We start from the raw sequence: 56963 nt of genomic DNA, 5'->3' as shown, positions 1-56963 counted from the left end.
GCTGGCGACCAGCAGCCCCAGCAGCCCGAGCGCGGTGAGCGTGGTGCGGGGGATGGTCCGCCACGGCGGGCGGCGGTCGGCCACGCCGTGCATCGCGTGCAGCACCCGGCGGAAGATGCTGAGGTAGTTGTACGAGGCCAGCATGGAGCTGAGCACGCCGACCACGATCAACACCCAGGCGCCCGCGCGCTGTTCGGTGACGTCGGTGAGGGCGGTGTAGACGTCCTGCCGCGAGTTGGCCGGGACCAGCGCCGAGACGTGGCCGATCAGCTCGGGCCCGGCGGCCGGGTAGGCCATGCCGATCAGCGAGAGCGCGACGAAGAGGGTGGGGAAGACCGCCAGCACCGAGTAGTAGGTGAGGGCGGCGGCCCAGTGGTCGATGTCGTCCCGCCACAGCGAGACCGGGGTGCGCCGGAACGCCACCCACCAGCGGCGGCCACCGCCGTCGTTCGTCCGCCCGTCCTCGGCCCGACTCACCTGCTCGCCGCCTCCACCACCTGGGCCAGCCACACGGCCAGCCCGGCACAGACCGCGGTCAGCGCCGGCAGGCGCCGCTGGGACCAGTGTCCCTGAACAGGCCGCCCCCGCCGCGCACCGGCCCCCCGGCGCGCGGCACCGCCGTGCCCTTCCTCACCACGCATTCCGCCGCTCCCGTTCCGTTCCGTCCGTTTCCCCCAGCCGCCGGCGCGCCGTCACGGTGCGCGCCGTCACCGTACGCGACGCGTCACTGGACGCGCGGCTCGTCGTCCTCCAACTCCTCGTCGGGGAGGCGGACGTCGACGATCGAGACGTTGACCTCGATCACCTCAAGGCCGGTCATCCGCTCCACGGCGGAGATCACGTTCTCCCGCACCTCGCGCGCCAGGTCGCTGATCGGCACGCCGTACTCGACCATCACGTCCAGCTCGATGGCGGTCTGCCGCTGGCCGACCTCCACCTTGACGCCGCGGGAGACCTGGGCGCGGCCGCCGGGGACGCGGTCGCGGACGGCGCCCAGGGTGCGGGAGAGGGTGCCGCCGAGCGCGTGCACGCCGGGGACCTCGCGGGCCGCCATTCCGGCGATCTTCTCCACGACGCCGCCGGCGATCGAGGTGCGGCCGCGGGTCGCGGCCGGCTCCTGGGTGCCGGAGGTGCCCTCGCTCACCGTGGTGTTCGCGTCCCGGCCGGTGCCCGCCGTCTGGCGGGGCAGCCGCTCGTCCTCGGTGGCGCTCCGGTCCTGGGCGGTCTCCGCGGCGCTGTGCGAGGCTGTCTTGGTTGCCATGGCTGCCTGCCTTTCGTCGGTCGGGCCGCGACCGGGTGCTCGGTCGCGCTCACACCTGGTAGGACACGGGAGTCCGGGAAACGTCACGCACGTTTTTTGACACGGTCGTGTTTCGGCCATGGCGCGCGCCCGGCCGCCTCGGGTAGAGCAGGGGTGGAACGGTGGCGCGAGAGGTCCAGTGAGGAGCGAGGGGTGGCGATCGACGCCGACACCGGAGCGGAGACCGGCAACGACGGCGGGGCCGACGACGCCCTGCTGGCGGCCCGTGCCCGCGAGGGCGACGAGGCCGCCTTCGAGGCGCTGGTGCACCGGCACGGCCCGGTGCTGCTGCGGCTGGCCGGGCAGTTGCTCGGCGGGCGGGGCGGCGTCGGCGCCTCGGCGGACGCGGAGGACGCCGTGCAGGACGCGTTCGTCAGCGCGTGGCGGCGACTGCCGGAGTTCCGCGGGGACGCGGCGTTCCGCAGCTGGATGTACCGCATCGTGACCAACCGCTGTCTGAATCTGCTCCGTGCCGGTCGCCCGACCGACCCGTTGGAGGCGGTCGCCGAGCCGCAGGCGCCGGAGGCGCTGGCGTCCCCGGCGCGCGCGGTGGAGAACCGGGCGGCGGTCCGCGCGCTGCGCGACGCGCTGGGCGGGCTCTCGCCCGAGCAGCGGGCGTGCTGGGTGCTGCGGGAGTTCCACGGGCAGAGCTACGACGAGATCGCGCAGGCGGTCGGCATCACGCGACAGGCCGTCCGGGGTCGGCTCTTCCGAGCCAGGCGTTACCTGATGGAGGCGATGGAAGCATGGCGCTAGAGGGAGCGGGCGCCTCCGGAGGCGGCGAGGAGCCGCACGTGGAGCGGGCCCCGGACGAGGAGATCCTGGACTGCGGCCGGCCGCTCGCCGAGCTGTGGGAGGCGTGGGACGAGGGCAGGGCCGCCGCCGACCCGCACATGCGGGAGTGCGCGTCCTGTCGCGCGGCGCTCGCCGAGCTGCGCGCGCTGGGCGAGGTGGTGGCCGCCACCCGGGCCGCCGAGGAGCGCGCGCCCGCGCCCACGGGGCTCGCCTCGCGCGTGACCACCCGGGTGATGGAGATCGTCCGGCTCGAACTGCGCCCCGGCCGCACCCTGCCGCTGGGGGAGCCCAACGAGGACGCGTGGATCGTGGAGGCCGCCGTGGCCCGGGTCTTCCGGGAGGCGGTGGAGGAGCTGGGCGGGGTGCGCGTCGGCAGCTGCCGGATCGCACCGCTGGGCGCGCACACCTCCGGGCAGGGCCCGCCGCGCGGACCGGTGGCGGTGCGGATCGAGATGGTGGCGGGACTGCGGTGGACGGTGCCCGAGCTGGCCGAGGCGGTGCGGGCGCGGCTCGCGGTGGCCGCCGACGAGGAACTGGGCCTGGAGGTGCGGACGGTGGACGTGCATGTGCTGGATCTGACGGACACCCTTCCCGGCGGCGAGAGGCGGCCGCGGTGAGCGGGAGCGACGGCCGGGACCGGGTGCGGGAGGCGGTCGGGGTCGCCGTGCGCGGGGTGGAGGGCGTGGCGTTCCCCGCCTCGGGCATCGCCGGGCTGCTGCGCGGACGCGCGGGCGGGCGGGGCGCCGGCGGGGTGCGCGTCGATCCGCTGCCGGGCGGCGGGTGGCGGGTGGAGGTGTCGGTGGGCGTCGTGCGGGGCCACCGGGCGGTCGACGTGACCCGCGCGGTGCGGCGCGCGGTACGCGGCGCGGTGGCCGAGACGGCGCCGGGGACACCGGCAGGACCGCTGGGCGTCACCGTGACCGTCACGAGCATCACCTGAGCTTCGCCGGGCGGCGGGTTTGCCGACCGCTCCGGATCGTTCGCCGATCGAACGGTGCCGCTTCGCGCAGGGTGCCGACCGTTTCCTTTCGGCGGACGAAGGGCGCGGCAACCGCGGCTTAACGCGGCGCGATCCGCGCGTGGTCCGCGCTTCGCCCGCCCGCCCGGTCGCGGCCATCGGATCGCCAGCCGGGGGCCAGGACGGGGCCAGCCGCCCGTAGACCGCGCTGGCTGCACTCGTGGGCATGACGCAGATTCCGTCCCCCACCGACGAACTCCGAGTCGCCGCCCGCCGGATCGACCGCCGCCGCTTCCTCACCGTGACCGGCGCCGCCGCCGCGGTCGCGTTCGCCGCGAACCTGCCGAACACCGCCCACGCCGCGCCCGCCGCCGACGGATCGGCGCTGGAGAGCGACCCGTTCACCCTCGGCGTCGCCTCGGGCGACCCGCTGCCCGACTCCGTGGTGCTGTGGACCCGGCTGGCCCCGCTCCCGTTGGAGCCGGACGGCGGGCTGCCGGCCGAGCCCGTCGAAATCGCCTGGGAGGTCGCGCGGGACGCCGGCTTCACCCGGCCGGTCGCCTCCGGAACCGAGGTGGCGCACCCCGAGTTCGCGCACAGCGTGCACGTCGAGGTCGCCGGGCTGGCACCCGCCACCACCTACCACTACCGCTTTACCACCGGTCCCTGGTCATCCACCACCGGCCGGACCAGGACGGCGCCCGCGCCGGGCGCGCTCCCGGCCGCCGTGCGCTTCGGACTGGTCTCCTGCCAGCGTTACGACCAGGGCTTCTACACCGCCTACCGGCATCTGGCCGCCGAGCCGGAACTGGACGCGGTGCTGCACCTCGGCGACTACCTCTACGAGTACGCGGTCGACGCCACCGCCGGCGTGCGCGGCACCCCGGTGCCCGCCCACCTGAACCGCGAGACCCGCACGCTGGAGGACTACCGCACCCGTTACGCGCTCTACCACTCCGACCCCGACCTCCAGGCCGCGCACGCCGCGCACCCGTTCATCGTCACCTGGGACGACCACGAGGTGGACAACAACTACGCCGGCGCGGTCTCAGAACAGGGCGACCCCGTCGAGGAGTTCCTGGTCCGCAGGGCCGCCGCCTACCGCGCCTACTGGGAGAACATGCCGCTGCGCGCCCCCCAGCTCCCCGAGGGGCCCGACCTGCGGCTGCACCGCAGGCTGCACTACGGGCGCCTGGCCCAGCTCGACATCCTGGACACCCGCCAGTACCGCGACGACCAGGCGCACGGCGACGGCTGGCAGGTGCCGGGCGAGGAGGCGGCCGACCCGGCGCGCACGCTGCTCGGCGCGGAGCAGGAACGCTGGCTGGCCGACGGCTGGCGCGCGTCGGAGGCGGTGTGGAACGTCGTCCCGCAGCAGGTGACGGTGGCCCGCCGCCGCGACCGGCTGACCGGCCCCTGGCCGCTGTCCATGGACGCCTGGGACGGCTATCCGGCAGCCAGGGAACGGCTGTGGGCGGCGGCGGAGGAGGCCGGTGTCGAGAACCTGGTGGTGTGCACGGGCGACGTCCATGTGCACTACGCCTTCGACCTGAAGGCCGACTGGGACGACCCGGACTCCCGCACGGTCGGGGTCGAGCTGGTCACCAGCTCGATCACCAGCGGCGGGGACGGCGCGGAACGGCCGGCCAACTGGGAGGCGTTGACCGGGGCCAACCCGCATCTGCGCTTCTACGACGGGCGGCGCGGGTACGTGGTGGTGACCCTGGACGCGGACGAGGCCCGCGCGGAGTACCGCGTGGTCGACCGCGTCACCACCCCCGACGCGGACGTCGCGACGGCCGCCACGTTCACCACGACGGCGGGGGAGCCGGGCCTGCGGCCGGCCTGACCGCGGCCGAGGCGCCGACCCACGCGGGGGGCGGGCGGGGGCGCTCCGCCACAGATGAGACGCGTTTCACTTCGGCGTCGAGGGCCCCCGGGCGGCCCTCCCGGGGGCCCGCCGCCCGCCGGGCGGCGGCGGAGGCCGGTGCGTCAGGACCGCGCTGGCCAGCGGAAACGGGCGGGCGGCTGGCGCGGTTGCGGTGGTGTTCTTCCACCGGGAACGCGTCATTCGTCCGGCCGTTATGGGGAGGCGGCGACCCTCGAACATGGGATGATTGGATCGTCCTAACGATTCCCGGAGAGGTGCATGACTCAGCTCGGCCAGAGCCCAACGGCCGTACCAGGTTCCGACGTTCGTCCCCCCAACGCCACCGAGATATCCACCGGAGCCACCCCCGGGATATCCACGCCCTCCCTTCCTCCTCCGCTCCCCACCCCGCAGCTCAGCAAGCGCCGCAAGGCGGGGCTGCTAATCGTCCTGATCCTGGGCAGCCTCTCGGCCCTGCCGCCGCTCTCCATCGACATGTACCTGCCGGCGCTGCCGGAGGTCGCCGACTCGCTGGGCACCGGCGCCGCCACCATCCAGCTCACGCTCACCGCCTGCCTGTTGGGCCTCGGCCTCGGCCAGCTCATCGTGGGGCCGATGAGCGACCAGCTCGGCCGCCGTTGGCCGCTGATCGCCGGCATGGCCTGCTACGTGGTCGCCTCCGTCGCCTGCGCGTTCGCGCCGACCGTCGAGGTCCTGACGGCCTGCCGGTTCGTGCAGGGCCTGGCCGGCTCGGCCGGTGTCGTGATCGCGCGGGCCGTCGTCCGCGACCTGTACTCCGGGGTCGCGATGGCGCGGTTCTTCTCCACCCTGATGCTGGTCTCCGGCGTGGCGCCGATCCTCGCGCCCGTCTTCGGCGGCCAGTTGATGCGGGTGACGGACTGGCGCGGGATCTTCCTGGTGCTCGCCGGCACCGGCGTGGTGCTGATCTTCGTGGTCATCCGCTGGCTTCCCGAGACCCTGCCGCCCGAGCGTCGCCAGAGCGGCGGCGTGCCGGCCGCGCTGCGCGCCATGGGCGGGCTCTTCAAGGACCGCGTCTTCACCGGCCACCTGCTGGTCGGCAGCCTGGTCTTCGCCGCGCTCTTCGCCTACGTCGCGGCCTCGCCGTTCGTGGTGCAGGAGATCTACGGGGCCTCGCCGCAGACCTACAGCATGGTCTTCATGGCCAACTCCGTGGCCCTGGTGCTGATGAGCCAGGTCAACGGGAAGATCCTGGTCGGCCGCGTCCCGGTGCACCGCACCATGTCGATCGGGCTCGGCATGATCACCCTCTCCGCCGTCGCGCTGCTGGTGATGACGACCGGCGTCTTCGGCGAGGCGAACCTGCTGGCGATCTCCGTCGGCCTCTTCTTCCTGATGGGCTCCATGCCGCTGGTGCTGCCCAACGCCAACTCCGAGGGGCTGGACCGGGCGCCGCACGCGGCGGGCGCGGCCTCCGCGCTGCTGGGCGCGTTCCAGTTCTTCATCGGCGCGGTCGCCTCCCCGCTGGTGGGCGTCGCCGGGGAGCACACCGCCGTGCCGATGGCCGTGGTCCAGCTGGTCGCGGTGCTCGCCGGAGCCCTGTGCTACGTCACGATGTGCCGGCCGAAGCGGTCCGCCGCCCGGCCTACACTTCCCGGGTGACCAGCACCTCCGACCAACTGCGGGCCTCGCTCGAAGGGCTGCTCGCCGGGCTGCCGCCGCGCCGCGCGGCGGGCGCCGTCGAGCGGCTGATGGCCGGGTACCGGGGCGCCGCCCCGGGCCCGGCGCCGGAACTGCGCGACCGGGCCGACGCCGTCGCCTACGCCGCCTACCGGATGCCGGCCACCTTCGAGGCGGTCTCGGCCGCGCTGGCCGCCTTCGCGGCCAGGCTCCCGGACTGGACCCCGGACAGCCACCTCGACCTGGGCGGCGGGACCGGCGCCGCGACCTGGGCCGCCGCGGGGGCCTGGCCGGCCGCGCGCCCGACCCTGGTGCTCGACAGGGCGGGCCCCGCGCTCGACCTCGGCCGCGAGCTGGCCGGGGCGCCGGCCGCGCCGCCGGCCGTGCGCGCCGCGGAGTGGCGCCGGCACGCCATCGGCGCCGAGCTGCCCGCGGCCGAACTGGTCACCGTCTCCTATGTGCTGGGCGAGCTGCCCGAGGCCCAACGGGAGGCCGCGGTCGAGGCGGTGGCCGCCGCCGGGCGGGCCGTGGTGCTGGTGGAGCCTGGCACCCCGGACGGCTATCTGCGGGTGCGCGCCGCCAGAGACCAGCTGCTGGCCGCCGGCCTCACGGTGCTCGCGCCGTGCCCGCACGGCGCGAGCTGCCCGCTGACCGCCGGCGAGGACTGGTGCCACTTCGGCACCCGGGTCAACCGTTCCGCGCTGCACCGGCGGGTCAAGGGGGGCGAACTGCCCTACGAGGACGAGAAGTTCTCCTATGTCGCGGCCTTCCGCGACCCGGCGGACACCGGCGGGGGAGAGCCGCGGGTGATCCGTCGCCCCCGGCAGCGGAAGGGGCAGGTGCTGCTCGACCTGTGCCTCCCGGACGGCACGACCAAGGCCCGTACCGTCACCAAGCGGCACGGCACGGAGGCCTACCGGCTGGCTCGGGACACGGCGTGGGGCGACCCGTACGCCCTGCCGGGCGGCTGACCCGGCGACGGTGTCCTTGCCGGACGGGCGGCGGCGTCTGTAATCCGCGCCCCGGTGGGCGGTTTGGGGGCGCGGGGAACTGCGCGAATGCTGGGTGGCGGGGGTTGGTCGACTACGGAGCTTGGTGGTTGGGTGGGTTGTCGTCTGCGCCCCGGTGGTGGGTTGCTCGCGCCGTTCCCCGCGCCCCTGCTCTGCCGGTGGGCGGCTTGAGGGGCGCGGGGAACTGCGCGGTGCATCCGTGGCGGGGGGAAAGACGACCACGGTGCCGCGCCGGCCCGGATGGGTTGTCGGATGCGGGCCGGCGGTCAGCCGTAGCAGCGGAGTTCGTACAGGGCGGCCGACGGGTCGCCGTTCGTGGCCTGGACGACCACCCGCACCCGGCGCGCCCGCACCGGCTCCGGCAGCTCGTGGCGGCGGCGCGGCTGGTGGTTGCCGGTCACCGTCACCACCGGCCGCCACTCGGCGGGTTCGCCGGGGGCCGCCTCGGTGACCTCGACCGTGTAGTCGCGGGCGCACTGCGGGTCCCGGTAGAACGGGCCGTACACCTCGTAGTCCCGGATCAGGTGACCGGCGAACGTCAGCTGGACCGTGCGCAGCGCGACCGGTTCGTCCCACTCCGCGGCCACCCACTGCGGCAGCGGCACCGCCGGGTCGGAGCGCCAGAGGTTCACCGAGCGGTGCGGCCTGGTCTCGCCGCTGAGCACGTTCCCCGGGCCGTAGCAGCGCTGCGGCGGGGAGACGCGGAACGCGGCGGTGACCCCGTCGCGGAAGCGGCGCAACTGGCCGCTGGCCATCTGGAACGCGCTGACATGGCCCGGCTCGACGCGGCTGGCCGTGTGCCAGCGCACCCCGGGCGTGGCCGCCAGGTCCAGCCGCAGATAGCGGTGGCCGGTGCCGGGCAACGCCTCGGCCGCCGCCGCGCCCCCCAGCTCGGGCCGCCACGGGAGCCAGTGGTGCCGGCCCGGCGGCACCCGCAGCGTGGTGGTGGCCAGCGGCTCCCGGTCGACGCGGTAGTCCCAGATGTGGTCGACGGGCAGCAGCGAGACGGCGACCTCGCGTTCCTCGTCCCCGTCGTTGCTCAGGCACACCTCGATCTCGCGCAGCGTGAAGCGGCCGTCGGCGACCTCGGCGCCGATCCACTGGCCCCGGCGGGCCGTCAGCTCGTCGGCCGGGTCGTCGGGCCCGAACTTCCGGCGGCGGTCCCAGCCCTCCGCGCGCCACGGGTCGTGCGGTCCCGCGCCGTGCAGCACCGCCTCCGAGCTGGCCTGGACGGCGCGCGCCCGGCGGGCGAGGTCGTCGGCGTCGGTGTTGAGGACGTTCGGCAGGAAGCAGCCGTCCCGCAGCAGCGTCTGCTGCACCTCGTCGACGGCCTCCGCCGGCACCCGCGCCGCCGTCAGCCCGCGGCGCACCGCGACCGCGGCGGCCGTGCCGGCGGCCTGGCCCATCAGCGCCGTGGTGTTCTGCACCCGCACGGAGCCGAGCGCCACATGGGTGGCGCTCACGTTCCGGCCGGCCATCAGCAGGTTGTCCACGTCCTTGGCGGTCAGGCTGCGCAGCGGGATGCCGAACGGCCCGACGTAGGCGGCCACCGCCGCCGACGCCGACGGGTCGTGGCCCTCGGCGGCCGTCGGCTCGCTGGTCGGGGCGAGCAGCCCGCCGGGGGTGTGCAGGTCGATGTTCCAGCCGCCGTAGGCGATCTCGTCCTCGAACGGCTCGGCACGCCGCAGGTCGTGCTCGGTCATCAGGTGCTGGCCCATGATCCGGCGGCTCTCCCGCTTGCCCGGCAGTTGGCCGATCCAGTCCAACGCGTAGGTGGCGGCCCGCTCCCTCAGCTTCGGGTCCTTGTTCTTGATCCAGTCCCAGACGCCGAGCGCGTGCCGGGTCAGCTCGTGGCGGATGCGCTCGTTGTCGCGGATGGTGTGCCACGGCACGCCGATCTCGATCCACCAGAAGCCGCCGCGCAGCGTGCTGGGCCGCCGGCCGCCCCGGTAGAAGAACGAGGCGTCGTCGTACTCGACGGCCCAGGACGGCGGTTCGAACGCGACCGGGTAGCCGACGTCCCGGGTCTTGAAGTGGATGGAGGAGCCCATCACGTTGTCGTTGGCGGCCGGCGGCGCGTGCGGCTCGTCGAACTCGTCGGCGCCCTCGGTGCCCATCCGCCACTCGCAGCCGGCCAGGTCGGCCACCACGCCGTCGCCGGTGCAGTCGACGAACACGTCGCCGGTCAGCGTCAGTTCGGTCTCGGCGTGGGCGGTGCGGGCGGTGACCGAGGTGATCCGCCCGCCGGCGACGTCGACGCCGGTGACGGAGGTGTTGAGATGCAGCGTCAGTCCCGGGGTGTTCATCACCAGGTCGTACTGGACGAGGTCCCAGACGCCGTTGGTCCAGCCGTTCTCGAAGATCTCCTCGTGGTTGGCGGCGCGTTCGGCCGCCAGCAGCTCGGAGACGACGCCCGTCTCGCGGGCGTACGCGTGGTAGATGGCGGCGCCGCGCGGCACCACCCGGATCTCGGACGAGCTGTTGCCGCCGAGGACGGGGCGGTCCTGCACCAGGCAGGTGCGGGAGCCGTGGCGCGCCGCCGCGACGGCGGCGCTCAGGCCCGCCAGGCCGCCGCCGCAGACGACGACGTCGTGGTTCTCGGTGAGGTGGTGCATGGGGAGTGTCTCCTTGGGAGGGTTCAGCCCTTGACCGAGCCGGTCGAGATGCCCTCGACCAGGTGCTTCTGGAAGAGGACGAAGAGCACGAAGACCGGCAGCACGGTCAGGACGGACATGGCGAACAGCTGGCCGTAGCTGGAGTCGCCCATCGAGTTGAGGAACATCCGCAGCCCCAGCGGGACCGTGTACTGGCTGCTGTCGTTGAGGTAGACCAGCTGGCTGAAGAAGTCCTCGTAGGTCCAGATGAACGTGAAGGCGGCCGTGGTCACCAGCGCCGGCCGCAGCAGCGGGAAGATCAGGCGCCGGTAGGTCTGGAACGGGTTGCAGCCGTCGATCGCCGCGGCCTGGTCCAGCTCGGGCGGCAGCGAGCGGATGAACTGCACCATCAGGAAGACGAAGAACGCGTCCGTGGCCAGGAACTTCGGGATCACCAGCGGCAGGATCGTGTTGATCCAGCCCAGCTCGTGGAAGAGGAAGTACTGCGGGATCAGCACCGCGTGGTACGGCAGCATGATCGTGGCCAGCATCAGCGCGAACCACAGCTTGCGGAACCGGAAGTCCAGCCGCGCGAAGGCGTAGGCCGCCATCGAACAGGCGAGGACGTTGCCGATCACGGCGAGCACCGAGATGGTCAGCGAGTTGAGGAAGTACGTACCGAAGTCGCCACCGGCGCTCCAGCCCTCCGTGTAGTGCTCGGTGGTCGGGTTGCCGGGGACCGGTGAGGAGCCGCCGAAGATCTCGTTCTCCGGCTTCAGCGAGCTGCCCGTCATCCACAGCAGCGGGTAGACGGTGACGAACGCGCCGGCGGCGAGCGCCGCGTGCAGCGCGAAGCGGCGCCAGGACGGTGCCGTGGTGCCGGCGGGGCGGTTGAGCACGGACATCGGTCAGCTCCTCACGTCCGCGTAGTGGACCCAGTACCTGGACGAGAGGAAGGCGATCGCCGAGAAGACCGCGATCACCGCGAAGAGCACCCAGGCGAGCGCCGACGCGTAGCCCATGTGGAACTGGGTGAACCCCTCCTCGTACAGGTAGAGGGTGTAGAAGAGCGTCGAGTCCGAGGGACCGCCGGTGCCGTTGCTCACCACGTAGGCCGGGGTGAACGCCTGGAACGCGCCGATCACCTGGAGCAGCAGGTTGAAGAAGATCAACGGGCTCAGCAGCGGCAGCGTCACCGCGCGGAACCGCGCGATCGGCCCGGCGCCGTCCAGCTCCGCCGCCTCGTACAGCTCCCGCGGGATCTGCCGCAGCCCCGCCAGGAAGATGATCATCGGCGAGCCGAACTGCCAGGCGGCCAGCACGATCATGGTCAGCAGCGAGGTGTCGGGGTCGGCGATCCAGGAGTGCCCGGTGTCCGCGCCGAACCACGACAGGAAGTGGTTGAGCAGCCCGTCGGAGCCGAACAGCTGCCGCCACAGCACCGCGATGGCGACGCTGCCGCCCAGCAGCGACGGCAGATAGTAGACCGCGCGGTAGACCCGCAGCCCGCGCACGCCCCGGTTGAGCAGCATCGCCACGGCCAGCGCGAACGCCAGCCGCGCGGGCACCGAGGCGAAGACATAGGTGAAGGTGACGCGCAGCGCGTTCCAGAACCGCTCGTCGTCGAAGAACGCCTGGCTGTAGTTGTCCAGACCGATCCACCGCGGCGGGTCGAAGAGGTTGAAGTCCGTGAACGACAGCGCGAGCGAGGCGACCATCGGACCCAGGACCAGCAGGAAGAAGCCGACCAGCCAGGGCGCCAGGAAGAGGTAGCCCCAGCCGTTGTGCCGATGGCGGGTGCGGGTGCGGGCGCGGGTGCGGGGGGACGCGCTCATGCCCCGACCACCCCCGCCGCGTAGTCGTAGTAGGCGTCGGCCGCCGCCTCGGGGGAGCGCAGGCCGAAGCCGACGTCCTGGTTGTAGCGGTTGAACTCCGAGCGCAGCTCGGTGAAGCCGAGCGGCCACACCCGGGGCAGCGGCGTGGAGTACGCGGCGACCAGGTCCATGTAGTCCAGCGAGACCCGGGTCACCGGGTCGGCGCCCTCCCGCGCCCGCGCGCGGGCGTCGGCGCGCGGCGGGGTGCCAAGCCGGGTGCCCAGCAGCTCCTCGGCCGCCGGGTCGTTGACCAGGAAGTCCACCAGCTCCACCGCCACGTCCGCGTGCCGGGTCTCGGCGGCGACCGACCACAGGCTGGCCGCGTTGATCCACAGCCCGGGACGGGGCTCGCCCGGCGCGCTCCGGGACGGTCCCGGCGGCAGCAGCGCGGCGTACTCGGCCTCGCGCAGCGAGGCGTGGGAGCCGATGTCCTGGGTCCAGGCGAAGGTCATCGCGGCCCGGCCACGCACCATCGGGCTCTGTGCCAGCATGTTGACGCTCTCGGCCGTCATGTCGGGCGGCGGCGCCGCGCCCCGCTCGCGCAGCCGCTGCCACAGCGCCAGCCACTCGGCCAGCCAGTCGACAGGGAAGGCCAACCGGTCCTCCTCGTCGAAGAGTTCGCGCCCGCGCTGGCGCACGAAGAGCTGGAAGGCCATCAGGTCGCCGCCGCCGTCCTGGAGGCCGAAGACCTCCCCGTCCGAGGCGCGGTGCACCTCGCCGGCCAGCTCCTCCAGGTCGTCCCAGGTCCAGGCGCGGTCGTCCGGCAGGTCGCGGCCGGTGACCCCGCGCAGCAGCCCCCGGTCGGCGATCACGGTCAGCGCGTTGGTGGCGGCCACGACCGCGTAGGTCCTGCCCCGGTAGCCGCCGGTGGAACGGGCGCTGGCGTCGACGTCGTCCAGGCGCAGCGCGTCGCCGAGGTAGGGGTCGAGCGGGCGCAGCGCGCCCCGGCCCACGTACTCGGGGAGATAGGTGGCGGCCTGCATCATCAGGTCGGGGGTGTCACCGCCGGCGGTGCGGGTGGCGAGCTTGTCCCAGTACCCGTCCCAGGGCAGGAACTCCGAGTGGACGCGCGGTCGTCCGGCGCCGGCCTCGCGGAAGGCGCCGACCGCGTCGTCGAGGGCGTCGTTGAGGCCGGGGTCGCCCCACCAGGAGGCGGCCATTCCGGGACCACCTCCCCCGCCGCCGCAGCCGGCGGCCACCAGTCCGGTGGCGGCCAGGCCGAGCACGGTCCGGCGGGAGGGTCGGGGGGCGGGCGCGGGGTTGCGGATGTGTCGCGGCATGTCGGGCCTCGTGCGGGATTCGAGGACGACGGCGGGCGGACGCCTCGGGGCGTCCGGGTCGCACGTCCTGAGACTGGACTTCGCCCGAGTGTGTAACGTTAAACTTGGCTTGTAAACCCCCCTCACCGGGCTTGTTTGTTTCGCGTCATACTGGCGCCATGCCACGTGAAGCTGCGGGAGGCCCCCGGCCCGGGGGGCGGCCTTCGTTGAGGGACGTCGCCACGCTCGCCGGTGTGTCGGTGATGACGGTCTCCAACGTGGTGCGCGGTGCCCCCAACGTCTCCGACGCCACCCGCCGGCGCGTCCTGGAGACCATCGAACGGATCGGCTATGTGCCGAACTCCTCGGCCCGCAACCTGCGGGCCGGCCGCTCGGGCGTCGTCTCGCTCGCCATCCCCACCATCGACAACTCCTACTTCGCCGAGCTGGCCCGGCTGCTGATGGACGAGGCCGCCGCGCTCGGCTGGACGGTGCTGATCGAACAGACCAAAGGCGACGGCGAGTTGGAGCGCCGCGCGCTGGCCGGCTACGGGCCGACGCCGACCGACGGGCTGGTCTTCTACCCGCAGGCGCTGGCCGCCGACGAGGTCGCCGCGCACGCGGCCGGCCGCCCGCTGGCGCTGCTCGGCGAGCAGGGCGACCGGGGCCCCGGCGACCTGGTGATCGTGGACAACGAGGGGGCGGCGCGGGAGGCCGTCGCGCACCTGCTGGCGCTGGGACGCCGGAGGGTCGCGGCGGTGGGGGAGTCACCGGCCGCGGGGACGGAGAACAGCCACCGGCGGATCGCGGGGTACCGCGCCGCGCTGGAGGAGGCCGGGGTGCCCCTCGACGCCGAACTGGCCCCGCGGGTCGACCACTACACCCGCGCCGAGGGCGCCGCGGCGGTCGGCGCGCTGCTGGACGGCCCGGCGCCGCCGGACGCGGTCTTCGCGTTCAACGACATGCTGGCGGTCGGGGCGGTGCACGCGGCGCTGGAACGGGGGCTGCGGGTGCCCGAGGACCTGGCCGTGGTCGGCTTCGACGGCACGGACGAGGCGCGGTACTGCAACCCGCCGCTGACGACCGTCGCGCCGGACAAGCGGGGCATCGCCCGGGAGGCGATGCGGCTGCTGCACGAACGGATCACACGGGGCGACGACCTGCCCTACCGGACGGTGCGGATGGGGCACGAGCTGCTGGTGCGACGCAGTTCCCTTGCCACGGCGGGCGGTTGACGGGGTGACGACCGCCGGTCCTCGGCGTCGTGTCCCCCGGCGTCGCGTTTCGCGGGGGCGCGTTCCCCGTGGGCGGGGCGGCGTTCAGGGCGCGGGCGCGCTCCTCCGTCGCCGCTCGTCCCGTTGTCGTTCGTCCGCCGTTCGCGCCGGTCAGCCGACGGCCAGACCGGCGCCGCCCAGACAAGCGTCCAGCGGCTCGGCCGTCGACCCGCGCGAGGTCGGGGGGAACGCCAACGCGTGGCAGGCACGCGCGAGATAGCCGACGTCGCCCCCTTCGAGGGACGCCGGCCCGCCCAGCAGCCCGACGGCCTGCCCCGCCGCCCTTCGCACGGCGGCCCGCGTCGTGTGGCGGGCCATCAGCGCGGCGGCCCGCGTCGGGGAGCCGCTCGCGCCCGCGTCGACCCAGCCGGCGACCCGGTCCAGCGCCCGCACGGCCGCCTCGACGTCCGCGACCAGCTCCCCCCGCTCCCGCGCGGTGCCGCGCCCGGACGTCAGGACCCGTTCCACCAGCCCGGAGACCACGCCCAGGGCGGCGCCGCTGAGCAGCAGCGCGCACCAGAGAGGCCCGAACGCCCGCGGCCGGTCCTCCTCGGCCGCGCCCCGCTCCGGGGCGACCCCGATCACCAGCTGGTCGTCGACCCGCACGTTCTCCAGGACCAGTTCGTCGCCCTCGGCGGCGGTCAGCACCGGCGCGTTCCGACACGGCCGCACCGAGACGCCCTCGCTGCCGGAGGGGGCCAGGGCCACCCCGGACCCGATCTCCCTTCCCCTCTCGACGAGGCGGACGCCGGCGACGAGGACGTCCGCCGAACGCGACAGCGCGCAGGGCCGCTTGGCGCCGCTGACCAGCCAGCCGCCGTCCGGCGCGCGCTCCGCCCGCATCGCCGGCGTGAGGGGGCCGGGACCGCCCGGCCCCCCGGCGAAGGCGCCGGCCAGCAGCAGCCGGTCGCGGACGACGGCGTCCAGCAGCAGCCACGCGAAGTCCTCGCCGCGCCGGGCGAGCGCCGCCAGGCCGGCCACCGAGAAGTGGTGCGTCGTCGTGGCGATCGCCAGCGACGGGGCCACCGCGCCGATCGCCAGCGTGCAGCGCAGCGCGTCGGCCGCGCCGGCCCCCGCCCCGCCGTGCAGCGCGGGCGCCAGCAGCCCGGCCCCCCTGGCCTGGCGGAACGCGCGGAGCGCGGGCCCGCCTGGGCGCTCCAGCTCGGCGAGTTCGGGGCCGGCCAGCCGCCTGCCCAGGCCGGGCAGCAGCCGCTCCAGCGTCTCCCGTTCGTCGCTCAGAAACCGCACGGCGCCCCCACCTCGGCGCCGGCGCGCGCCCGCCGGGCGGCGGCACGTTTCTCGCTGCCGACGCGGCCCTCGCGGCCCTCGCCGCCGACGCGAGCCGGACAGTTCCGCAAGGCCGCCCCCGCTCCTCACCCGCCGGCCGGTCCGGGAAGCCCCCTGGCCGCGCGCGGCCAGGGTTCCCCCCGGCCTCCCCCCGGCGTTCTCCCCCCGGGAAAACTACGGAGCGGGCGACCTCGGCGGCAACCCCTAAGTGCCCCTAACAACCGCGCTGAACTGGGCCGTTGCGGGCGACCGCGCCTGGCCTTGCCGGCCTTGGGCGGGTTGTCGTCCTCGCCCCGGTGGCCGGTTGCTCGCGCGGTTCCCCGCGCCCCTTTTCGGCCGGTGGCGGGTTGGCGTTCGCGGTCAGGCGCCCTGTCAGGGGCGTGGGGGACTGCGCGGTGCGTGGGTGGTGGGTCGCGGACGACCACGGTGCTAGCCGGCTGGGTGGGTTGTCGTCCTCGCCCCGGTGGTCGGTTGCTCGCGCGGTTCCCCGCGCCCCTTTTCGGCCGGTGGCGGGTTGGCGTTCGCGGTCAGGTCTCCCGTCAGGGGCGTGGGGGACTGCGCGGTGCGTGGGTGGTGGGTCGCGGACGACCACGGTCCTAGCCGGCTGGGTGGGTTGTCGTCCTCGCCCCGGTGGTCGGTTGCTCGCGCGGTGCCCCGGGCCCCTTTTCGGCCGGTGGCGGGTTGGCGTTCGCGGTCAGGCGCCCTGTCAGGGGCGCGGGGGACTGCGCGGTGCGTGGGTGGTGGGTCGCGGACGACCACGGTGCAAGCGCCGGCCAGGTGGGGGGTTGCCGTCGGCGCCAGGGCTCCTGCATGATCCGAAGGTCGCCGCGACACCCGGTGGGGACGCGCCACGGGGGACACGTCCGCGTGGAGGGGGCAGGGCATGACACCGGGGCAGGGGCACGGACACGGGCCAGTGGAAGCGCGGTTGGACGAGCTGCTGGCCGGCGCGGGGCGCGGCGCCGGCGCGTTCGCCGTGGTCAGCGGCCCGACCGGGCACGGCAGGAGCACGGTGCTGCGCCGCCTGGCGGCGCGCGCCGCCGACGCGGGCGCCGTGGTGCTCACCGCCACCGCCCACCGCGACGGGCCACCCGCGCCGCACGCCACCGTCGGCCAACTCCTCGCGCCGCTGCGCCGGGACGACGCGCCCGACGACGCCCGGCTGCACACCGCCGTGCGGGAGGCGGCGGCCCGGCGGACGGTGCTGGTCACCGTGGACGACCTCCAGCACGCCGACGAGGCGTCGGTGCGCGACCTACGCCACCTCGCCGACCGCCTCGCCGGCGAACGGGTCGCGCTCGTCGTCTCCTGGCGCCGCGTCCCGGGCGAGGACGAGCCGGAGCCGCTGCGCGCGTTGCTCTACCGGCCCGCCGCCCGCTGGCTGCTGCTGCCCGCGCTGCCGCCCGACGCCGTCGTGGCGTTGGCGCGCCGGCACGGCGCCGCCGCCGCGCGGCGCGTCGCCGAGCACCGCGCGCTCGCCGGCGGCAGCCCGCTGCTGGCCACCGCGCTCGCGCGGGACGCCGCGCAGCCGGGCACGGTGCCGGGACCGGCGTACGCGAGGGCCGTGTTGACCTGCCTGTACCGCACCGGCCCGGTCGCCACCCGGGTCGCGCGCGCCCTCGCGCTGCTCGACGCCCCCGGCGCGCCCGACGACCCCCGGCTCCTCGGCCGGCTCGCCGGCGTCGACGCCGGCCTGCGGGAACGGGCCCTCGACGCCCTGGCGGAGGCCGGCGTCCTGGCCGACGGCGCGTTCCGCCACCCCGCCGGGCGCCGGGCGGTGCTCGACGGGCTGCCCGCCGACGAGGAGACCGCGCTGCGCCGCGCCGCCGCCCGACTGCTGCACGAGGAGGGCGCGCCCGCCGGCACCGTCGCCGCCCAACTGCTGGCCGCGGGGCCGCTGCGGGAGGAGTGGGTGCCGCCGCTGCTGCGCGAGGCGGCGCGCGGCGCGCTCGCCGGGGGCGAGACCACCGGGGCCGCGCGCCTGCTGCGGCTGGCCGTCGAGTCCTGCGCCACCGACGTCGCCCGCTACACCGCCAAAGTCGAGCTGGCGATGGTCCGTTGGATGAGCGACCCGGCCGCCTCTGTCCCGCTGTTCCTGGCGCTTCGGGCGCCGATCCTGGCCGGCAAGGTCCCCGCGCGCCACGCCCTGGACGTCGCGCTCACGATGCTGTGGGGCCTGCGGTTCGACGAGGCCGTCGAGGTCATCGAGCACGCCGGCCTCGTCCCCACCGACGACCCCGAGGAGGTGCTGCGGGCGCGGGTCACCCGGCTGATGCTGGAGACCATGTTCCCCGGGGTCGCCGCCCGGCTGGGCGGGGCGCCGGCCCTCCCGGCGACCCGCGGCCGGCTCGGCTCGGAGGACGAGGCGCTGCTGGGCGTGTTGGAGATCCTCTCCGCCGTGCTGCGGCAGTCCGCCGACGGCCACGCCCTCGCCCGCGTCGAGCAGGAGCTGCGCGGCAACCACACCGGGCCGAACACGCTCGCGCCGATCGGCTCGCCCGTCCTCGGCCTGCTCTGCCTCGTCTACTCCGACCGCCTCACCGCCGCCGCCGAGTGGTGCGACCGCGCGCTGGCCGACACCGGGTCCGCCGCGTTCCCCGACGCGGCCGGCGCCCTGTGGCGGGCGTTCCTCGACGCCGTGGGCGCGGTCGTCGCGCTGCGCACCGGCCGGCCGCGCGCCGCCGTGGAGCGGGCCCGCGGCGCCCTGGAGCGGATCGGCGCGCGGGACTGGAACAGCACCCGGGTGCTGGCGCTCGCCACCCTCGCCGAGGCCCACACCGGGATGGGGGAACTCGCGGCGGCCGCCGAGCTGTTCGTCGACCCCGTCCCCGACGGGGCGTTCGAGGCGCTGGCCGGCCCGCTCTATCTGCACGCGCGCGGGCGCCACCATCTGGCGGAGGACCGGGCGCACGCCGCGCTGGCCGACTTCCTGCGCTGCGGACGGCAGTTGACGACCTGGGGCGTCGAGGCGCCGGGGCTGGTGCCGTGGCGCGCGGCGGCGGCCGAGGCGTGGCTGGCGCTCGGTGAACCGGCACGGGCCCGTGTCCTCGCCGAGGAGCAACTGGTCGTGCTGCGCGACGAGTTCCCCCGCACCCGCGCCATGGCGCTGCGCTGTCTGGCCGCCACCCGCGCGCCGGGGGAGCGGCCCGCGCCGCTGCGCGCGGCCGTCGCGCTGCTGGAACGCTGCGGCGCCCGCTACGAACTGGCCCGCGTCCTGGTCGACCTCGGCGAGGCCCACCACGCGCTCGGCGACCGCCACGCCGCCTACTCCGTCCGCCGCCGCGCCCGGCGGATCGCCCGCGACTGCGACGCCCGCGGCCTCTACGAGCCCGCGCCGCCGCCCGCCGCACCGCCCACCGAGGACGCGGCCGACCGCCGGGCGCCCCGGGGCGGCGACGCCCCGGCCCGGCTCACCACCTCCGAGCGCCGGGTCGCGGCGCTGGCCGTCCAGGGCTTCAGCAACCGGGAGATAGCCGAGCACCTCTATGTCACGGTCTCCACCGTCGAGCAGCATCTGACCCGCGTCTACCGCAAGACCGGGGTCGGCAGCCGCGCGGAGCTGTCCGCCGCCCTGCGCCCGCACCGGGTGGCCGCGGCCTGACGTGCCGCCGGCCGCGAACTCCGGGCGCCACGCGTCGCGTTGCCGCCGCGCCACGCCGTCCATCGGGTGACATTGCGCGGCGCCGGCGGCCGGACTCGCGAGGGTGGGGGCCATGTTCTGGAAGCGAACCCTGCGCCGGGCCGCCGCCTTCGCGCTGCCCGTCGGCCTGCTGCTGACCCCCGTCACCCTCACCGCCGCGCCGGTCGCCAGCGCCGCCGTCGCCTGCCCCACGGTCGAGGACCCGCTGTACGCGGCCAACAACCGCGACGTGGACGTCGACCGGATCTCCCCCGACCCCGACTACCGGGAGGACTGCCGCCAGCTGTACCGGGCGGACGGCAGGTCGCCCGAGGTGATCTTCGAGGAGGGCTTCGAGCCCAGGGACGTGGTCGGCGGACAGTACGACCTGGAGCAGTACGTACTGGTCAACCAGCCGTCGCCGTTCGTCAGTACCAGCTATGACCACGACCTGTACAAGGGCTGGCGCTCGGCAGGTTACAACTACTACATCGACGCCCCGGGCGGCATCGACGTCAACGCGACCATCGGGGACCAGCACCGCTGGGCCGACCAGGTCGAGGTCGCCTTCCCGGGCGGCATCGCCACCGAGTTCGTCGTCGGGGCCTGCCCGATCGACGCCGACAGCCGCACCGAGATCATGGACGAGTGCGTCGACAACCCGCACTACACCCCCTGGCGCGGCTGAGCCGGCGCCGCGTGCCCTCCGCCCGCCGCCGGGACCGAGCCCGGCGGCGGGCGGACGTTCAACGGGACGGGCTCCGGGTCAACGCAGCTCGCCCGTGCAGCACTTGACGCTGCCGCCGGCCTTCAGCAGCTCCGACAGGTCGATCGGGACCGGCTCGAACCCGCGTTCCCGCAACGGGTCCAGCAGCCCGACGGCGGCCTGCGGGAGCACCACGTGGTGGCCGTCGGAGACCGCGTTCATGCCCAGCGCCAGCGCGTCCGACTCCGCCGCGACGAGCGCGTCGGGGAAGAGCCGCCGCAGCACCGCGCGGCTGCCGGGGGAGAACGCCCCCGGGTAGTACATGACGGTGCCCCGCGTCCGTCCCTCCTCGCCGTCCGGGCCGTCGTCCAGCACGCACAGCGCGGTGTCCAGGTGGTAGAAGCGCGGGTCCACCAGGTCCAGCGCGATCACCGGACGCCCGAAGTACTCCTGGGCCTCCTGCGGGGCCAGCGGGCTGGAACGGAAGCCGTGGCCGGCCAGCAGCCAGTCGGCCGTCACCGCGAAATCGCCCTCGCCCTCGTTGGTGTGTTGAGCGCGTTGAAACTCGGTCCGGCCCTGTTCCCGGTGCCACTCCTCGTGCACCGTCGCCTCGCCGTACCGCTCGGGATGGGCGAACCGGGCGCCCAGCACCCGGTCCTCCAGCTGGAGCCCGCCGTTGGCCGTGAAGACCAGGTCAGGCAGGTCGGGGTGCGGGGTCAGCTCGTCCACCGAGTGGCCGAGCGAGCGATAGCAGTCACGCAGATCGCTCCACTGGGCCATCGCCAGTCGAACATCGACAGGCTTGGTCAGGTCCATCCACGGATTGATCGAATACGTGACCCGGAAGTGTTCCGGTGGACACATCAGATAGCGACGAGGTCGGTACACCGAGGCTCCTTGTGGGTGAAGGGCCGCTTGGCTTGGTGCGGATCGCACTGCGGTGAGCACAGTGTGCCCAGCGCGGGCGCCGTACACCAGGGGCCGCCGATTACCCATCCGGGGCGACGACAGGGCAGGATGAGCGCAACCCGGAGTACGGCCCGAGGCGCCCCGGTCGCACCCCGGGATCGTCCGGGAGCGCGCGGGTCTTCGAGCGACGCGGAATAACGCGGGACATCCGAGCGCTGCTCTGCTGACGGGACGGAAGTGAGGCGGTAGGCGGCTGATGGCACGCGAGAGCAGAATCCCCCGCTGGTGGCGACGTGGTGGTCGGGACGCCGGTGGCGAGGCCGCCGCACTGGCCCGTGAGGAGTCACTGCTCGCCGTCGCCGAGGCGGGGCTGCCCGTCGCGCCGGCCGCGCACCCGAGGGGGCCTGGCTGTTCCTGTGCCAGGATCGGCTGTCCCACGCCGGCGCGGCACCCGGTCTCCCTCACCTGGAACGCGGAGGCCACCACCGACGCCGAGCAGGTGCTGCGCTGGCTGCGCGCCGACCCCGAGGCCAACTTCGTCACCGCCACCGGCCGCGCCCACGACGTGCTCGACGTGCCGCTGGCCGCCGGGCGGCAGGCGCTGGAACGTTTGGCCGCCGACGGGGTCGAGGTCGGCCCCGTCGCGGTGGTCGACCCCGACCGGATGCTCTTCTTCACCGCGACCAGGGGCACCCCGGACGACGAGGACGAGTGGTGGCCCTGCGAACTGGACTGCCATCCCGAGACCGTGGACGAGCACCACGGGCTGCGCTGGCACTGCCGGGGCAGCTATGTGCTGCTGCCGCCCTCCCGGCTCACCGAGGACGGCGCCGAGGGCGCGCGCTGGCTGCGCGGCCCGGAGCACCCGCTGCCCGATCCGCTGGCGCTGCTGGAGACCCTGACCGACGCCTGCGCCAGCCATCGCGAACCGGCCTGGCCCAGCTGATCCCGGGCGGCACACCCGGGGAACGAGGACCACGCGGAACGGGGAGGGGCACCGTGGCCCCTCCCCGTTCCGCTTCGCTCTCTCTTGACGTGTGGGCGCCCGCGAGGGGCGCGCGGCTCACTCGCCCAGCGCGTTGAAGACGCCCGCGAGCCGGGAGCGCAGGTCCACCGGGTCCTCGCCCTCCGGCACGTAGGCCGTGAACGTCGCGTAGCGCTGGAGCGTCACCGCCCGGTCGGCGGTGCCCTGCATCAGCGGCTTCACCCGGTCGTCCACCACCGGGGTCTCGCCCTCGGCCCAGGTCTGCTTCTCGTCCATCCGCATCGTGAAGAGCACCATCGCGCCGCCGTCGGCGGTCCGCACCGCGAACGACGGGTGCTCGGCCTGCTCCTGCGGCACGTCGGCGTAGTCGGTCTGGCTCGCCGCGTCGTTGGCCCGCTCGTCCCTGACCGCCAGCGTCTCCGAGGTGTGCGGGCCGCCGAGGAACGAGCCCTGGCCCTCCTGGAGATACGTGGCGTAGGTCTCGCCCAGCTCGCTCGGCACCACCGAGAGACCGGTGTTCTCGCTGGAGACCTGCAACTCCTCCAGGTGGCCGTCCTCGTCCTCGGCGAACTCCGGGATGGCGGACGGCGCGAGCACCGACAGATAACGCGCCTTCCACGGCTCGTCGACGCTGTCGCGCGCGAAGGTGAGCAGCCAGTTGTGCTCGCTGTCCGGCACGTCGAGGCGGGTGTCCACCATGAAGAACTTGGGCCACCCGGACTGCTGCGGGATCAGGAAGCGGGGCTCGACCGGGGCCAGCGGCTCCCGGGTCGTCGGCTCCTCGCCCGCCGCCTCGGCCTCCTCGGCCAGCGCGCCCTGGGCGACCATCGAGGCGCCGTTGATCTCCGCCAGCGCGCCGCCCTCGACCGTGGCGTTCAGCTCGGGGTCGAAGGTCTCCCACGCCTCGTTGCTGACCTCGAAGTAGTGGTCCAGGACCTCCTGGGCCTCCTCCTGGGTGGTCGCCGGCACCACGGCGGTCTCGCCGCGCACCGTCATGCAGCCCGACAGGGACGTGACCGTGGCCAGAGCCACGAACAGCCCCGCCGTGGTCGTCGTCAGTCGTCCGCGCAGCCGCATCCTCGGCCCTCCCCGTCGTGTGTCGCTTCGGCCCCCGATGGTATCCGTGCCGGGAGCGGCCGCGTGCGGCGGCTGCCGGCACCGAGGGCCCACGGCGCGGGCCGGCGCGTGGGATGATGCCACGCATGGTGGGGACGGGGCGGACGTTGGGTTACGGGGCAGCCGTCGCGCGGCTCGCCGAGGCGCAGAAGACCGCCAGGGGGGTCTCCCTCTACTCCCGCCACGTGAACCGGCCGGTCGGCCGCCGACTGGCCGCCGCCGCCTACCGCCTGGGGCTCGGCCCCCACCAGGTCACGCTGTTGAGCGCCGCCGTCAGCGGCGCCGCGCTGGCCGCCGTGGCGCTCGCCGAGCCGTCCTGGGCGTGGGGGTGCGCCGTCTGGTTCGGGCTCTTCCTCGGCTTCGCGCTGGACTCGGCGGACGGCCAACTCGCCCGGCTGCTCGGCAGCTCGGGGCCGGCCGGCGAGTGGCTGGACCATGTGGTGGACCTCGCCAAGATCACCGCGCTGCACGCCGTGGTGCTGATCGCCTTCCACCGCCACTTCGCACTCCCGGGCGACGGCTGGCTGTTGCTGCCGCTCGGCTTCCAACTCGCCCACCTGCTGCTCTTCTTCGGCGGCCTGCTCACCGAGCAGCTGCGGCGCGGCGCCCCCGCCGCCGCGCCGCAGCCCGCCCCCTCGCGCGCCCGCGCCGTGGCGCTGCTGCCCGTCGACTACGGCACGCTCTGCCTGCTCTTCACGCTGCTCGGCGACGAACGCGCCTTCCGCTACGGCTATCTCGCCCTCGGCTGCGCCTACGTGCTGTGCTGCGCGGGCTTCTCGGTGCGCTGGTTCCGCGCGCTCTCAGCGCTCAACGCGTCGAGCGCGCCCCGCAGTTGAGTGCTGGAGGTGTGCACCGTGTACGGGAAGTACACGATCCGCACGCCCACCGTGGCGAAGTCCCGTTCCAGCTTCTCGCCCCGGGGCGTGCCCCGCCAGTCGTCGCCCTTGAACAGCACGTCGAACCGCACCTGCCGCCAGGTCTCCAGCTTGTCGGGCACGGTCTCGACGAACGCCGCGTCGACATGGCGGATGCTGCGGACGATCTCCAGCCGCTCCACCAGCGGCACCACCGGCGGCCTGCCCTTGGCCAACGCGGCCATCTCGTCCGAGACCACGCCGGCCACCAGGTGGTCGCAGTGACTCCTGGCGTGCCGGAGGATGTTGAGATGGCCGACGTGGAAGAGGTCGTAGACCCCCGGCGCGTACCCCACGGTCCCCATGACGTCCGAACCCCCCACTGGCCGGTCCCCGCCCCGCGCACCCCGCACCGGGACACCCCGCCGCGTCGATCGGAGCCTAACCCGGGGCCGGCCGCCGCCGGAGGGGTAACGCCCAACCGGCCGGCGCGGGGCGGGGATTGGCCGGAATGCGACGCCCGCCACGCTGTCGGGACCGCGAACTCGCCGCCGCCACACCGCCGTTCTCCGGCCGAAGTCCGTCACAGCGTCCTCCGCCCCCGCCCGGCATGGGATGCTGACGCGCGGTCGTGCCGTACCGGTCGCGCGCCGATAAGCTGTGCGCCACCGCTGCCAGGGAGGTCCCCCGCTGTCACGGATGCCGCCACGGAGGCCAGGGCCCCGGCGGTGGAGAAGAGGAGCGTCGTGAGCGACCCGCAGACCCCCGGCGGCGAACGTCTGCTGCTGGTGTCCACCAACTACGCGCCCGAGCAGGCCGGGATCGGCCCCTACGCCACCCAGCTCGCCGAGCACTGGGCGACCGCACGCGACGCCGAGGTCCATGTCCTCGCCGGCCTGCCGCACTACCCGGCCTGGCGCGTCGACCCCGGCTACCGGGGGCGCTGGCGGCTGGTCGACGAACGGGAAGGCGTCCTGGTGCACCGCCGCCGGCACTATGTCCCCGGCCGGCAGAGCGCGTTACGCCGCGCCGCCTACGAGGGCACCATCCTCGGCCACGGGCTGCTCGCCCCGCCCCGGATGGCCAGGCCGGACGCCGTCCTCGCCCAGGTGCCGAGCCTCGCCGGCGGGCTGCTCGCCGCCCGGATCGCCGCCCGTCACCGGGCCCCCTTCGTGCCCGTCGTGCAGGACCTGATGGGCGCCGCCGCCGCGCAGAGCGGCATCGCCGGCGGCGGGCGGGTCGCCGCGCTGGCCGCCGGGATCGAGCGGCGGATGCTGGCGCGGGCCACCCTGGTCGGCGTCATCCACGAGTCGTTCGCCGAAGGCGTTCGCGCCCTCGGCGTGCCCACCGACCGGATCCGGCTCGTCCCCAACTGGTCCCATGTCGCGCCCCCCACGCGCCCGCGCGCGGCCGTCCGCGCGCGCCTGGGCTGGCCGGAGGACCGCACCGTGCTGCTCCACTCCGGCAACATGGGCGCCAAACAGGGGCTCGACGTGCTGGTCGAGACCGCCAGGCGGGCGCCCGAGCTGCACGTGGTGCTCATGGGCGACGGCTCCTGCCGCGCCCGCCTGGCCGCCGCCGCCGAGGGGCTGCCCAACGTCGAGCTGCTGCCGCCGGCGCCCCGGGCCGAGTTCACCGACGTCCTGGCCGCCGCCGACGCGCTGCTGGTCACCCAGCGGGCCAGCGTGCTGGACATGAGCGTGCCCTCCAAGCTGACCTCCTACTTCGTGGCCGGCCGCCCGGTGCTCGCCTCCGTCGCGGGGGAGGGAGGCACGGCCGCCGAGCTGCGCCGCTCCGGCGGCGGCCGGCTGGTGCCGCCCGAGGACCCGGACGCCCTGGCCGCGGCCGCCCGCGAGCTGGCGGCCGACCCGGCCGGCGCCGCCGCCCTCGGCGCCGCGGGCGCCGCCTACGCCGCCGGGCACCTCACCCGCGCCGCCGGCCTCGCCCGGTTCTCCGCGCTGCTCGACGAGGTCCTGACCGCGCACGCGCCGGCGCGCGTGCGCGCCGTGCGCCCCGCGCTCCCCGGGGCGCCCGCGTGAGCGCGGTCGCCGGCGCCGAGCGCGCAGCCGCCCCGCACCAGCCGTGGGACGAGCCCGACCTGCTGCGCGACCAGTTCCGCCAACTGCTGCGCTACCGCGCCCTGATCATCTGCGGCATCCTGCTCGGCCTGGCCGGCGGCGCCTGGCTGGGCCTCACCGCCAACGAGAGCTACGTCGCCACCGGCGAGGTCAGCCTCCGCACCCCGACGGCCGACCCGTTCGCCGACCCCGCCCCGATGGACCGGGTCGCCATGGGCTCCGAACGCCGCACCGCCGTCAGCGACATCGTCGCCGAGCGCGCCGCCCAGACCCTCGGCACCTCCGAGAGCGTCGGCCGCCTCAAGCGGGGCCTGACGGTCACCAACCCGCCCAACACGCAGGTGCTGCGCTTCGCCTACAGCGCCTCCGACCCGGAGGTCGCCGCCCAGCGCGCCGGCGCCTTCGTCACCGCCTACCTCGCCAACCGGCAGGCCGACGCCGACGAGACCATCACCCAGAACGTCGCCTCCCTCGAAGGCCAGCGCGAGCCGCTGCTGGAGCGCCGCGACCAGCTCCAGGCCGAGGTGGACACCCTGGTCGAGGGCACCTCCCCCTACGACCTGGCGGTGGCCGACCTCTCCCAGGTCGTCGGCCAGATCGCCGAACTCAACTCCGACATCAGCGCGTTGCGCGCGCTGGACACCACCGGCGGCCGGGTCATCACCGAGGCCGCCCCGCCCTCCTCGCCCGCCGGCCCCGGGCTGCCGCTGCTGCTCGGACTCGGCTACGTGGTCGGCATCGGCCTCGGCCTGCTCGCCGCCTGGGTGCGGCTGGTCTTCGACCCCACCGTCCGCTCCGCGGGCGACGTCACCCGCGCGCTGCGCGCGCCGGTGCTCGGCGTGCTGCCGCGCGCCGGGCGCGATCCGGACCAGCTGCTGGCCGAGGGCCGGCTGGCCGAGGAGTACCGCTCGATCGCGTTCCGCCTCGCCTACGACGAGGCGTTCGCCCAGCGCCGCCGGCTGCTGGTGGTCGCGCCGCGCGGCGGCATCGACACCCCGCTGGCCGCCGCCGTCAACGTGACCGCCGCCTTCGCCGAGATGGGCATGAACGCCCTGCTGGTCGAGGCCGACCTGCGCACCCCGACCCTCACCGACCAGCTGCGCCACGCCGACGGCGTGCGCCCCGGCTGGGCGCACGCCCCGGCGCGCGCCGACGGGGGCGGCTGGCCCGCCGGGATGCGGGTGCCGATAGACGCGGGGGAGTCCGGCATCTTCGACCTGGTCCCCGGTCGCCGGGTGCGCAACGTGCCGCGCGCCCTGACCTCCCCGGCCGCCACCGAACTCATCGGCCACGCCGACGAGCGGGGCTCCGTCGTGGTGGTGCTGGCGCCGCCCGTCCTCTCCTACGCCGACGCCATCGCCCTGACCGACCGCGTCGACGGCGTGCTGGTCGTCTGCGACCCGGCCGAGGTGCGCCGCGAGGATCTCGCGCGGGTCCGCGAACTGGTCGTCGGCGCCGGCGGATCGCTGCTCGGCGCGGTCCTCCACTCCTGGGGCAACGGCTCGGAGCGCGCGCGCGGCCGGACCGTGCCGCCCCCCGACGCCCCGGCCGCCCCGGCGCCCCGCCAGGAACGCCCCCGGGACGCGCGTGGCCGCCCGGGGCCCGAGCGCGGCGAGGGCAACTCCGAGACCATGGGCCTGCGCGTCCTCGACCCCGCCGAGTGGGAGGACGGCGACCCCCACCACCGCATCTGACCCCGCGCGCCGGCCGCCCCACCCGCCGGCGCGCGCCACTGCCCGCGCGCCGGAACCCACCCCGGCGCGCGCCGACCCGGGCCCGCCCCGGTTCCCGTCCGTTCCCGAAGCACCCCGTCCGTCCCCGAAGCGGCCCGCCCGTCTTCGCGGCAACCCGTCCGTCTCCGAAGCACCCCGTCCGTCCCCACTGACCCCCGCAGTGAGCAGAGAAACCACGCAGTGAGCAAAGACAACGGCGCCCGCCCGGCGACTCCCGCCGAGCCCCCGACGCCCCCGACTCCCCGCACCTCCCTGACCTCCTCCTCCCTGGCGGCCGTCGCCGACCAGGGCATGGCCGCCCTCACCAACATCGCCGTGGTGATCGTCGCCGCCCGCCAGTCCACGGCCGACGACTTCGCCTCCTTCGCCGTCGTCTACGCGGTGTTCACGCTGCTCCTCGGCGCGGCCGGCGCCTACGTCGGCCAGCCCCTCGTCCTGCGGAAGGGCGCCGACTTCACGCTCAACCGCCACTGCTGGGACGCGGCGACCTTCACCCTCGCCGGCTCCGCCGCCGCCGGCGCGGTCCTCGCCCTGGCCACGTTCGCCCTGCCGGGCGGCACCGCGGCGGGGCTCGCCTCGCTCGGCCTGGTGCTGCCGATCGTCCTCACCCAGGACATCCTGCGTTACGCCTGCTCACTGCTGGGCATACCCCAACTGGCCCTCGCGGCGGACACGTTGCGGCTGGCCGTCGTCGTGCCCGTGCTCGCGGCCCAGCCACACGGCACGGGTCCCGGCCAACTCGTCCTGGCCTGGGGCCTGTCGGCCGCCCCCGCGCTGCTGCTCGCCGGCGGGCTGCTCGCCTGGCGCACCCGCGACGTGCGCGGCATACGCCCGGCCCGCCTGCTGGGCCACCGCCACCTCGGGCGGCGCTTCGTCGTCGAGTTCGGCGTCGGGAACGCGGCCTCCCAACTGGCCGTCATCGCCCTCGGCCTGCTGGCCAACCCGCTGGTCGTCGGCGCGTTGCGCGGCGCGGGCACCCTCTTCGGGCCGCTCAACGTCCTCTTCAACTCCGCCACCGCCTTCGGCCCCCCGCTCCTCAACCGCCGCCCCGGCCCGCACTCCCAGGCCCGCGCCGCGCTCGGCGTGGGCGGCGCGCTCGCCGCGACGGCCGTGGTGTGGGCGGCGGTGCTGACCGTGCTGCCCGACACCATGGGCCGCGAACTCCTCGGCGACACCTGGGACTCGGCCGCCGAGATCCTCACCGCGACCGGCGGCCAGTACGCGTTCATGGCTCTCGGCACCTGCGGCCTGCTGCTGCTCCGCGTGCTGACCCCGCGCGCCACCCTCCCCATCCAGCTGGTCTTCTCCGCGCTCTCCGTGGTCGCCCTCTGCGTCGGCTACGCCACCGGCGGCATCCTCGGCGCCGCCTGGGGCCTCGCGCTCGGCTCCGCGGCCAAGGCCCTGGCCTCCTGGCTCCGCGCGGCCCTGGAACTCCGCACGGTGGTCCGCCCCTGAGCGGTCCGCGCCCCACGACGCACCGCGGCGCGCCCCCGCGCCCCGACCGACCGCCGCCGGGGCGGGGAAACGGAGAGGGATGGACGAGGGGAGTCGGGCGGCGCTGGTGGTTGAGGGGAAGCGGCTGGCACGGAGACCGGAGAGGTCCGAGGGGCCACCGGAGTTGGCCTGCTTCGACGTGCGGCCGGCGGTGCCCGCCGCTGTCTACGCACAGCGGATGCGCGAGGTTCTGGCCCCGACGTTGACGCTCGCGGCGGCGATTGACTTCGATGCCGAGGAATTGCCGACAGGGTCGGTTCCCTCCTGGTTCCTGACGGTTTCGGCCGGCGGAGACGCGGGTGTCGGCCTCGACGCTCCCGCGTTCGCCCGTGCCGGCCTGGAGCGATATCTGGCGCACCCGGGGACGGACGGGCCCTGGGAGTGGGAGGACTGGCTCTCCCGTTTCGAACCGGAGTTCGGGATGCGTGGCTGGGCGTGGTGGGACCTCACCGCGGCCCCTGAAGGGGAGGAGTTGCGGATCTGGGTGGACAGCGGCACCGAGCCGTGGTTCGCCCATCTCGACCTGCTCTGGCTCGCGTACACCGCCGGCGCTTCGGCAGTCGCGCTTCCGCAGCTGCGGGCACACGGTGCCTGGGCCTCCGAGCGGGAGTCGCCCTGACGCGACCGACCGCCCGCCGGGGCGGAACGGGTTCGCCTTCGGCGGCCGTCCGCCGTTACCGTCGGGTGGACGGCCGGGGCGGAGCGGCCGTCTCCGGACGGGGAGGGGCGGTCATGAACGGCGAGGCGCGGACCACGACGCTCTGGCGGCCCACCGGGCCCGCGGAGTTGGAGCTGGTGCGCGCCGCCGGGTGGCGTGCCTGGCCGCCCCGGCTGCCGGAGCAGCCGATCTTCTACCCGGTGCTCAACGAGGACTACGCGATCCGGATCGCCCGCGACTGGAACGTCAAGCACGACGGCGCCGGCTTCGTCACCCGCTTCGAGGTGGACTCGGCGTTTCTCGCCCGCTACCCGGTGCGCCGCGCCGGTGGGCGGACCATTCTGGAACTCTGGGTGCCGGCCGAGGAGCTGGACGAGTTCAACGCCCATCTGGTCGGTGGGATCGTGCTGGTCCACACCTTCCGTTGACCAGTACCCACCGGTGCCTACCAGTGCCCACCGGTGCGGGCGCGCCCGTCAGGCCAGTCCCGCGTCGTGGACCAGCAGTGCCACCTGGGTCCGGTTCTCCAGTCCCAACTTGGCCAGCACGCTGGAGACATGCGCCTTCACCGTGGTCAGCCCCATCGCCAGCTCCCGCGCGATGTCCGCGTTCGCACGGCCGCGCGCCACCGCCAGCGCCACCTCGTGCTCCCGGGGCGTGAGCGCGGCCAACGCGGCGGCCGCCCGTTCGTGCGCGCCCGCCTGGGAGGCCGTGCGTTCCATCAGCCGCCGGGTGACGCCAGGCGAGAGGATCGGGTCCCCGGCGGCCACCCTCGTCACCGCCTCCACGATCCGCGCCGGCGCGGTGTCCTTCAACAGGAAGCCGCTGGCCCCCGCGCGCAGCGCGCGCACGATGTTCTCGTCCGTGTCGAAGGTGGTCAACACGATCACCTCGGGCGGCCTGACCAGTGCCCGCAGCCGGCGGGTCGCCGCGATCCCGTCCACCCGGGGCATCCGCACGTCCATCAGCACCACGTCCGGCGCGTGCGCGTCCACCGCGCCCAGCGCCTCGCGCCCGTCGGCCGCCTCGCCGACCACGGAGATCCCGGCCGCGCCGTCCAGCATCATCGAGAGCGCGGTGCGCACCATGGCGTCGTCGTCCACCAGCAGCACCCGGATCACGCGGGCCATGGTAGCGACGCCCGCAGCCGGAACTCCCCGTCCGACGCCGTGTGCTCCAGCTCCCCTCCGGCAAGCCGCACCCGTTCCCCCAGCCCCACCAGGCCGGCCCCGGCCCCGGTGCCCGCCCAGCCGGGGACCTCCGCGTCCCCCGCGCCGGCGGGCGGCGGCAGCGGGTTGCTCACCTCCACCACCAGCCGCTCCCCCGGCCGCCCCGCCACGCGCAGCTCCACCGGCCGACCGGGGGCGTGCTTGCGCGCGTTGGTCAGTCCCTCCTGAGCCACCCGGTACGCCGCGCGCGCCGCCCCCGCCGGAGGCGCGCCCCCGGACGTCTCCTCCCGCAGCCGCACCCGCTGCCCCACCTGACCCGCCTCGCCGACCAGCACCGGCAGGGCGCCGAGGCCCGGCCGTGTCGCGCCGGCGCCCGCCCCCTCGTCCCCTTCCTCCTCCTCGTCCCGCAACAGCCCGATCACCTGCCGCAGTTCCTCCAGCGCCTGGTGCACCCCGCTCCGCACCACCCCCGCCGCCTGGGCCAGCCGTTCCGGCGAGGAGTCCGGCCGGTACTCAAGCGCGCCGGCGAACGTCGCGACCAGCGTCAGCCGGTGCGCCAGCACGTCGTGCATCTCCCGCGCCAGCCGCCGGCGTTCGGCCAGCCTGGCCTCGGCGACCCGCCGGCCCTGCTCGGCCTCCGCCCGCAACGCCCGCTCCCGCAGCGACAGCAGCAGCGCCCGACGCGACCGCGCCCACTGACCCCAGCCGACGAGCGCCCCGTAGGCGACGCCGACCAGCAGCAGCCACCAGCCCAGCGAGATACCGGAGTTGGGCCGCCACACCGCCTGCCCCAGGTGGGCCGCGAAGCCGGCGGCCGCCACGCCCGTCGCCAGCGGCAGCCGCCGGCACTGCGCCACCTGCAACGCGCCCTGCGAGGCGGCAGGCGTGGCCACCGGCGACAGCAGCGTCAGGGCCGTCGCCGCCAACGCGCCGGCCACCGGCCACCGCAGCTGTGCCACCGCCGTCGCCACGGCCACCACCGCCACGGGCAGATCCAGCCACAGCAGACCGGCGTGTGCCTGCCCCCACACCGAGGCCGCGGTCAGCCCGCCCACGCACAGCACCACGCCGCCCACCACGGTGACCGGTCCTGGCCAACGGGTCTCCTCGACCGGGTCGTTCAGCCGATCGATCGGGTCGTTCATGGGGGCAAAGCTAGCCCGCGCGCGGGGAGCGGGGGCACCTACCGAAGTCGGAGGGACCCCCGACCGGGGAACGAGCCGCCCGGCGCGGGGGAACGCCGCCGCGCGGAGCGCCGGCCGCCGCCGGGCGCGGCCGAAGCCCTTTCGCCGGCCCCTCCGGGTGGACCGCGGCCCGGCGCCGTGGTTCGCTCGTCCCGTGTCCCGATCCCGCCCCCTCGTCGAGGTCCCCGCGTCGTTGCTCGACGCGCACGTCGGGTACTCGGGGGAGGCCGGGCGGGCGTGGGTGGCCGGGCTGCCGGCGTCGGTGGAGCGGTGGTCGGAGCGGTGGGCGCTGACGCCGGAGGGTGCGGTGGCCAGCGGGGCCGTCGCGCTGGTGGTGCCCGTGCGGCGGGCGGACGGCACACCCGCCGTGCTCAAGCTCCAGCCCGTCGACGAGGAGACGCGCCGCGAGCCGGCGGCGCTCCGCGCCTGGGACGGCGAGGGCGCGGTGCGGCTGCTGGAGCACGACCCGGCGTCGGGGACGATGCTGCTGGAACGGCTGGACGCCGCACGCTCGTTGGGGGCCCTGCCGGACGCGTGGGAGGCGCTGCGGCTGCTGAGCGCACGCCTCGCCCAGCTGTCCCGGGTGCCGGCCCCGCCCGGCCTGCGGCGCCTGGACGCGATCGCCGCCGACCTGCTCCGCCGTGCCGCCACCGCCCGCGAGCGGGTGGGCGATCCGGCGCTGCGCGGGTTGCTGGACGGTTGCGCCGGAGCGCTCGCCGAGGTGTTGCCGGACGGCGCCGGTGACCGGCTGCTCCACTGGGACCTGCACTACGACAACGTGCTGGCGCCGCTTCCCGACGGCGACCGGCGGGCGGAGTGGCTGGCGATCGACCCGAAGCCGCTCGCCGGCGACCCGGCGTTCGAGCTGCTGCCCGCGCTGCGCAACCGTTGGGACGAGGTGGTCGACGGCGGTGACGTCGCGCGGGCGGTGCTGCGGCGCTTCGACCTGATGACGGAGGCGCTGGGGCTGGAGCGGGCGCGTGCGGTGGCCTGGACCCTGGCGCGGGTGCTGCAGAACGTGCTCTGGGCGACCGGGGACGGCACCACCGCGCCCTCGTTCCCCGTCGCCGTCGACCGCCGGGTCGCGGAGGTGCTGCGTGCGCGGCGCGCCGGCTGAGGGTGCGGGCGTGGCACCCCCTCCCGCGCCTCCCGCTCGCCTTCCGCTCGCCTTCCGCGCCTCCCGCGCCCGGGGCGAGGCGGCGTCCCGGACCGGCCTCAGCGGAGCTCGGAGCGCGGGCGCGGGCGGAAGGTGGTGACCAGGGCCAGGCAGAGGAGGGCGATGCCGATGCGGCCGGAGGCCTGGAGCAGTGAGCCGCGCAGCAGGATGAAGCTGTAGCCGGCGAGGACCGGCACCGCGACGGCCAGGACGTTGCCGGGGGAGGGGTCGTCCACGGTGCGCCGCACATAGCGCCGGTCGGTGCGCGCGGCCAGGTAGCCGACGCCCGCGAAGGCCAGGCTCATGCCCAACGGCCCGAAGTCCAACCAGAGTTCGGCCCACAGCGGGGAGGAGAGGTTGGCGCTGTCGGTGCCCATCCAGCCGCCGACCAGGAAGCCGGTGTCCTCCGGCTTGTCCTCCCACAGGCCGCGCGGCACGAAGAAGAGCACGGCGCCGGCGAGCTGTTCGCCGTAGGAGTGGCCGTTGCCGTCGTCGGCGAAGGTGACGGTGTTGGCGAACATGTTGAGCTGGTCGTAGTCCTTGACCACCAGTGGTTCCAGCACGGAGTCGGTCTCCAGCGGGCGCCGTTCCCCCTCCTCGTAGCGGAAGCGGTCGGTGAACGGGAAGACCAGCAGCGCCACGACCAGTCCGAGTGCCAGCGCCGCGCGGTACATCACCGGGCTGCGCGGGAAGACGGTGAACAGCAGCGCGAAGAGAACGGTGAGAAACCAGTAACGCGGGTTGGAGATCGGGTTGTTGACGATCGCGTTGACCACCAGCAGCCCGGCCCAGGGCAGCACGACTGTCGGTCGGCGGCGGGCGCGGCGGGAGGTGACCAGCCAGCGGGTGAGAAAGAGCAGCGCCAGCATCGCCGGCACCGTTCCGAAGCCGCGCAGCAGCGCGTTGCCCGCCTCGCCGCCGCCGTCGGAGGCGTCGGAGGGGCCGCCGGTCGCCTCGGCGAGACTGGCGCTGATCTCCTGCCGGCTGGTGAAGAAGACGGCGGGGCCGCCGAGTTGCACGATCAGCAGACCACTGGCCAGATAGGCGAGAACCACCAGGACGACCAGTCGCCCCCGGTGCACACTGGCCGGCCGGCCGCGCTCCCGTCCCAGCGGGCGGACCCGGGCGAGCAGCGCGCCGACGTCGAACGCGATCATGCCGCAGAGCACCAGCGCGACGGCCAACTGGGTGTCCTCGCGGGGGCCGAGCACGGGGGTCGGGTCCCGGCCCAGCACGCTCTGCGCCAGCGGCGCGATGCCCATCGCCAGATAGCCGAAGAGCCAGAAGGCGCCCTGCACCAGCCGCCGCCGCCCGGAGAGCACCATCGCGCACAGCCGCACCCCGGCGTAGCCGGCGACGACGAGTTGCAGCCAGAAGGCGGTGTCCCGCAGCCCCGGTCCCGGCTGGGCCGCGACCGCGAGCGGTAACGCGCCCACCACCGTGGCGATCAACGGAACCGAAAGCGGCCGGGAGAGCACGGCCCGGCGCGGCACCTCGATCGCCACCCGGCCTCCCCTCCGCCACGGGAGGCTTCGGTTCCGCCGCCACGGGAGACCTCAGTCTAGGGCGGACACGGGCGGGCGCGGCGGCCGTTCACCGGGTCAGGTCCGCTCAGCACGTCAGGTCCGTTCACCGGGTCAGGTCCGTCCACCGGGTCCGGCTCGCGGTGCGGATCCCCGGCTCGGCTCGCGGCGCGGAACCCCGGCTCGGCTCGGCTCGCGGCGCGGGCGGAGGCCGTCCCCGTCGCGTCCCGCCCTGCGGGCGGGTGTGGACGGGGCGCCGCGCGCGGGGGACGATGCGCACACCTGCACGAACAAGACACGAGGTGCCGCAGCCGCCATGTCACCGCACGTACCCGCCTCAGCAGCCGCGCCCGACGACCCCGACGCCACCGGCCCCCGGGCCGCCGAGCCCGCCGCCACCGAAGAACCGCCCACGGGCCTCGGCCCCGACGACGACCCCCGGCTGCTGGACTACAACGCGTGGCTCTTCTGGCAGCGCGCGGACGAGGACAGGCGGGCCGCGCAACTGGCCCGGCAGAAAGCCGTGCTGGCGGGGGTCGAGGGGGAACTCGGCGCGCGCTGCTTCCTCTCCGAGCTGGCCATGGTCCAGCCGACCAGCCTGCGGCTGGGCGCCGACTGCTATGTCGCCGCGCACGCCTACCTGACCGGAACGGTCGTCGCCGGTGACCACTGCTCGGTCAACCCGTTCGCCGTACTGCGCGGAACGGTCACCCTGGGCAACGGGGTGCGGATCGGCGCCCACGCCTCGATCCTCGGCTTCAACCACGGCATGGAACCGGACCGGCCGGTCCACCGGCAGCCGACCTCAGAGCGCGGGATCACCATCGGTGACGATGTCTGGATCGGTTCGAACGCGGTGCTGCTGGACGGCATCACCGTCGGCTCGGGCGCCGTGATCGGCGCCGGGGCCGTGGTCACCCGCGACGTGCCGGAGTGGGCCGTGGTCGGCGGCAACCCGGCGCGCGTGATCCGCGACCGGCGCGTGCCCAAGGCCGCGCGCCGGGACCCCCGCGCGCAACTGGCCGGGCGGCTGGCCGCGTTCGCCGACCGGGCGCGGGAGCAGGCCGACGCGGTGGTGGCCCGTTCCTGGGAGGCGACCGCGCCCGCGCCCGACGGCGCGTCCACCGGCCGCTACCTGGACGCGCCCGACGCGCCGCCCACCCTGCGGGCGCACGCCGACGCCGTCGAGATCACCGCGCTGCTGCACGGCCGCGCCCCGGAGCAGTTGCCCGTCGAGGAGCATGTGCGCCGGCTGCGGCAGGGGCAGGACCCGGTCACCGGGCTGACCGCCCCGCTGGACGCGGACGGCAGGCCGGGCCCCGCGCCCGCCGGCTTCGGCAGCGACGGGGACGCCGACTACCACGTGCTGAGCCTGGGGTACGCGCTGCGACTGCTGGGTTCGGACTTCGCCCACCCGGTGGGCGCGGTCGCCGCGCTCGACGCCGACGCGCTCGTCCGGGTCCTCGCCGGGCTGCCGTGGCGGGAGCGCGGCTGGGGCGCGGGCGCCGGCGTGGACGCGCTGGGCACGGCGTTCCACTGGAACCTGACCCTCGACCCGGCGGGCCCCGACCACACCCGCCGCCAACTGGACGTCTACTTCGGCTGGTTGCTGACCCACTGCCGGCCGGGCACCGGGATGTGGAGCGAGGAGCGGGCAGCCGACGGGCTGCTCCAGCCGGTCAACGGGTACTACCGGGCGTCGCGTGGCTCGTTCGCGCAGTTCGGGCTGCCCGTCCCCTACCCGGAGCGGCTGGTCGACACGGTGCTGCGGCACGCGGCCGACCCGCGCCACTTCGGTCCGGGGCGGACCACCTCCTGCAACGTGCTGGACGTGGCGCACCCGCTGTGGCTGGCCGCCCGGCAGGTGCCGGCGTACCGGGCGGACGAGGTCGCCGCCTGGGCCACCGGCCAGTGCGGGCCGCTGCTGGAGCGCTGGGTGGAGGGGGAGGGCTTCCCGTTCCGCTTCCCGTCGCCCGGCGGGCCGGTCGGCCGGGACCAGCGGCCCGGACTCCAGGGGACCGAGATGTGGCTGGCCACCCTCTGGTACCTCGCCGACCTGGCGGGCGTCGCCGAGTCCCTCGGCTACCGCCCGACCGGTGTGCACCGCCCGGAACCGGCCACCCAGCTCGGCGCGACGCCCGTCGCGCGCTGAACGCGCCCGTGCGGCGCGGTGCCCCGGCGCGCCCGGGGCACCGCGCCGCACGGTGCGGAACCGGCCGGCGTCAGCGGGCCGCCGCCTCGCCGGCCTTCTCGGCGTTCCGCTCGTTCCGCTCGTTCCGCTCGTTCCGCTCGTTCCGCTCGTTCCGCTCGTCGAGGACGGCGGGCATCTCGCGCTCGATGTGCGCGATCAGCGCCAGCAGATGGTCGGCGGTGCTCTCGCCCAGTGGCGTCAGCGAGTAGTTGACCTTCGGCGGCATCACCGCCAGCACCTCGCGCGTCACGAAGCCGTCGCGCTCCAGCGCCTGGAGCGTCTGGGCGAGCATCTTCTCGCTGACCCCGTCGATCCGCCGGCGCAGGTGGTTGAACCTCGCGGGCCCCCGCTTGCGCAGCCCCGCCATGACCAGCACCCCCCAGCGCCCGGTCAGGTGCTCCAGCACCGCGCGGGACGGGCAGTTCTTCTCGAAGACGTCGAACGCCAGCAGGTGCGCCCGCCGCTCGTCCTCCGGGGTCATCTCGTTCATGGACAAACCTCCCGCCGCCGAGCGTACCGTCCGGCAGCACTGTCGAAAAGTTTGTGCTTTCGAAAAGTGCGTGTACGGTGGCGGTCGAACCGGCGGCCGCGGCAGGCGTCCGCCGTGCGCCGGCGAACGCGAGGGAGCGTCATCATGATCGTGATCACGGGGGCCAACGGTGGCCTGGGCAACGGGGTCGTCCGGGGGCTGCTGGCGCGCGGGGTGCCGGCCGGCGAGCTGGTCGCCGCCGTGCGCACCCCCGCGAAGGCGGCCGATCTCGCGGCCCTCGGGGTGACCGTCCGGGAGGCCGACTACGACCGCCCCGAAACCCTGGGGCCCGCCTTCGCCGACGCCCGCCGGCTGCTGCTGGTCTCCTCGGTGGGGACGGAGGAGACCCGCGTGCGCCAGCACCTGGCCGCGGTGGAGGCGGCGCGCGTCGCCGGCGTCGAACTGCTCGCCTACACCTCGGTGGTCAACGCCGACACCAACCCGCTCGCCCTGGCCGAGGCCCACCGCGCCACCGAGCGCGCCATCGCCGCCTCCGGGCTGCCCTCGGTGCTGCTGCGCAACGGCTGGTACAACGAGAACCACCTGACGCGGCTCTCCACCGCCGTCGCCACGGGCGAACTCCCCGGCAGCGCGGGCGAGGGCCGGATCGCGTTCGCCGCGCGCGCCGACTACGCGGAGGCCGCCGCCGAGGTGCTGACCCTCGACGACCAGGCGGGCCGCGTCCACGAGTTGACCGGGCCCACGGCGTGGTCGCTCGCCGAACTGGCCGCCGAGGCCGCACGGATCACCGGCCGGCCGGTCGCCTACCGTGACCTGCCGGGCGAGCGGTTCGCCGAGGCGCTGCGCGGCGCCGGGCTGCCGGAGTTCGTCGTCGAGCTGCTGGTCGACGTGGACCTGCGGGTCGCCGGGGGCGTGCTGGAGACCGTCACCGACGAGCTGCCCAAGCTTCTCGGCCGCCCGGCCACCCCGCCGTCCGCCACCCTCGCCGAGGCGCTGCGCGCCTGACCGCGCGACGGGGGGAGGCGGTGCCGACGGCGAACGGTGCCGCGGCGGCGAACGGTTCCGAGACGAACGGTTCCGAGACGAACGGAGAGGGAGAGATGACGGAGACCACCGAGGCCGCGGCCGCGATGCGCGTCGAGATCTGGGGCGACATCGTCTGCCCCTGGTGCTACCTGGGCGCCGCGCGCTTCGAGCGCGCGCTGGCCGACTTCCCGCACCGGGACCGGGTGGAGGTGGTGCACCGTTCGTTCGAGCTCGACCCGCGCCGCGAGTCCGGTGTCACCGAGCCGGTGAGCGAGTTGCTGGCCCGCCGCTACGGCCCGCGTGCCGCCGAGATGGAGCGGAGCGTGGCCGAGCTCGCCGAGTCCGAGGGGCTGCCGTACCGGACCGAACGCCTGGTCGGCAACACCCTGGACGCCCACCGGCTCCTCCAGTTCGCCGGGGAGCGCGGGCTGCGCCACCGCCTGGTGGACGTGCTCTACGCGGCGAACTTCGCCAGGGGCGAGGACCTCTTCGGCGTCGAGGCCCTGGTCGGGCTGGCCGTCGAGGCCGGGCTGGACGCCGAGGAGGCGCGCGGGGTGCTGGAGGACCCGACCGCCTACCGCGACGCGGTCCACACCGACCAGCGAACCGCCGCCCGACTCGGCGCCACCGGCGTGCCGTTCTTCGTCCTCGACGGCCGCCTGGGGGTGGCGGGCGGGCAGTCGGTCGACGTCTTCGCCCAGGCCCTGGACCGTGCCTGGGGCGACCGGTCGCCGCTGGAGCGCCTCGGCGGGACGGACGCCGAGGACGGCGAGGTCTGCGCGCCGGGCGGCGACTGCTGAACCGCGCCGGGCGGCGACCGCCGAACGGGGCACCGGCCGCCACGGGGGACGGCCGGTGGGCGGGGGAGCCCCGGCCGTCGTTCGACGGGGGAACGGCGGCCGGGGGCGACGGGGGGAACGGCCTCGCGACGGGGGAACGGCGGCCGGGTGTGACGGGGGAACGGCGCCGCGACGCGTCAGCTCTCCGGGGCTCCCGGCCGCCGAGCGGCGGCTCGGCGGCGGCGGTGGGCGGCGACCCGGGCGCGGTTGGCGCAGGCGGGGGAGCAGTGGCGGCGCGGGCTGCCGGGGCCGTGCGTCAGATGGCAGCGCCCGCAGCCGGGGGCGGCGCACACCCCCCACGCCAACGCGCCGTGCTCGCTGAGGAGCTGGGCCAGGGCGTGGGCGCCGGACGCGGTGAACCACTCGGCCCACGAGGCGTCCTCGCCCCGGTCCACATGGAGATGCCAGGCGTGTCCGCCGTGCCGGGAGAGCCGGGGGCGGGCGCCGCACTCCGCGAGCAGCGCGTTGAGCGCCTCGGCCGCGCGGTCCACGTCGGTCTCGGTGAGCACCTCGGCCAGCCGCCCGGCCGCCGCCCGCAGCGCCTCGGCGTCGGCCTCCGTCAGCGCGGCGGGCCCGACGTCCGCCGGGCGCTCGCCGTGCGCGACCAGCAGCGCGGCGAGCTGCCCTCGGCTCGCCCCCGGGCCGGCCCGCACGGCGTTGACCACGTCGACGGCCCGTCGCGCCGCCGCGAAACCGCTTCCCGGCACGGTGCCCACCCCCTTCTCACCCCTTGCGCGGGCTGCCCGCCCGGCGTGTAATGGCTTGGTTCCATAAGACATTACACGGGGAGCGGGATGACCGCCGCGCTGGGGCGCTGCCTGGCCACGGCCTTCCTGGCCCGGCTGGCCGACGAGGGCATGGGCGTCGCCGTCGTGCTGGCGGCGCTGGCCAGGACGGGGGACGCGGCCCAGGGCGCCTTCGTGCTCACCGCCTGGCTGCTGCCGCACGTGGTCACCGCGCCGCTGACCGGCGCGCTGGTGGGGCGGGTGCGGCGGCCGGCGTCGCTGTGCGGTGCCGCGCTGGGCTGCTTCGCGCTGGCCATCGCGGCGCTGGCCGCGCTCGTCGGCCGGGCGCCGACCCCGCCGGTGCTGGCCGTCGCCCTCGCCGGCGGCGCCTGCGGCCCCGTGGTCTCCGGTGGACTCTCCAGCCTGGTCGCCGAGTTGACGCCGGAGGGCCGGGCCAGGGACCGGGCGTACGCGTGGGACTCCGCCGGCTACAACGCGGCCTCGCTGGCCGGCCCCGCCCTGGTCGCCCTGCTGGCCGGCGCCGTCTCGCCGGGGGCGGCGCTCGCCGCGCTGGCGCTCTCCGCCGGGCTGGCGGCGCCCCTCGCCGCGACACTTCCCCTCGGCCGCCGAGCGCCGGCGCGCACCACAAGGCTGCGCGCCGACCTGCTCGTGGGGGCGCGCGTCGTGTGGGCGGTGCGCCCGCTGCGCGCGGTCACCTCGGCCACCGTGCTCTCCTCGTTCGGGCTCGGCGCCCTGACCACCGCCAGCGTGCTGCTCGCCGAGGGGTTCGGCGCGCCGGGTCAGGCCGGGGCGCTGCTCACCGCGTTCGCGCTGGGCGCGCTCCTCGGCGCGTTGGCCGTGCCGGGGACGGTCGAGCCGGGGCGGCTCGCCGGCTGGTCGCTGCTCGGCCTCGGTCTCGCGCTCTCCGCCGCCGCCTGGGCGCCCGGCCTCGCGTGCGCCCTGCCGCTCTACGCCCTCGCCGGCTGTTGCGACGGGCCGCTGCTCACCGCGACGCTCCGGCTGCGCGCCGCCCACGCCCCGGCGCACGCCCGCGCGCAGGTGTTCACCCTGGGCGCCGGCCTGAAACTGACCGCCGCCTCCCTCGGCGCGGCGGCCGTCGGCCTCGCGGCCGCGCTGCCCCCGCCCGCGCTGCTGCTGACCGTCGCCCTCTGCCAACTCGCCGCCGCCGCGCTCCACCGCGCCCTGGCCGGGCGCCCCGCACCCACCGCACCCACCGGGAGACACCCCGGGGAACGCGCCGCATAGGCTCGGAAACATGGCGCACATAGGCGAGTTGATCAGCTATCCGGTCAAGGGCTGCGCCGGGGTGCGCCACCGGGTCGCGCACCTGGGGCCCGCCGGCCTGCCGCACGACCGCGCGTTCATGGTCGTCGACGCCGAGGGCGCCCACCGCACCCAGCGCGCCGACCCCCGACTCGCCCTGGCCCGCCCCTCGGTGAGCGAGGACGGCGCCCGGCTCACCCTCGCCGCGCCCGGGTTCGCACCGCTCACCCTCCCCGTCGACACCGCGCGCCCCGCCCGGCCCGTGACGCTCTTCGGGCAGCCGTTCACCGGAGTCGACCAGGGAGACGAGGCCGCCGGCTGGTTCGGCGAACTCCTCGGCCGCCCCAGCCGGCTGGTCCGCGTCCCGCCCGACCACCGGCGGAGCACCGACGGGCTGACCCCCGGCACCAGCGGCTACGCCGACAGTTGCGCCGTGCTGCTGGTCGGCCGCGCCTCGCTGGACGCGTTGCACGCCCGCCTCGCCGCCCGCGGCCAGCCGCCGCTGCCCATGGACCGGTTCCGCCCCAACGTGGTGCTCGACGGCACCGGGGCGCCGCACGAGGAGGACGCCTACCGCGCGCTGACCCTCGGCGGCGCGCGCCTGGGCTTCGCCAAGCTCGCGGTGCGCTGCGCCGTGACCCTCGTCGACCAGCGCACCGGCGCCCGCGCCGGCCCCGAGCCGCTGCGCACCCTCGCCGACTACCGCCGCCACCCGGCCGGCGGCGTGGTCTTCGGCGCGAAGTTCGCCGTGCTCGCCCCGGGCACGCTGACGGTCGGCGACCGCCCCGCCGAACTCGTGCGGGAGACCGAGGTCCCGTCGGGCACCATGGGCCCATGACCCACCACGACAGAGACCGGCGGCTCGCCGAGGCCGTCGCGCTGCGCGGCTCCGGCGAGGCCGAGCGGGCGAGGACGCGGCTTCTCGCGTTGAGCGCCGAACTCCCCGGGGACGCCGAGGTGGCCTTCCAGACGGCCTGGACCCACGACGCGCTCGGTCTGGAGTCGGCCGCCGTCCCGTTCTACGAGACCGCGCTGGCCGCCGGCGAGGCGCTCGCTCCCGCCGACCGCCAGGGCGCGCTGCTCGGCCTCGGCTCCACCTACCGCACGCTGGGCCGCTACGCCGAGGCGGTGGAGACGCTGCGGCGCGGGGTCGCCGAGTTCCCCGACCACGGGGGGCTGCGCGCGTTCCTCGCGATGGCGCTGCACAACACGGGCGAACACCGGGAGGCCGTGCGCCTCCTCCTCCACCTCCTCGCCGAGACCAGCGGCGATCCCGCCGTCACCGACTACGGCCGCGCGCTCGCCTACTACGCCGACCGCCTCGACGAGACCTGGCCCGGCTGACCCGTCCCGTGCCCGGCGCGCCGCCGAGCCGGCCGGCGGCCGGGGGAAACCCCGCACGAGCCCGCCGCCCGGCCCGCGTGCGGGCGACTGGGTGGGAGGCAGTGTCCCGGGCCTGCCATGCTAGAAGCGGCACAGGCGCCCATGAGGCGGTTCGACTCCCGGGGAAGAAGTACACAGAAGATGGTGGATCAGGTACGGCCGTTGGCCGACGAGGTGGGCGCCGCGGTCTCAGCGGCGATGGAGCAGGCACTGCCGGCCGAGCTGGCCTCGGCGGACCCGCTCGTCCGCCCGTCCGACCACGCGGACTTCCAGGCCAACGTGGCGCTCTCGATGGCCAAGCGCCTCGGCCGCAACCCGCGCGAACTGGCCGGTACCCTCCGCGACCACCTGGTGGCGCACGCCCCGTTCGTCGCCTCCGTCGAGGTGTCGGGACCCGGCTTCCTCAACATCGACCTCACCGACGCCGCCCTGCTGGAACGTCTCTCCGTCCGGCTGACCGCGCCCCGGCTCGGGGTGCCCGCCTCGCAGGCCGACGAGGTCGCGGTGATCGACTACTCGGGGCCCAACGTCGCCAAGGAGATGCACGTCGGCCACCTGCGGTCGACGCTGATCGGCGACGCCCTGGCCCGGGTCCTCGACTTCCTCGGCGCGCGCGTCGTCCGGCAGAACCACGTCGGGGACTGGGGCACCCAGTTCGGGATGCTGATCCAGTACATCCTCGAACACCCCGAGGCCAGTTGGCGCAGCAAGGACGAGGACGTCGTGCGGGCCGGCACGGGCGGCGCGGTCTCCGCGCTCGACCAGCTCTACCGCACCGCGCGCGCCGCGTTCGACGCCGACCCGGAGTTCAAGGAGCGCTCGCAGCGGCGGGTCGTCGCCCTCCAGGGCGGCGACGCGGAGACCGTCGCCATCTGGAAGGAGATCGTCGCCGAGTCCGAGACCGCGTTCCAGCAGGTCTACGAGCGCCTGGGGGTGCTGCTGACCAGGGACGACACCGCGGGCGAGTCGTTCTACAACCCGTGGCTCAACGACGTGGTCGACGAGCTGGCCGCCAAGGGCATCGTGGAGGACAGCGAGGGCGCCAAGGTCATCTTCTTCGACGAGATCAGGGGCCCGGAGGACAAGCCGGTGCCGATGCTGGTCCGCAAGTCGGACGGCGGCTTCGGCTACGCCGCCACCGACCTGGCCACCCTCCGGCACAGCGTCGACCACCACGGCGGCACCCGGCTGATCTACGTCGTGGACAGCCGGCAGTCGCAGCACTTCGACATGCTCTTCCGGGCCGCCCGCAGGGCCGGCTGGCTGACCGACTCGGTCGAGGCGGTGCACGCGGCCAACGGCACCATCAACGGTCCCGACGGCAAGCCGTTCAAGACCCGCGCCGGCGGCACCGTGCGGCTGGCCGACCTGCTCGACGACGCGCAGCACGCCGCGCGGAACGTGGTCGCCGAGAAGGACCCGGGACTGGACCAGGAGGAGCTGACCGAGATCGCCCGCGTGGCGAGCATCGGCGCCGTCAAGTACGCGGAGCTGTCCACCTCGCGGAACCGCGACTACTCCTTCGACGTCGCGCGCATGGTCTCCTTCAACGGCCAGACCGGCGTCTACCTCCAGTACACCCACACCCGGATCGCCTCCATCCTGCGGCGGGCCGCCGAGGTCGAGGGCGCGGGAGCCGTGTTCCAGCCGGAGCTGGCGCTGGAGCCGGCCGAGCACGCGCTCGGCCTGGCGCTCGACGGCTTCGGGCGGGCGCTGACGGAAGTCGCCGACACCCTGGAGCCGCACCAACTCGCCGGCTACCTCTACGCGTTGGCGAAGGCGTTCACCACGTTCTACGAGTCCTGCCCGGTGCTCAAGGGCGTCAGCCCCGAGGTGCGCGCCAACCGGCTCGCGTTCTGCGAACTGACCAGGGCCACCCTCGCCCAGGGCCTGGAGCTGCTGGGCATCACCGCGCCCGACCGGATGTGAGCCGACGGTGCGGGTGCTGCACGCGGTGACACTGCACACCCCGAGCCACGCGTTCGGCGGGCCGACCCGGGTCGCCCTCGGGCTCTGCCGGGGGCTCGCCGAACGGGGCGAACGCGCCACGCTGCTGGCGCTGGGGGACGAGTTCCCCGCGGGGCCGCTGCCGCGTTCCGTGGAGGGCGCCCGGGTGCGGCTCTTCCGCGCGCGGCACGTGCTGCCTCGGTTCGAGGTCAGCGGGATCACCTCGCCGGCGCTGCTGGCCAGGGCCCTCGGGTATGTGCGGTCGGCGGACGTGGTGCACGTCCATCTGATGCGGGACCTCGTGACGCTGCCGGTGGCGCTGCTGGCGCTGCGCGCCGGGACGCCGCTGGTGCTCCAGACCCACGGCATGGTCGATCCGACGGAGAACCGCGTCGCGCGGCTCGTCGACGGGCTCGGCGTGCGGCGCGTGCTGCGCCGCGCGGACGCCGTGCTGCACCTCACCGAGCGGGAGCGGCGGGAGACGGCGGCCGTGGTGGCGCCCGCGCCGATCGCCCCGGCGCACCGACTGGTCAACGGCGTGCCGGCGCGGGAACGCGCCCCCGCGCCCACCGGCCCGCCCCGGCTGCTCTACCTGGCGCGGGTCCAGGCGGGCAAGCGCCCGGGGGACTTCGTGGGGGCCATGCCCACGGTGCTGGCCCGCCACCCGGACGCGCGCTTCACGCTGGCCGGGCCCGACACCGGGGCGCTGGCGGAGACGGTCGCGCTCGCCGAGGAGCTGGGGGTGCGCCACGCGCTGGACGTGGTGGGCGCGCTGGACGGCCCCCGCGTGCTGGCGGCGCTGCGGGAGGCGAGCGCGCTGGTGCTGCCGTCGACGCGGGACGCCTTCCCGCTGTCGGTGCTGGAGGCGATGTCGGTCGGCACGCCGGTGGTGGTCACCGCGACCAACGGGCTGGCGCCCGACGTGGCGGCCGCCGGCGCGGGCCGGGTGGTGCCGGCCACCGCCGGCCCCAACGGCCCGGCCGTCGGCCGCGCCGTGCGGGAACTGCTCGCCCCGCCGGCCCGCGAGCACGCCTCCCGGGCGGCGTGGGCCCTGACCCGCGACCGTTTCACCCTGGACGCGGTGGTGGAACGCCTGAGCGGCATCTATCGCGAGGTCCTCGACCGGCGGGGAAGCTGAGGCCGGCCGGGAGCCGCGCCGGCGACGCCGCCGCCCGCCCGGCCGCGCCCTGATCCACGAAGATCCGAACGAGACGACCTAACGGAGTTCCCTGCGCGTGGCCACCGTCCGGGAGGCGGCGGCCACCGCCCCCCGGACGGCGGCCGTGAGACCGGCGCCGGTGGCAAGCCCGGCGGCCAGGCACCCGGCGAACGCGTCGCCGGCGCCCGAGGAGTCCGCCACCTCGCCCCGTTCCGTCACCGGCACGTGCCCGGCGCCGTCCGCGTCGACGAGGAACGCGCCCGCCGGGCCCGCCGTCACGACCACCGAGCGGACCCGGGGGGCCAACGCCCGAGCCAACCCCCGCGCCTCCCCGACGGGCGCGGAGGGGCCGGCGAGAGCGGCGGCCTCGCCCAGGTTGACCACCAGCGGGTCGGCCAGGGCCAGTACCTCGTCCGGCACCGGCCGCACCGGGCTGGGGTTGAGCAGCAGTCGCGCTCCGGAAGACCGGCACCAGGCGGCCGCCGCCAGCACGGCCTCCTCGGGGATCTCGAACTGGACGAGCACCGCGGCCGGTTCGAGCCGCCGCAGGGCGTCCGTCACCGCCTCGGCGGTGAGCAGGGCGTTGGCGAGCGGCGCCACCACGATGGTGTTGTCCTGGTCGAAGAGCGAGATCAGGGCCCTGCCGGTGCGGGCGGCCGTGCCGCGCACCTCGCCCACGTCCACACCCCTGTCCTCGGCGTGCCGGCGCACCCGCGCGCCCTCCGGGTCGTCGCCGACGGCGGCCACCAGCGCGGTCGGCACGGAACCGGCGGCGGCGACGGCCTGGTTGAGGCCCTTGCCGCCGACCTCCTCGGCGTACCGGGAGGCGAGCACCGTCTCGCCGGGGGCGGGCGCGGCCCGGACCGTGGCGATCAGGTCGATGTTCGCCGACCCGACGACGACCACGGCCGGCCCGCCCCCCGGCGGCCGGCCGGTCGCGTCCGCCCGTTCCTCAGGCACCGGCGGCCCAGGAGGCCAACGCCCGCCACAGCGGGTCGTATCCCGACCACTCCATGAACGGCGGCGGCGCCCAGTGGGGCGACATGTCGGAGGTGAACACCCCGACGCGCCCCTTGCCCGCGGTGCCGACGGCGACCAGCGGGTCGTCGTTGACCCACGCCAGTACCTCGCCGCCCGGACGCGGGCGGGTGCGGTTGTAGCCGAGCAACGGCGGCCACTCGGCGCCGACGCCCCCCAGCGCCTCGTGCTCGGGGGCCGGCACCCGGACCGGAGCGCCCTCCGGGTGCTCGGCCCGGTCGTCCGTCCGCAGCACCTCGACGGGCAGGATGTCCCCCAGGGGGCTGGGCCCGTAGTTGGCCTTGGCGTCTATCCCGGAGAAGGAGAGGTAGCCGCCGACCATCAGCAGCCCGCCGCCGCCGAGGACGTAGTCGCGGATCCGCGCCAGCTTGTTGGGCTCGCTCGCGCTGCGGCCGAAGACCGCGCGGCTGAGCAGGAAGGTGTTGGCGCCGACATCGCTGACGACGACGAGGTCGTAGGCCGCCAACTCCTCCTCGGTGGCCGGGAAGCCCGTCTCGATGGCGTGTGCCGGGAGGTGGGTGACCCGCCAGCCGGCGCCCTGGAGCGCGGAGGTGAACTCCTGCCCGCCCTCCACGTACTCGGTGGTGGTGAAGGAGTCGAACCCCTTCTGGTGGATCATGTGAGTCGTCCAGGACTCGCCGAGCAGCAGCGCTTTTCTCTCGGTACTCATGTGGATGGTGCCTCGTTCCTCAACCGGTGGTTCAGCCGATGGTTCCGCTGGGGTGTTCCGCGAGGAACTGCCAGTCGTGTTCCGGGATGATGAGATCCGCCTCGGCACGGAGCCGGTCGTAGCCGGCCATCAGCTCGGGCAGGTTCCAGAAGGAGCCCATCGGCCAGTTCAGTTCGAGATTGCGGTAGTTGTACATGACGTCGCTGGTCAGACAGACGACGCCGACGTCGGTGGTCACCATGACCACCATGCAGCCGGGCGTGTGCCCGCCGATCTTGACCAGCCGCACCGCGGGGTCCAGCCGGTGGTCGCCGTCGACGACCTCCAGCCGGTCGCGCACCACGTCGAGCTTGTACGCGTACTCCGGGTAGTAGAACATGCAGAAGTGCGGCGGGTGTTCGGCCTGCGGCAGCTCGTCCCGCTGCACGACGAAGCGGGCGTTGGGGAAGAGCTCGTTGTTGCCCACGTGGTCGAAGTGCAGGTGGGTCAGCACGACCACGTCCACGTCCTCGGGCCGGACGCCGTGCCGGGCGAGCCCGGCGACCAGGTCCTGCTCGGGGGTGCGCGAGGCGACGAAGTCCACCCCGTAGCGGCTCTGCATCGCGGAGACCTCGTCGATGTCGCCGAGCCCGGTGTCCACCAGGATGGTCTCCTCGGTGCCCTCGATGAGCCACACCGGGACCGGCACCATCACGCCGGAGTGGACGGACCCGTCCCGGCGGACGATGTCGTCCCGGTAGCCGTACGGCAGCCGCCGCTCGTGCGGCACCTCGGGGTGCGCCCCGGAGTTCAGCAGGGAGACCGGCAGGGAACTCTCCAGTTCGCCGGTGACGATGTGATGGATTCTCACGCCCATCGGTGCTTGTCCTTCCTTCGCCGCGGCGGGACGGTCACCCGAACCCGCCGCGTGGTGGGGTCAGTACTCCGTCTGGTCCGCCCCGTAGGCGTCGACATACGCCTCCCAGACCTCCGGCATCAGGAAGTGCTCCCCGGCGTCCACGGCCTCCGGGATGGCGTCGGTCTCCACCAGGTACGCGTTGTCGCTGTCCCAGGTGTTCTTCCAGTAGGAGACGCCCTCCTCGTCGAGGATCAGCTCCTGGGCGGACGCGGCGTTCGGCGCGTACAGCTCGATGTTCTGCCAGTACTCCTCGAAGCCCTCCACGGTGAGCCCCGCCGCGGTCTCCTCGTTCAGCCGCTCCGTGATGGTCGTGGCGCAGGCGTCGGTCTCGGCGTCGCAGTAGCGGATGATGCGGTGCATCACGTCGACGAACGCCAGCAGGTCGTCCTGGCGGTCCGTGGCGAACGACCGGGTGGTGACGGCGCCGTTGATCGGTGGGGCGGCCAGGTCGGGGCCGGCGAGGCCGATCTCCATGCCCTCCTCCAGCGCCCTGCCGCGCTGCGGCACGCCGCCGAGGTAGGCGTCGCCGGTGCCGGAGAGGAACGCGGCCAGGCCCGCGTCCGGGTCCATGTCGACGAAGTCCACGTCGCCCTCGTCCATGCCGACGGAGGCCAGCGCGTCGTTGATCTGCTTCCCCATGTCGGTGGAGAGCGTCGTCACGACGGTCCGGCCGGCGAGCGACTCGATCATCGCGTTCCGCGCCTCCTCGCGGTCGCCCACCCGCTCCTCCCACGCCTCGATCGACTCCAGGTCGCCCCCGGGGCGGATCATCAGCGCCGAGCCCTCGGTGAACGGGTTCCAGCCATAGGCGTAGACGACCTCCGGGTCCGCGTTGGCGACGGAGACCACGCCCGTGGTGTTGTTGACGGCTATGTCCACGTCACCGGAGATCAGGGCGGGCATCGCCGCGTTCCAGGCGAGGGAACGCAGGTTGACGTGGAGGCCGGCTTCCTCGAACCAGCCCATCTCCTGGCCGATGATCGGCAGATAGGTGTCCTGGAACGGGGAGATCCCCACGTCGATCGTCGTCAGGCCGTCCTCGGTCGTCGACCCCTCGTCCGAGGAGGCGCAGCCGGTCAGTGCCACCACCAGTGCCAGGGCGGGAACCGCCGCGGCGATGCTCGTCTTTCTCATGGTTCTTCTCGCGTTCCTTATGGGCTCCGCTTCGACAAGAGCGCGGTGCGGTCGGTCGGTGTGTCCAGGGGCGGTCAGCGATTGGCCGCCCAGCGGGTGAGATAGCGGCTGATGCGGGAGATCAGCAGGTCAAGGGCCACGGCGAGGATGGCGATGACGATCGTGCCGAGGAGCACGACGGAGGTGTTGAGGGTCCGGCTGGCGCTCATGATCAGCCGCCCGATGCCCGCGTCGGCGCCCTGGAACTCGGCGGCGACCACCACGGCGAACGCCAGCGCGCTGCCGATGCGGAAACCGGAGAGGATCTCCGGGACGATGGCCGGCAGGACGACCGTCCGGTACACCTGGTTGCGGCCGGCGCCGAGGGAACGGGCGGCCTGCACGTAGACCGGCGGCACGTTGCCGCAGGCGACCGTCGTGTTGACGACCATCACCATGAAGCAGGCCAGCGCCCCGAGGAAGATCTTGCCGCTGTCCCCGATGCCGAACCAGAGGATGACGAACGGGATCAGCGCGACCGGCGGAACGGGTCTGACGGCCTCGATGACCGGGTTGAGCAGATGGAACAGCCAGCGGGCGCGGGCCATCAGCAGCCCCACGGCGACCCCCAGCGCGGAGCCGCCGATCCAGGAGACCAGCACCCGCCAGAGCGTCGCCCAGGCGTCGTCGACCAGCTGCGTGTTGAGCGTGGTCACCGCCTCCCACAGGGACCCGGGCGTCGGGAAGTAGAGCCGGTCGATCGTCTCCGTGCCCGAGGTGAGCAGCCACCACAGGCCCAGCAGGACGACCACCACCAGCGGGCTGAGCAGCCGGCCGAGGTCGCGGCGGCGCCGCTCCGTGCCCGCCGCCCCGGCGGCGGGCGGGGTGAGGGAACCGGTCGGCGCCGGCGGGCCGACCGCCGCGGCGGTCGCGGGCCCGGACGTGTCATGCCGCGTCATCCTGAACCTCCCGCAGGGTGTGGGCGATCTCGTTGCGTAGGGCCTGGAAGTCGGTGTCCGCCCGCAGGTCCAGGGAGCGGTCCGCGCCGAAGGGGACGTCCACGACGCTGTGCACGCGGGCGGGGCGCGGGGTCATCACGACGACGCGGTCGCCGAGGAAGAGCGCCTCCTCGATGTCGTGGGTGACGAAGACGATGGTCTTGGGCTCGGTGCGCACCACGCCCTGAAGAGCCAGCCACATCGCCTCCTTGGTGAACAGGTCGAGCGCCCCGAACGGCTCGTCCAGCAGCAGGACCTCGGGCCCGCTGGCGTAGGCGCGGGCCAGGTCGACCCGCTTGCGCATCCCGCCGGAGAGCTCCTTGGGGTAGGCGGAGCGGAAGTCGGAGAGCCCGACCAGGTTCAGGTAGTGCTCGACGCGTGCGGCCCGTTCGGCGCGTCCGACGCCCCGCATCCGCATCCCGTAGCCGACGTTCTGGCCGACGCTCTGCCAGGGGAAGACGGCGTCGGCCTGGAAGACCACGGCGCGGTCGGCTCCCGGCCCCTCGACGCGTCGGGACGCCACGGAGATGGTGCCGGCCGTCGGCTCGATGAACCCGGCGATCAGGTTGAGCAGGGTGGTCTTGCCGCACCCGCTGGGGCCGACGACGCAGACGATCTCGTCCGAGGCGATGGTCAGGCTCGTCTCGTTGAGCGCGAGCGTGCGTTTGCGTGCCGTCGTGAAGACCTTCGAGACGCCGTCGATGAGGATGTCAGCCACGGTGGTTCGCCTTTCCTTGAGTCCTGGGAGGAGCCGCGGTCGACTGCCGCACGGTGAGGGTGACGGGGAGGACGTGCCGGGTCCGCTCCGCCTCCCGGGGGGTCGGCTCCTCCTCCAGCGCGGCGATGAGCGCCTCGGCGGCGCGTCGTCCGAGCTTGTCGACGTCCTGGCGGACAGTGGTCAGCCGGGGGTGCGCGTACCGCCCGGCCGGGATGTCGTCGAAGCCCACGACCGAGACCCGGCCGGGAACCTCGACGCCGGCCCGCCGCAGCTCCCCGATGGCGCCGAAGGCCATCAGGTCGTTGACCGCGAAGACGGCGGTCGGGCCACCGTCCCGGAACGTTCCGACGTGTGCGGCGATCGCCTCACGCCCACCGTCCTCGGTGAAGGCGCCGCTGACGACGACGGGAGGCTCCGCCCCGCTCGCCACCCAGCGGTCGCGGAACCCCCGCACCCGGAGGTCGCTGCTGACCAGGCCGCCGTCGGCGGCGATGACCAGGGCGTGGCGGTGGCCCAGCCCCAGCAGGTGCTCGGCGACCAGCCGACCCCCGTCGAGGTTGTCGGAGACGAAGGAAGGGGCGTCGGCGCCCGGCACCTCCTCGTCGACGAGGACGAGGGGGAGGTTGCCGAGGAGCGCGCCGAGCCGGGAGTTGGTCGGAGGGGCGCCGGCCGCGTAGATCAGTCCGTCCACGGCGCGTGAGCGGATCATGGCCAGGTAGTCGACCTCGCGGGCGTGGTCGAAGCCGGTGGTGCAGAGGATCACGTTGTAGCCGTGGCTGATGGCGGTGGCCTCCACGCCGTGGGTGAGGTCGGCGAAGAAGCTGTTGCGGATGTCGGGGACGATCAGGCCCACGACGCGGGTCCGCCCGATGGCGAGGTTCTGCGCGGAGCGGCTGGGGGTGTAGCCCAGCTCCTTCATCGCGTTCTCCACCCGGTCGCGCACCCGGTCGCTCACCTTGCGCTTGCCGCTCAGGGCATGGGAGACCGTCGTCGGGCTGACGCCCGCACGCCTCGCGACATCGGCTATCGACACCATGGTTCGGGGGGTTCTCCTCGTTGTGACGGGTGGCGGCGAGTGTGGCAAAGCGCTTTGGCAAAGCGCTTTGCGTCACCATAGACCTCAACCGTCCCGCTTCCAAGAGGCGAAACCAGCTCGTTACGGGAACAACTTCGCCGGGCAACGGGGGACCGTGGAAACCCGCCCGCCCGTGCGCGCGCCACCGCCACCGGCCGGCCCTCCGTCGGACGGGGGCCGGCGCCGCCGCGTCGTCGCCGCCCCGGACGCGCCTTCCGGCGGCCACCTCCCGGCTTCCCGGGCGCGGCTCCTCGCCGGGGCGCTTCCGCGGCGGGTCCTCGGCGGGCCCTCGGCGGGTACTTGGCGGATCCTCGGCGGGCCCTCGGCGGGCCTCATCAGGCCGGGGGATCGCCGGGGCGGTCGCGGAGCGCGCCGCGCCACCCCGGCTTTCGGTCTGTCAGGAACCCGCCGGCGGCTGTTCGCGCGCCTTCAGGCCGATCTGCCAGCGGTAGAAGCTCATCGCCAACGCGTAGTCGAGGCCGGCCCGCCCGTCGAGGAAGCCGCGGCGGTAGACATACGCGTAGCCGAAGGAGAGCAGCGGCTTCAGCGGTGCCCGGTGGAAGAGCTGACCCTGGCGGGTCTTGGCGCGCCTGATCTGCTCGCGGACCTCGGGGTGCCGCTCCAGCCACGCCTCCCAGTCGGAGTAGCGGTTGTGCCGCTCGAACCAGGTGCGCACCGGGTCCAGGTCGCGGTGCTCGATCGTCGCCCGCAGCCGGTACACCGGGTACGCCAACGGCTGGTAGTGGCCCTCCTGTTCGCCCATGCCGGGCGCCCCCAGGTCGTCCGGCTCGGGGAACCGGGCCCTGGTGCGGTCCAGCAGCGCCCGTTTGACGATGGTGTGGCCGTGCCGCAGCCGGCGCCCGGCGAACCAGTACCCCAGCGGGATGTCGAACGCGGCCGGCCGCACCCGGCGGCCGTCCAGGAAGATCCGCCGCAGCTCGGCCAGCAGCTCCCCGCTGGGTGTCTCGTCGCCGTCCAGGAACAGCACCCAGTCGAGGTCGGTGCGGACCCGGTCCAGGCACCACTGCTTCTTCTTCGGATAGCCGCCGTCCCAGGTGTATCCGACGACCTCGGCGCCCTCCGCCTTGGCCAACTCGCGGGTGGCGTCCGTGCTGTCGGAGTCCACCACGACCACCGCCGCGAAGTGGGCGATGACCGAGCGCACCGTGGAGACGATGTTCGCCTCCTCGTTCCTCGTGGGGATCACCACGGCTATCGGTAGTCGGGACACGCTGCTCCTTCGGATGCGACTGCGGACGGACGGGTGCGGCGGCGCGCTCCGCCGGACAGCGCCTGGCGGCGCGCGCTCCGCCGGACGGTGCCTAGTCGGCGGGGGCGACGAACTCGGCGTACTCCGGGCAGAGATGGCGCACCGCGGCCTCCGCCTCCGGGATCTCGCCCGACGCCACGGCCTCCCCGACGGACTCGGGGTCGTGCCGGGAGAGATAGCCCAGCCGCTCGCAGGCGGCCGTGCCCTGGTCGAGGACCGCGCCGGGATCGACCCCGGTGGGCACCCGCTCCACCAGGAACTCACGCTGCTCCTCGGTGAACTCACCGCCCGAGGGCACCAGCTCCTCCTCGGGCACGGTCTCCTCCGGCACCCCGTCGTCGACCGGCTCGTCCGACTCGCCCGGCTCCCGGGGCTCCGCCGGCTCCGCGCCGTCGCCCGCCGTCCCCCCGGCCGCTCCCGAACCGCCTCCCGAGGACTCCTCCGACGCCGTCCGCGCCGACTCCGCCCCGCCGTCGTCCGAGGAGCCGCCGCACGCGGTCAGCCCCGCCGTCAGCAGCAGTGCCAGCAGCGGCAGGAGGGCGCGCCCGCGCCCGCCGCCCCTCACGGCGCCCCGAAGGTCAGCAGCAACTGCGGCCTGGCGGCGGCCTGTCCGGCCTCCCTGGCCCGCAGCCACAGGCTGTCGGTGCCGTCGCCGGTGAGCGCCAGGCCCAGCTCGCCGCCCAGCGCGTCGGCTATCTCCGCCGTCTCCAGCCGCGCCGTGTAACTCCCGCCCGGCGCCTCCGGCGCGGCGAGCGTGCCCAGCGGCTCCTCGGCCCACTCCGGGCGGTCGGCGTAGGTCGTCTCCGTCTCCGACCACTCCTCGACGAGAGACCGCACCGCGAAGTCGTCGGTGGAGCCCGCCGCCGCGTCGTCGCTGACCCGCACCCGCAGCGCCGCGTCCTTGAGCACCGTGCCGGCCGGCGCCTCCGGCAGCTCGAAGGCCAGATAGGACTCGTACGCCGAGGTCCCACGGACCGCGAGCTGCTGGTGGGTGCCGTAGTTGGCGGAGACCGCCGCGCCGTTGACATAGGTGTCGGCGACCGGGGCCAACTGACTGACCGTGTCGGTCGGCACGGACGCCGCCTCGTAGTGCGCGGCGATCCTGGACGCCGGCAACTGCGGGGCGTACACCGCCGTCTCGTCCAGCCGGCCCTCGTAGAAGTCGCTCGTGGGGCGGCCCGGCCAGCTCTTGAGGCTGTCCCCGCCGGTCCGCCAGTACCCGTCGACCTCGCGGCTCGCGGTGATCGAGGTGTCGGAGGCGACCTGCTCGCCGTCCACGTAGAGCCGCATCCCCGCCGGGCCCACGGAGGCGGCCACCTGGTGCCACTCGCCGTCGTTGTACTTCTCCCGGCTGGTGACCGTGTGGTAGCTGCCGTCGTAGACGCCGAACGCGACCCGGCCGTCGTCGAGCAGGTAGATGTTGTTGTCCCGGTTGGCGGAGGGCTGGAGGGTGCGGTCGCCGAGGCCGATCAGCTTGCCGCCCCTGGTCGTCGTCGTGGAGAACCACGTCTCCAGCGTGAACTCGCTCATCCCGCCGTACCGGACGTCCCCGTAGGTGTAGTCGTCGACCCCGTCGTACCCGACGGCCGCCGCGCCCGGCCCCGGCACCGCCGAGGGCGTCACCCCGCGCTGCGGGCCGCCCCGGTGCACGCCGCCCGAGTCGTTCCCCGAGGTGTCGGAGGCGAAGTTGTGCGCGGGCTCGTCGTAACGCCAGTACAGCAGCGGGTCGTCGGCCAGCACCGCGTCCACGTACGGCTGGCCGCCGCCGGCCGTGGTGACCGTGACCGGGGGCGAGAGCGCGCTGACGTTCCCCGCGCCGTCGGTGGCCGTCACCCGGTAGCTGTGGGTCTCGCCCGGCACGGTGTCGGTGTCCGTGTACCGCAGCTGCGGGCGGCGCCAGGGCACCGACTCCGCGTCCTGGGTGTGCAGCGGCGTCGAGGCGCCGTCCCGGTAGACCCGGTAGGTCAGCAGCGAGTCGTCCAGGTCGAGGCTGGCGCGCCAGCTCAGCTCCACCACACCCTCCTCCGTGGAGGCGACGGCCGTCTCCGGGACCGTGGGGGAGCCGGTGTCCGGCTCGGTGGTGAACCGGGTCAGGCCCCACTGCGGCTGCCCGTTGACCGTGGTGAACCCGCCGCCGACCCACAGGAAGTCACGCTCGTCCGACGGGTGGTCGGTGCTGACGGCCAGCACACGCGGGCCGAGCCGCTCGCCGAGGCCGTCGTTGGTGTTGGGGAACCAGCCCAGCAGCTTCGGGTCGTCCACGGCCTGCGTGAACAGGTGGTACCGCTCCTGGTTGGGGAACTCGCCCATGCTGGAGCAGTCGTGTGCGTGATGACCGCTGTACAGCACCTCCTCGTGGACGGCCACGGCCTGGGTGGCGCCCAGGCAGGTGTCGCGCCAGCGCTCGTCGAGCGTGTCCAGGTCGAGCGCGATCCGGCCGTCGAACGCGCCCGTGCCCTCGTTGGCCGTGTAGAAGCCCGTCGCGTCGACCTCCAGGTCCTGCACGGTGGAGCGGGTGTCGATGAAGCCCTCCGGGTAGGCCCGCACCAGCGCCCCCGAGTCCGCCTCGACCACGGCCAGCGCGTGGGAGTCGGCGCCGTTGACCGTGAAGAAGTCCCCGCCGACGATCACCCGCTCGCCGTCGGGCGTGACCGCGATGGCCTTGCCCGCCTCGTCGGCGTCGGCCCGCCAGTCCAGCACCCGCCCCTCGGTGTCGACCGCCCCGAACTTGGCCCGCGGCTGCCCGCTCAACTGGCCGAAGTCCCCGCCGATGTACACCGTGTCGTCGGTGGCCTCCAGCGCGCGCACGATGCCGTTGGCCGCGACGGGGAACGGCTTGCGCGCGCACCCCGGCAGCTCGAACGCGGCGACGCTGGAGGCGCCCGCGCCGGCTACCGTGCCGAAGGTGCCGCCCGCGTAGAGGGTGGAGCCGTCGGGGGAGACGGCCAGCGCCCGCACCGAGGCGCTGCCCGAGCCGACGGTGAACGCCAGCTCGCACTCGGCCACCGGCTCGCCCGTCGCGGCGTCCAGCGCCACGAAGTTGACCGCGTCGCGCTCGTCGGTGCCGGGCTCGGC

Annotated in this window: 49 protein-coding genes and 1 pseudogene (2 of these 50 running past the window's edge); 25 read left to right on the top strand and 25 right to left on the bottom strand. The window is 75.0% G+C overall.

Annotated elements, in window-relative coordinates:
* Positions 1-477 carry the 5' portion of a YihY/virulence factor BrkB family protein gene (locus CRP51_RS02320; protein WP_141514527.1) on the bottom strand. The gene continues 618 nt to the left of window position 1, outside the view, so the window shows 477 of its 1095 coding nt (coding positions 1-477); the start codon lies at positions 475-477; the stop codon falls past the left edge of the window.
* A gap of 247 nt (positions 478-724) precedes the next feature.
* A complete protein-coding gene (locus tag CRP51_RS02315; RefSeq protein ID WP_097229209.1) occupies positions 725-1261 on the bottom strand; it encodes an Asp23/Gls24 family envelope stress response protein in 537 nt (178 codons plus the stop codon).
* Between the two features lie 192 nt (positions 1262-1453).
* On the opposite strand from CRP51_RS02315, the gene CRP51_RS02310 reads away from it, so the two are divergent.
* From CRP51_RS02310 to CRP51_RS02285, 6 genes are all read left to right on the top strand, one after another.
* The gene (locus CRP51_RS02310) at positions 1454-2056 is read left to right on the top strand and encodes an RNA polymerase sigma factor (protein WP_097229208.1); all 603 of its coding nucleotides are present in this window, start codon (positions 1454-1456) and stop codon (positions 2054-2056) included.
* Positions 2047-2712 (top strand): hypothetical protein, encoded by a 666-nt coding sequence (locus CRP51_RS02305; protein ID WP_097229207.1) that lies wholly within the window; start codon positions 2047-2049, stop codon positions 2710-2712. Before CRP51_RS02310 ends, CRP51_RS02305 begins: the two co-directional genes overlap by 10 nt.
* Positions 2709-3035 carry a hypothetical protein gene (locus CRP51_RS02300; RefSeq protein ID WP_097229206.1) on the top strand — a complete coding sequence of 109 codons (327 nt, stop codon included), beginning with the start codon at positions 2709-2711 and terminating at the stop codon, positions 3033-3035. The genes CRP51_RS02305 and CRP51_RS02300 overlap by 4 nt, the downstream gene beginning before the upstream one ends.
* A gap of 244 nt (positions 3036-3279) precedes the next feature.
* Positions 3280-4902, top strand: a complete 1623-nt coding sequence (locus CRP51_RS02295; protein WP_097229205.1) for an alkaline phosphatase D family protein — start codon at positions 3280-3282, stop codon at positions 4900-4902.
* Positions 4903-5202: 300 nt separating this feature from the next.
* On the top strand, positions 5203-6564 hold the full coding sequence (locus CRP51_RS02290; protein ID WP_097229204.1) for a Bcr/CflA family multidrug efflux MFS transporter: 1362 nt from the start codon (positions 5203-5205) through the stop codon (positions 6562-6564).
* Entirely contained in the window at positions 6561-7553 is a 993-nt protein-coding gene (locus tag CRP51_RS02285) for a small ribosomal subunit Rsm22 family protein (protein WP_245880310.1), read from the top strand. The genes CRP51_RS02290 and CRP51_RS02285 overlap by 4 nt, the downstream gene beginning before the upstream one ends.
* A gap of 305 nt (positions 7554-7858) precedes the next feature.
* Here CRP51_RS02285 and CRP51_RS02280 read toward each other — a convergent pair whose 3' ends face one another.
* The 4 genes from CRP51_RS02280 to CRP51_RS02265 are packed head-to-tail and all read right to left on the bottom strand — an operon-like array spanning position 7859 to position 13340.
* Positions 7859-10207: an FAD-dependent oxidoreductase gene (locus tag CRP51_RS02280; protein WP_097229203.1), complete on the bottom strand. Its 2349-nt coding sequence runs from the start codon at positions 10205-10207 to the stop codon at positions 7859-7861.
* Positions 10208-10230: 23 nt separating this feature from the next.
* On the bottom strand, positions 10231-11091 hold the full coding sequence (locus CRP51_RS02275) for a carbohydrate ABC transporter permease (protein ID WP_097229202.1): 861 nt from the start codon (positions 11089-11091) through the stop codon (positions 10231-10233).
* A gap of 3 nt (positions 11092-11094) precedes the next feature.
* Entirely contained in the window at positions 11095-12021 is a 927-nt protein-coding gene (locus tag CRP51_RS02270; protein WP_097229201.1) for a carbohydrate ABC transporter permease, read from the bottom strand.
* Positions 12018-13340 carry an ABC transporter substrate-binding protein gene (locus CRP51_RS02265; RefSeq protein WP_097229200.1) on the bottom strand — a complete coding sequence of 441 codons (1323 nt, stop codon included), beginning with the start codon at positions 13338-13340 and terminating at the stop codon, positions 12018-12020. The genes CRP51_RS02270 and CRP51_RS02265 overlap by 4 nt, the downstream gene beginning before the upstream one ends.
* Before the next feature lie 158 nt (positions 13341-13498).
* Between CRP51_RS02265 and CRP51_RS02260 the strand changes: the two genes are divergently transcribed.
* Positions 13499-14554, top strand: coding sequence for a LacI family DNA-binding transcriptional regulator (locus CRP51_RS02260; protein ID WP_097229199.1), 1056 nt, complete (start codon positions 13499-13501; stop codon positions 14552-14554).
* Positions 14555-14704: 150 nt separating this feature from the next.
* Here the strand turns inward: CRP51_RS02260 and CRP51_RS02255 are convergent, their stop codons facing one another.
* On the bottom strand, positions 14705-15841 hold the full coding sequence (locus CRP51_RS02255) for an acyl-CoA dehydrogenase family protein (protein ID WP_097229198.1): 1137 nt from the start codon (positions 15839-15841) through the stop codon (positions 14705-14707).
* A 967-nt stretch (positions 15842-16808) separates the two neighbouring features.
* On the opposite strand from CRP51_RS02255, the gene CRP51_RS02250 reads away from it, so the two are divergent.
* Both CRP51_RS02250 and CRP51_RS02245 read left to right on the top strand, forming a co-directional pair.
* Positions 16809-19481 carry a helix-turn-helix transcriptional regulator gene (locus tag CRP51_RS02250; protein WP_097229197.1) on the top strand — a complete coding sequence of 891 codons (2673 nt, stop codon included), beginning with the start codon at positions 16809-16811 and terminating at the stop codon, positions 19479-19481.
* A 112-nt stretch (positions 19482-19593) separates the two neighbouring features.
* A complete protein-coding gene (locus CRP51_RS02245; protein WP_097229196.1) occupies positions 19594-20187 on the top strand; it encodes an ADP-ribosyltransferase in 594 nt (197 codons plus the stop codon).
* 78 nt (positions 20188-20265) lie between these two features.
* Here CRP51_RS02245 and ddaH read toward each other — a convergent pair whose 3' ends face one another.
* Positions 20266-21141 (bottom strand): dimethylargininase, encoded by an 876-nt coding sequence (ddaH, locus tag CRP51_RS02240; RefSeq protein WP_439333105.1) that lies wholly within the window; start codon positions 21139-21141, stop codon positions 20266-20268.
* 229 nt (positions 21142-21370) lie between these two features.
* Here ddaH and CRP51_RS02235 point away from each other — a divergent pair, with 229 nt between their 5' ends.
* The gene (locus CRP51_RS02235; RefSeq protein WP_097229194.1) at positions 21371-22060 is read left to right on the top strand and encodes a bifunctional DNA primase/polymerase; all 690 of its coding nucleotides are present in this window, start codon (positions 21371-21373) and stop codon (positions 22058-22060) included.
* 117 nt (positions 22061-22177) lie between these two features.
* Here CRP51_RS02235 and CRP51_RS02230 read toward each other — a convergent pair whose 3' ends face one another.
* Positions 22178-23176, bottom strand: a complete 999-nt coding sequence (locus tag CRP51_RS02230; RefSeq protein ID WP_097229193.1) for an SCO2278 family lipoprotein — start codon at positions 23174-23176, stop codon at positions 22178-22180.
* Positions 23177-23301: 125 nt separating this feature from the next.
* Here CRP51_RS02230 and CRP51_RS02225 point away from each other — a divergent pair, with 125 nt between their 5' ends.
* Positions 23302-24051 (top strand): CDP-alcohol phosphatidyltransferase family protein, encoded by a 750-nt coding sequence (locus CRP51_RS02225; RefSeq protein ID WP_245880309.1) that lies wholly within the window; start codon positions 23302-23304, stop codon positions 24049-24051.
* On the opposite strand, the gene CRP51_RS02220 is transcribed toward CRP51_RS02225, so the two are convergent.
* Positions 23967-24434 carry an FAD synthase family protein gene (locus CRP51_RS02220; protein WP_097229191.1) on the bottom strand — a complete coding sequence of 156 codons (468 nt, stop codon included), beginning with the start codon at positions 24432-24434 and terminating at the stop codon, positions 23967-23969. The genes CRP51_RS02225 and CRP51_RS02220 overlap by 85 nt on opposite strands.
* 381 nt (positions 24435-24815) lie before the next feature.
* On the opposite strand from CRP51_RS02220, the gene CRP51_RS02215 reads away from it, so the two are divergent.
* The 5 genes from CRP51_RS02215 (at position 24816) to CRP51_RS02195 (ending at position 30460) form a co-directional block, all read left to right on the top strand.
* Positions 24816-26108, top strand: coding sequence for a glycosyltransferase (locus CRP51_RS02215; RefSeq protein ID WP_245880308.1), 1293 nt, complete (start codon positions 24816-24818; stop codon positions 26106-26108).
* Entirely contained in the window at positions 26105-27841 is a 1737-nt protein-coding gene (locus tag CRP51_RS02210; RefSeq protein ID WP_097229189.1) for a lipopolysaccharide biosynthesis protein, read from the top strand. Before CRP51_RS02215 ends, CRP51_RS02210 begins: the two co-directional genes overlap by 4 nt.
* Before the next feature lie 219 nt (positions 27842-28060).
* Positions 28061-29335: an MATE family efflux transporter gene (locus CRP51_RS02205; RefSeq protein ID WP_245880307.1), complete on the top strand. Its 1275-nt coding sequence runs from the start codon at positions 28061-28063 to the stop codon at positions 29333-29335.
* Between the two features lie 79 nt (positions 29336-29414).
* A complete protein-coding gene (locus tag CRP51_RS02200; RefSeq protein ID WP_097229188.1) occupies positions 29415-29993 on the top strand; it encodes a hypothetical protein in 579 nt (192 codons plus the stop codon).
* A gap of 113 nt (positions 29994-30106) precedes the next feature.
* Complete coding sequence (locus tag CRP51_RS02195; protein ID WP_097229187.1) at positions 30107-30460, top strand: hypothetical protein; 354 nt, start codon at positions 30107-30109, stop codon at positions 30458-30460.
* 48 nt (positions 30461-30508) lie between these two features.
* Here the strand turns inward: CRP51_RS02195 and CRP51_RS02190 are convergent, their stop codons facing one another.
* Both CRP51_RS02190 and CRP51_RS02185 read right to left on the bottom strand, forming a co-directional pair.
* Positions 30509-31162 carry a response regulator transcription factor gene (locus CRP51_RS02190; RefSeq protein ID WP_097229186.1) on the bottom strand — a complete coding sequence of 218 codons (654 nt, stop codon included), beginning with the start codon at positions 31160-31162 and terminating at the stop codon, positions 30509-30511.
* Positions 31150-32346 (bottom strand): sensor histidine kinase, encoded by a 1197-nt coding sequence (locus tag CRP51_RS02185; protein WP_097229185.1) that lies wholly within the window; start codon positions 32344-32346, stop codon positions 31150-31152. Before CRP51_RS02185 ends, CRP51_RS02190 begins: the two co-directional genes overlap by 13 nt.
* 193 nt (positions 32347-32539) lie before the next feature.
* On the opposite strand from CRP51_RS02185, the gene CRP51_RS02180 reads away from it, so the two are divergent.
* Positions 32540-33502: an aminoglycoside phosphotransferase family protein gene (locus CRP51_RS02180; protein WP_212615806.1), complete on the top strand. Its 963-nt coding sequence runs from the start codon at positions 32540-32542 to the stop codon at positions 33500-33502.
* 98 nt (positions 33503-33600) lie between these two features.
* Here CRP51_RS02180 and CRP51_RS02175 read toward each other — a convergent pair whose 3' ends face one another.
* Positions 33601-35046: a hypothetical protein gene (locus CRP51_RS02175; RefSeq protein WP_097229183.1), complete on the bottom strand. Its 1446-nt coding sequence runs from the start codon at positions 35044-35046 to the stop codon at positions 33601-33603.
* 841 nt (positions 35047-35887) lie between these two features.
* On the opposite strand from CRP51_RS02175, the pseudogene CRP51_RS30220 reads away from it, so the two are divergent.
* A pseudogene (locus CRP51_RS30220) lies at positions 35888-36043 on the top strand (DapH/DapD/GlmU-related protein); the annotation flags it as partial.
* Positions 36044-37286: 1243 nt separating this feature from the next.
* Here CRP51_RS30220 and CRP51_RS02165 read toward each other — a convergent pair.
* On the bottom strand, positions 37287-37745 hold the full coding sequence (locus CRP51_RS02165) for a winged helix-turn-helix transcriptional regulator (protein ID WP_170970400.1): 459 nt from the start codon (positions 37743-37745) through the stop codon (positions 37287-37289).
* Positions 37746-37889: 144 nt separating this feature from the next.
* Here CRP51_RS02165 and CRP51_RS02160 point away from each other — a divergent pair, with 144 nt between their 5' ends.
* Positions 37890-38750: an NAD(P)H-binding protein gene (locus tag CRP51_RS02160; RefSeq protein WP_097229181.1), complete on the top strand. Its 861-nt coding sequence runs from the start codon at positions 37890-37892 to the stop codon at positions 38748-38750.
* A 125-nt stretch (positions 38751-38875) separates the two neighbouring features.
* The gene (locus tag CRP51_RS02155) at positions 38876-39571 is read left to right on the top strand and encodes a DsbA family oxidoreductase (protein WP_097229425.1); all 696 of its coding nucleotides are present in this window, start codon (positions 38876-38878) and stop codon (positions 39569-39571) included.
* A 176-nt stretch (positions 39572-39747) separates the two neighbouring features.
* Here the strand turns inward: CRP51_RS02155 and CRP51_RS02150 are convergent, their stop codons facing one another.
* On the bottom strand, positions 39748-40317 hold the full coding sequence (locus CRP51_RS02150) for a CGNR zinc finger domain-containing protein (protein ID WP_245880306.1): 570 nt from the start codon (positions 40315-40317) through the stop codon (positions 39748-39750).
* 87 nt (positions 40318-40404) lie between these two features.
* On the opposite strand from CRP51_RS02150, the gene CRP51_RS02145 reads away from it, so the two are divergent.
* The 5 genes from CRP51_RS02145 to CRP51_RS02125 all read left to right on the top strand — a co-directional run bounded on the left by CRP51_RS02145 (position 40405) and on the right by CRP51_RS02125 (position 46087).
* Complete coding sequence (locus CRP51_RS02145; RefSeq protein WP_097229179.1) at positions 40405-41601, top strand: MFS transporter; 1197 nt, start codon at positions 40405-40407, stop codon at positions 41599-41601.
* A gap of 10 nt (positions 41602-41611) precedes the next feature.
* Positions 41612-42457, top strand: coding sequence for an MOSC domain-containing protein (locus CRP51_RS02140; protein WP_097229178.1), 846 nt, complete (start codon positions 41612-41614; stop codon positions 42455-42457).
* Positions 42454-42963, top strand: coding sequence for a tetratricopeptide repeat protein (locus CRP51_RS02135; RefSeq protein WP_097229177.1), 510 nt, complete (start codon positions 42454-42456; stop codon positions 42961-42963). The genes CRP51_RS02140 and CRP51_RS02135 overlap by 4 nt, the downstream gene beginning before the upstream one ends.
* A 180-nt stretch (positions 42964-43143) precedes the next feature.
* The gene (gene argS / locus CRP51_RS02130; RefSeq protein ID WP_097229176.1) at positions 43144-44931 is read left to right on the top strand and encodes an arginine--tRNA ligase; all 1788 of its coding nucleotides are present in this window, start codon (positions 43144-43146) and stop codon (positions 44929-44931) included.
* Positions 44932-44938: 7 nt separating this feature from the next.
* Positions 44939-46087, top strand: coding sequence for a glycosyltransferase (locus CRP51_RS02125; protein ID WP_097229175.1), 1149 nt, complete (start codon positions 44939-44941; stop codon positions 46085-46087).
* A gap of 78 nt (positions 46088-46165) precedes the next feature.
* On the opposite strand, the gene CRP51_RS02120 is transcribed toward CRP51_RS02125, so the two are convergent.
* From CRP51_RS02120 to CRP51_RS02075, 10 genes are all read right to left on the bottom strand, one after another.
* A complete protein-coding gene (locus tag CRP51_RS02120; RefSeq protein WP_097229174.1) occupies positions 46166-47068 on the bottom strand; it encodes a ribokinase in 903 nt (300 codons plus the stop codon).
* The gene (locus CRP51_RS02115) at positions 47061-47816 is read right to left on the bottom strand and encodes a glutamine amidotransferase (RefSeq protein WP_097229173.1); all 756 of its coding nucleotides are present in this window, start codon (positions 47814-47816) and stop codon (positions 47061-47063) included. Before CRP51_RS02115 ends, CRP51_RS02120 begins: the two co-directional genes overlap by 8 nt.
* Before the next feature lie 31 nt (positions 47817-47847).
* Positions 47848-48672, bottom strand: coding sequence for an N-acyl homoserine lactonase family protein (locus CRP51_RS02110; protein ID WP_097229172.1), 825 nt, complete (start codon positions 48670-48672; stop codon positions 47848-47850).
* Positions 48673-48732: 60 nt separating this feature from the next.
* Positions 48733-49848: an ABC transporter substrate-binding protein gene (locus tag CRP51_RS02105; RefSeq protein WP_097229171.1), complete on the bottom strand. Its 1116-nt coding sequence runs from the start codon at positions 49846-49848 to the stop codon at positions 48733-48735.
* A 74-nt stretch (positions 49849-49922) separates the two neighbouring features.
* Positions 49923-50786 (bottom strand): ABC transporter permease, encoded by an 864-nt coding sequence (locus tag CRP51_RS02100; RefSeq protein ID WP_097229170.1) that lies wholly within the window; start codon positions 50784-50786, stop codon positions 49923-49925.
* Entirely contained in the window at positions 50773-51543 is a 771-nt protein-coding gene (locus CRP51_RS02095) for an ABC transporter ATP-binding protein (protein WP_212615805.1), read from the bottom strand. Before CRP51_RS02095 ends, CRP51_RS02100 begins: the two co-directional genes overlap by 14 nt.
* Positions 51536-52579: a LacI family DNA-binding transcriptional regulator gene (locus CRP51_RS02090; protein ID WP_097229169.1), complete on the bottom strand. Its 1044-nt coding sequence runs from the start codon at positions 52577-52579 to the stop codon at positions 51536-51538. Before CRP51_RS02090 ends, CRP51_RS02095 begins: the two co-directional genes overlap by 8 nt.
* A gap of 436 nt (positions 52580-53015) precedes the next feature.
* Positions 53016-53849: a glycosyltransferase family 2 protein gene (locus CRP51_RS02085; protein WP_097229168.1), complete on the bottom strand. Its 834-nt coding sequence runs from the start codon at positions 53847-53849 to the stop codon at positions 53016-53018.
* 91 nt (positions 53850-53940) lie between these two features.
* Positions 53941-54453 carry a hypothetical protein gene (locus CRP51_RS02080; RefSeq protein WP_097229167.1) on the bottom strand — a complete coding sequence of 171 codons (513 nt, stop codon included), beginning with the start codon at positions 54451-54453 and terminating at the stop codon, positions 53941-53943.
* Positions 54450-56963 carry the 3' portion of a CBM96 family carbohydrate-binding protein gene (locus tag CRP51_RS02075; RefSeq protein ID WP_097229166.1) on the bottom strand. Its footprint extends 345 nt past the window's final position, so the window shows 2514 of its 2859 coding nt (coding positions 346-2859); the start codon falls outside the window, past its right edge; it ends in the stop codon at positions 54450-54452. The genes CRP51_RS02080 and CRP51_RS02075 overlap by 4 nt, the downstream gene beginning before the upstream one ends.

Origin of the sequence: Streptomyces zhaozhouensis (genome assembly GCF_900230195.1) — a bacterium.
Lineage (GTDB): Bacteria > Actinomycetota > Actinomycetes > Streptomycetales > Streptomycetaceae > Streptomyces > Streptomyces zhaozhouensis.
This window is presented reverse-complemented; position numbering and strand designations above follow the sequence as displayed.

Bases quoted from the DNA above. Each gene is read 5' to 3' on its own strand.
- CRP51_RS02315 (WP_097229209.1), bottom strand. From the start codon at position 1,261: ATGGCAACCAAGACAGCCTCGCACAGCGCCGCGGAGACCGCCCAGGAC.
- CRP51_RS02305 (WP_097229207.1), top strand. From the start codon at position 2,047: ATGGCGCTAGAGGGAGCGGGCGCCTCCGGAGGCGGCGAGGAGCCGCAC.
- CRP51_RS02295 (WP_097229205.1), top strand. From the start codon at position 3,280: ATGACGCAGATTCCGTCCCCCACCGACGAACTCCGAGTCGCCGCCCGC.
- CRP51_RS02290 (WP_097229204.1), top strand. From the start codon at position 5,203: ATGACTCAGCTCGGCCAGAGCCCAACGGCCGTACCAGGTTCCGACGTT.
- CRP51_RS02280 (WP_097229203.1), bottom strand. From the start codon at position 10,207: ATGCACCACCTCACCGAGAACCACGACGTCGTCGTCTGCGGCGGCGGC.
- CRP51_RS02275 (WP_097229202.1), bottom strand. From the start codon at position 11,091: ATGTCCGTGCTCAACCGCCCCGCCGGCACCACGGCACCGTCCTGGCGC.
- CRP51_RS02270 (WP_097229201.1), bottom strand. From the start codon at position 12,021: ATGAGCGCGTCCCCCCGCACCCGCGCCCGCACCCGCACCCGCCATCGG.
- CRP51_RS02265 (WP_097229200.1), bottom strand. From the start codon at position 13,340: ATGCCGCGACACATCCGCAACCCCGCGCCCGCCCCCCGACCCTCCCGC.
- CRP51_RS02260 (WP_097229199.1), top strand. From the start codon at position 13,499: ATGCCACGTGAAGCTGCGGGAGGCCCCCGGCCCGGGGGGCGGCCTTCG.
- CRP51_RS02245 (WP_097229196.1), top strand. From the start codon at position 19,594: ATGTTCTGGAAGCGAACCCTGCGCCGGGCCGCCGCCTTCGCGCTGCCC.
- CRP51_RS02235 (WP_097229194.1), top strand. From the start codon at position 21,371: ATGGCACGCGAGAGCAGAATCCCCCGCTGGTGGCGACGTGGTGGTCGG.
- CRP51_RS02230 (WP_097229193.1), bottom strand. From the start codon at position 23,176: ATGCGGCTGCGCGGACGACTGACGACGACCACGGCGGGGCTGTTCGTG.
- CRP51_RS02225 (WP_245880309.1), top strand. From the start codon at position 23,302: ATGGTGGGGACGGGGCGGACGTTGGGTTACGGGGCAGCCGTCGCGCGG.
- CRP51_RS02220 (WP_097229191.1), bottom strand. From the start codon at position 24,434: ATGGGGACCGTGGGGTACGCGCCGGGGGTCTACGACCTCTTCCACGTC.
- CRP51_RS02200 (WP_097229188.1), top strand. From the start codon at position 29,415: ATGGACGAGGGGAGTCGGGCGGCGCTGGTGGTTGAGGGGAAGCGGCTG.
- CRP51_RS02195 (WP_097229187.1), top strand. From the start codon at position 30,107: ATGAACGGCGAGGCGCGGACCACGACGCTCTGGCGGCCCACCGGGCCC.
- CRP51_RS02190 (WP_097229186.1), bottom strand. From the start codon at position 31,162: ATGGCCCGCGTGATCCGGGTGCTGCTGGTGGACGACGACGCCATGGTG.
- CRP51_RS02185 (WP_097229185.1), bottom strand. From the start codon at position 32,346: ATGAACGACCCGATCGATCGGCTGAACGACCCGGTCGAGGAGACCCGT.
- CRP51_RS02165 (WP_170970400.1), bottom strand. From the start codon at position 37,745: ATGAACGAGATGACCCCGGAGGACGAGCGGCGGGCGCACCTGCTGGCG.
- CRP51_RS02160 (WP_097229181.1), top strand. From the start codon at position 37,890: ATGATCGTGATCACGGGGGCCAACGGTGGCCTGGGCAACGGGGTCGTC.
- CRP51_RS02155 (WP_097229425.1), top strand. From the start codon at position 38,876: ATGCGCGTCGAGATCTGGGGCGACATCGTCTGCCCCTGGTGCTACCTG.
- CRP51_RS02145 (WP_097229179.1), top strand. From the start codon at position 40,405: ATGACCGCCGCGCTGGGGCGCTGCCTGGCCACGGCCTTCCTGGCCCGG.
- CRP51_RS02140 (WP_097229178.1), top strand. From the start codon at position 41,612: ATGGCGCACATAGGCGAGTTGATCAGCTATCCGGTCAAGGGCTGCGCC.
- CRP51_RS02135 (WP_097229177.1), top strand. From the start codon at position 42,454: ATGACCCACCACGACAGAGACCGGCGGCTCGCCGAGGCCGTCGCGCTG.
- argS (WP_097229176.1), top strand. From the start codon at position 43,144: ATGGTGGATCAGGTACGGCCGTTGGCCGACGAGGTGGGCGCCGCGGTC.
- CRP51_RS02115 (WP_097229173.1), bottom strand. From the start codon at position 47,816: ATGAGTACCGAGAGAAAAGCGCTGCTGCTCGGCGAGTCCTGGACGACT.
- CRP51_RS02110 (WP_097229172.1), bottom strand. From the start codon at position 48,672: ATGGGCGTGAGAATCCATCACATCGTCACCGGCGAACTGGAGAGTTCC.
- CRP51_RS02105 (WP_097229171.1), bottom strand. From the start codon at position 49,848: ATGAGAAAGACGAGCATCGCCGCGGCGGTTCCCGCCCTGGCACTGGTG.
- CRP51_RS02100 (WP_097229170.1), bottom strand. From the start codon at position 50,786: ATGACGCGGCATGACACGTCCGGGCCCGCGACCGCCGCGGCGGTCGGC.
- CRP51_RS02090 (WP_097229169.1), bottom strand. From the start codon at position 52,579: ATGGTGTCGATAGCCGATGTCGCGAGGCGTGCGGGCGTCAGCCCGACG.